The 57010-nt window shown below is 65.2% G+C and carries 52 protein-coding genes (2 of these 52 only partly in view); 17 read left to right on the top strand and 35 right to left on the bottom strand.

What is annotated here, in order from left to right; all coding sequences use genetic code 11:
* The 3 genes from phnA to G3N58_RS03960 all read left to right on the top strand — a co-directional run.
* Nucleotides 1-939 carry the 3' portion of a phosphonoacetate hydrolase gene (gene phnA / locus G3N58_RS03950; protein ID WP_167283309.1) on the top strand. The gene continues 303 nt to the left of window position 1, outside the view, so 939 of the gene's 1242 nt are visible here — the last part of the coding sequence; its start codon lies off the left edge, out of view; it ends in the stop codon at nucleotides 937-939.
* Complete coding sequence (locus tag G3N58_RS03955; protein ID WP_240162750.1) at nucleotides 939-2216, top strand: alkaline phosphatase family protein; 1278 nt, start codon at nucleotides 939-941, stop codon at nucleotides 2214-2216. The genes phnA and G3N58_RS03955 overlap by 1 nt, the downstream gene beginning before the upstream one ends.
* Before the next feature lie 412 nt (nucleotides 2217-2628).
* Nucleotides 2629-3606 carry a hypothetical protein gene (locus G3N58_RS03960; RefSeq protein WP_167283308.1) on the top strand — a complete coding sequence of 326 codons (978 nt, stop codon included), beginning with the start codon at nucleotides 2629-2631 and terminating at the stop codon, nucleotides 3604-3606.
* A gap of 170 nt (nucleotides 3607-3776) precedes the next feature.
* Here G3N58_RS03960 and G3N58_RS03965 read toward each other — a convergent pair whose 3' ends face one another.
* Nucleotides 3777-4586, bottom strand: coding sequence for an IclR family transcriptional regulator (locus G3N58_RS03965; protein ID WP_167283307.1), 810 nt, complete (start codon nucleotides 4584-4586; stop codon nucleotides 3777-3779).
* 249 nt (nucleotides 4587-4835) lie between these two features.
* Between G3N58_RS03965 and G3N58_RS03970 the strand changes: the two genes are divergently transcribed.
* The gene (locus G3N58_RS03970; RefSeq protein ID WP_167283306.1) at nucleotides 4836-5741 is read left to right on the top strand and encodes an NAD(P)-dependent oxidoreductase; all 906 of its coding nucleotides are present in this window, start codon (nucleotides 4836-4838) and stop codon (nucleotides 5739-5741) included.
* 4 nt (nucleotides 5742-5745) lie between these two features.
* Here the strand turns inward: G3N58_RS03970 and G3N58_RS03975 are convergent, their stop codons facing one another.
* Nucleotides 5746-6801, bottom strand: a complete 1056-nt coding sequence (locus G3N58_RS03975) for a Gfo/Idh/MocA family oxidoreductase (RefSeq protein WP_167283305.1) — start codon at nucleotides 6799-6801, stop codon at nucleotides 5746-5748.
* 209 nt (nucleotides 6802-7010) lie between these two features.
* Between G3N58_RS03975 and G3N58_RS03980 the strand changes: the two genes are divergently transcribed.
* The 6 genes from G3N58_RS03980 (at nucleotide 7011) to G3N58_RS04005 (ending at nucleotide 13529) form a co-directional block, all read left to right on the top strand.
* Complete coding sequence (locus G3N58_RS03980) at nucleotides 7011-8318, top strand: ABC transporter substrate-binding protein (RefSeq protein WP_167283304.1); 1308 nt, start codon at nucleotides 7011-7013, stop codon at nucleotides 8316-8318.
* A gap of 157 nt (nucleotides 8319-8475) precedes the next feature.
* Nucleotides 8476-9336 (top strand): ThiF family adenylyltransferase, encoded by an 861-nt coding sequence (locus G3N58_RS03985; protein ID WP_167283303.1) that lies wholly within the window; start codon nucleotides 8476-8478, stop codon nucleotides 9334-9336.
* The gene (locus tag G3N58_RS03990; RefSeq protein WP_167044249.1) at nucleotides 9333-10073 is read left to right on the top strand and encodes an SDR family NAD(P)-dependent oxidoreductase; all 741 of its coding nucleotides are present in this window, start codon (nucleotides 9333-9335) and stop codon (nucleotides 10071-10073) included. The genes G3N58_RS03985 and G3N58_RS03990 overlap by 4 nt, the downstream gene beginning before the upstream one ends.
* Before the next feature lie 148 nt (nucleotides 10074-10221).
* Complete coding sequence (locus G3N58_RS03995) at nucleotides 10222-12018, top strand: FAD-dependent oxidoreductase (protein ID WP_167283302.1); 1797 nt, start codon at nucleotides 10222-10224, stop codon at nucleotides 12016-12018.
* Between the two features lie 16 nt (nucleotides 12019-12034).
* Entirely contained in the window at nucleotides 12035-12862 is an 828-nt protein-coding gene (locus tag G3N58_RS04000) for an aldo/keto reductase (protein ID WP_167044255.1), read from the top strand.
* A gap of 109 nt (nucleotides 12863-12971) precedes the next feature.
* Complete coding sequence (locus G3N58_RS04005; protein ID WP_167044258.1) at nucleotides 12972-13529, top strand: MarR family winged helix-turn-helix transcriptional regulator; 558 nt, start codon at nucleotides 12972-12974, stop codon at nucleotides 13527-13529.
* Nucleotides 13530-13575: 46 nt separating this feature from the next.
* Here G3N58_RS04005 and G3N58_RS04010 read toward each other — a convergent pair whose 3' ends face one another.
* The 9 genes from G3N58_RS04010 to G3N58_RS04050 all read right to left on the bottom strand — a co-directional run bounded on the left by G3N58_RS04010 (nucleotide 13576) and on the right by G3N58_RS04050 (nucleotide 23851).
* On the bottom strand, nucleotides 13576-13863 hold the full coding sequence (locus tag G3N58_RS04010) for a DUF1330 domain-containing protein (protein WP_167044261.1): 288 nt from the start codon (nucleotides 13861-13863) through the stop codon (nucleotides 13576-13578).
* A 164-nt stretch (nucleotides 13864-14027) separates the two neighbouring features.
* Nucleotides 14028-14822 (bottom strand): glucose 1-dehydrogenase, encoded by a 795-nt coding sequence (locus tag G3N58_RS04015; protein WP_240159073.1) that lies wholly within the window; start codon nucleotides 14820-14822, stop codon nucleotides 14028-14030.
* A gap of 178 nt (nucleotides 14823-15000) precedes the next feature.
* Nucleotides 15001-15834, bottom strand: a complete 834-nt coding sequence (locus G3N58_RS04020) for a sugar phosphate isomerase/epimerase (protein WP_167044264.1) — start codon at nucleotides 15832-15834, stop codon at nucleotides 15001-15003.
* Between the two features lie 78 nt (nucleotides 15835-15912).
* Nucleotides 15913-16527, bottom strand: coding sequence for an NIPSNAP family protein (locus tag G3N58_RS04025; RefSeq protein WP_167044268.1), 615 nt, complete (start codon nucleotides 16525-16527; stop codon nucleotides 15913-15915).
* Complete coding sequence (locus tag G3N58_RS04030) at nucleotides 16517-18283, bottom strand: FAD-dependent oxidoreductase (protein WP_167044271.1); 1767 nt, start codon at nucleotides 18281-18283, stop codon at nucleotides 16517-16519. Before G3N58_RS04030 ends, G3N58_RS04025 begins: the two co-directional genes overlap by 11 nt.
* Nucleotides 18284-18285: 2 nt before the next feature.
* Complete coding sequence (locus G3N58_RS04035; RefSeq protein WP_167044274.1) at nucleotides 18286-19086, bottom strand: shikimate dehydrogenase; 801 nt, start codon at nucleotides 19084-19086, stop codon at nucleotides 18286-18288.
* Between the two features lie 53 nt (nucleotides 19087-19139).
* Nucleotides 19140-21680 carry a branched-chain amino acid ABC transporter ATP-binding protein/permease gene (locus G3N58_RS04040; RefSeq protein WP_241016973.1) on the bottom strand — a complete coding sequence of 847 codons (2541 nt, stop codon included), beginning with the start codon at nucleotides 21678-21680 and terminating at the stop codon, nucleotides 19140-19142.
* Complete coding sequence (locus tag G3N58_RS04045; RefSeq protein ID WP_167044277.1) at nucleotides 21677-22546, bottom strand: branched-chain amino acid ABC transporter permease; 870 nt, start codon at nucleotides 22544-22546, stop codon at nucleotides 21677-21679. Before G3N58_RS04045 ends, G3N58_RS04040 begins: the two co-directional genes overlap by 4 nt.
* 45 nt (nucleotides 22547-22591) lie before the next feature.
* Entirely contained in the window at nucleotides 22592-23851 is a 1260-nt protein-coding gene (locus G3N58_RS04050) for an ABC transporter substrate-binding protein (RefSeq protein ID WP_205998510.1), read from the bottom strand.
* Between the two features lie 184 nt (nucleotides 23852-24035).
* Here G3N58_RS04050 and G3N58_RS04055 point away from each other — a divergent pair, with 184 nt between their 5' ends.
* Nucleotides 24036-24854 carry an IclR family transcriptional regulator gene (locus G3N58_RS04055; RefSeq protein WP_167044284.1) on the top strand — a complete coding sequence of 273 codons (819 nt, stop codon included), beginning with the start codon at nucleotides 24036-24038 and terminating at the stop codon, nucleotides 24852-24854.
* Between the two features lie 120 nt (nucleotides 24855-24974).
* On the top strand, nucleotides 24975-26171 hold the full coding sequence (locus G3N58_RS04060; RefSeq protein ID WP_205998511.1) for a sugar transporter: 1197 nt from the start codon (nucleotides 24975-24977) through the stop codon (nucleotides 26169-26171).
* 72 nt (nucleotides 26172-26243) lie between these two features.
* Here the strand turns inward: G3N58_RS04060 and G3N58_RS04065 are convergent, their stop codons facing one another.
* The 8 genes from G3N58_RS04065 to ilvD all read right to left on the bottom strand — a co-directional run bounded on the left by G3N58_RS04065 (nucleotide 26244) and on the right by ilvD (nucleotide 36204).
* Nucleotides 26244-27434, bottom strand: a complete 1191-nt coding sequence (locus G3N58_RS04065; RefSeq protein WP_167044291.1) for a porin — start codon at nucleotides 27432-27434, stop codon at nucleotides 26244-26246.
* Between the two features lie 119 nt (nucleotides 27435-27553).
* The gene (locus G3N58_RS04070; RefSeq protein ID WP_240162748.1) at nucleotides 27554-28951 is read right to left on the bottom strand and encodes an MFS transporter; all 1398 of its coding nucleotides are present in this window, start codon (nucleotides 28949-28951) and stop codon (nucleotides 27554-27556) included.
* A 143-nt stretch (nucleotides 28952-29094) separates the two neighbouring features.
* Nucleotides 29095-30396 carry an FAD-dependent oxidoreductase gene (locus G3N58_RS04075; RefSeq protein WP_167044297.1) on the bottom strand — a complete coding sequence of 434 codons (1302 nt, stop codon included), beginning with the start codon at nucleotides 30394-30396 and terminating at the stop codon, nucleotides 29095-29097.
* Between the two features lie 56 nt (nucleotides 30397-30452).
* Complete coding sequence (locus G3N58_RS04080; protein WP_205998512.1) at nucleotides 30453-30914, bottom strand: DUF126 domain-containing protein; 462 nt, start codon at nucleotides 30912-30914, stop codon at nucleotides 30453-30455.
* A complete protein-coding gene (locus G3N58_RS04085; RefSeq protein ID WP_205998513.1) occupies nucleotides 30911-32197 on the bottom strand; it encodes an aconitase X catalytic domain-containing protein in 1287 nt (428 codons plus the stop codon). The genes G3N58_RS04080 and G3N58_RS04085 overlap by 4 nt, the downstream gene beginning before the upstream one ends.
* Nucleotides 32198-33115 carry a TauD/TfdA family dioxygenase gene (locus G3N58_RS04090; RefSeq protein WP_205998514.1) on the bottom strand — a complete coding sequence of 306 codons (918 nt, stop codon included), beginning with the start codon at nucleotides 33113-33115 and terminating at the stop codon, nucleotides 32198-32200.
* Complete coding sequence (locus G3N58_RS04095; protein ID WP_205987968.1) at nucleotides 33105-34487, bottom strand: MFS transporter; 1383 nt, start codon at nucleotides 34485-34487, stop codon at nucleotides 33105-33107. Before G3N58_RS04095 ends, G3N58_RS04090 begins: the two co-directional genes overlap by 11 nt.
* A gap of 1 nt (nucleotide 34488) precedes the next feature.
* The gene (gene ilvD / locus G3N58_RS04100; protein ID WP_205998515.1) at nucleotides 34489-36204 is read right to left on the bottom strand and encodes a dihydroxy-acid dehydratase; all 1716 of its coding nucleotides are present in this window, start codon (nucleotides 36202-36204) and stop codon (nucleotides 34489-34491) included.
* Nucleotides 36205-36292: 88 nt separating this feature from the next.
* On the opposite strand from ilvD, the gene G3N58_RS04105 reads away from it, so the two are divergent.
* The 4 genes from G3N58_RS04105 (at nucleotide 36293) to G3N58_RS04120 (ending at nucleotide 40407) form a co-directional block, all read left to right on the top strand.
* Nucleotides 36293-37255, top strand: a complete 963-nt coding sequence (locus tag G3N58_RS04105) for a LysR family transcriptional regulator (RefSeq protein ID WP_167044316.1) — start codon at nucleotides 36293-36295, stop codon at nucleotides 37253-37255.
* 253 nt (nucleotides 37256-37508) lie between these two features.
* Complete coding sequence (locus tag G3N58_RS04110) at nucleotides 37509-38279, top strand: GntR family transcriptional regulator (protein WP_167283298.1); 771 nt, start codon at nucleotides 37509-37511, stop codon at nucleotides 38277-38279.
* An 84-nt stretch (nucleotides 38280-38363) separates the two neighbouring features.
* Entirely contained in the window at nucleotides 38364-39389 is a 1026-nt protein-coding gene (locus G3N58_RS04115) for an aromatic ring-hydroxylating dioxygenase subunit alpha (protein WP_205998516.1), read from the top strand.
* A 64-nt stretch (nucleotides 39390-39453) separates the two neighbouring features.
* On the top strand, nucleotides 39454-40407 hold the full coding sequence (locus G3N58_RS04120) for a PDR/VanB family oxidoreductase (protein WP_205998517.1): 954 nt from the start codon (nucleotides 39454-39456) through the stop codon (nucleotides 40405-40407).
* Between the two features lie 135 nt (nucleotides 40408-40542).
* Here the strand turns inward: G3N58_RS04120 and G3N58_RS04125 are convergent, their stop codons facing one another.
* The 8 genes from G3N58_RS04125 to G3N58_RS04160 form a co-directional block, all read right to left on the bottom strand.
* Nucleotides 40543-41769 carry an aspartate aminotransferase family protein gene (locus G3N58_RS04125; protein WP_205998518.1) on the bottom strand — a complete coding sequence of 409 codons (1227 nt, stop codon included), beginning with the start codon at nucleotides 41767-41769 and terminating at the stop codon, nucleotides 40543-40545.
* Between the two features lie 167 nt (nucleotides 41770-41936).
* The gene (locus G3N58_RS04130; protein WP_205987971.1) at nucleotides 41937-43601 is read right to left on the bottom strand and encodes a hydantoinase B/oxoprolinase family protein; all 1665 of its coding nucleotides are present in this window, start codon (nucleotides 43599-43601) and stop codon (nucleotides 41937-41939) included.
* Nucleotides 43602-43612: 11 nt separating this feature from the next.
* Complete coding sequence (locus G3N58_RS04135) at nucleotides 43613-45649, bottom strand: hydantoinase/oxoprolinase family protein (protein ID WP_205998519.1); 2037 nt, start codon at nucleotides 45647-45649, stop codon at nucleotides 43613-43615.
* Nucleotides 45650-45814: 165 nt separating this feature from the next.
* Nucleotides 45815-46522, bottom strand: a complete 708-nt coding sequence (locus G3N58_RS04140) for an ABC transporter ATP-binding protein (RefSeq protein WP_167044337.1) — start codon at nucleotides 46520-46522, stop codon at nucleotides 45815-45817.
* Complete coding sequence (locus G3N58_RS04145; protein ID WP_241016974.1) at nucleotides 46500-47273, bottom strand: ABC transporter ATP-binding protein; 774 nt, start codon at nucleotides 47271-47273, stop codon at nucleotides 46500-46502. The genes G3N58_RS04140 and G3N58_RS04145 overlap by 23 nt, the downstream gene beginning before the upstream one ends.
* Entirely contained in the window at nucleotides 47273-48253 is a 981-nt protein-coding gene (locus G3N58_RS04150; RefSeq protein WP_205987973.1) for a branched-chain amino acid ABC transporter permease, read from the bottom strand. Before G3N58_RS04150 ends, G3N58_RS04145 begins: the two co-directional genes overlap by 1 nt.
* Nucleotides 48250-49125 (bottom strand): branched-chain amino acid ABC transporter permease, encoded by an 876-nt coding sequence (locus tag G3N58_RS04155; RefSeq protein WP_205998520.1) that lies wholly within the window; start codon nucleotides 49123-49125, stop codon nucleotides 48250-48252. The genes G3N58_RS04150 and G3N58_RS04155 overlap by 4 nt, the downstream gene beginning before the upstream one ends.
* Nucleotides 49126-49192: 67 nt before the next feature.
* The gene (locus G3N58_RS04160) at nucleotides 49193-50320 is read right to left on the bottom strand and encodes an ABC transporter substrate-binding protein (protein ID WP_205987975.1); all 1128 of its coding nucleotides are present in this window, start codon (nucleotides 50318-50320) and stop codon (nucleotides 49193-49195) included.
* Nucleotides 50321-50489: 169 nt separating this feature from the next.
* On the opposite strand from G3N58_RS04160, the gene G3N58_RS04165 reads away from it, so the two are divergent.
* Nucleotides 50490-51275: an IclR family transcriptional regulator C-terminal domain-containing protein gene (locus G3N58_RS04165; RefSeq protein ID WP_205998521.1), complete on the top strand. Its 786-nt coding sequence runs from the start codon at nucleotides 50490-50492 to the stop codon at nucleotides 51273-51275.
* Between the two features lie 75 nt (nucleotides 51276-51350).
* On the opposite strand, the gene G3N58_RS04170 is transcribed toward G3N58_RS04165, so the two are convergent.
* From G3N58_RS04170 to G3N58_RS04205, 8 genes are all read right to left on the bottom strand, one after another.
* Entirely contained in the window at nucleotides 51351-52019 is a 669-nt protein-coding gene (locus G3N58_RS04170; RefSeq protein ID WP_167044353.1) for a GntR family transcriptional regulator, read from the bottom strand.
* Nucleotides 52020-52119: 100 nt separating this feature from the next.
* Nucleotides 52120-52842, bottom strand: a complete 723-nt coding sequence (locus G3N58_RS04175) for a 2,3-bisphosphoglycerate-dependent phosphoglycerate mutase (protein WP_167044356.1) — start codon at nucleotides 52840-52842, stop codon at nucleotides 52120-52122.
* Between the two features lie 15 nt (nucleotides 52843-52857).
* Complete coding sequence (locus G3N58_RS04180) at nucleotides 52858-53130, bottom strand: hypothetical protein (RefSeq protein WP_167044359.1); 273 nt, start codon at nucleotides 53128-53130, stop codon at nucleotides 52858-52860.
* Nucleotides 53123-53911 (bottom strand): carboxymuconolactone decarboxylase family protein, encoded by a 789-nt coding sequence (locus G3N58_RS04185; protein WP_167044363.1) that lies wholly within the window; start codon nucleotides 53909-53911, stop codon nucleotides 53123-53125. Before G3N58_RS04185 ends, G3N58_RS04180 begins: the two co-directional genes overlap by 8 nt.
* A 144-nt stretch (nucleotides 53912-54055) precedes the next feature.
* On the bottom strand, nucleotides 54056-54448 hold the full coding sequence (locus G3N58_RS04190) for a cupin domain-containing protein (protein ID WP_167044366.1): 393 nt from the start codon (nucleotides 54446-54448) through the stop codon (nucleotides 54056-54058).
* Nucleotides 54445-55356: an NAD(P)-dependent oxidoreductase gene (locus G3N58_RS04195; RefSeq protein ID WP_167044369.1), complete on the bottom strand. Its 912-nt coding sequence runs from the start codon at nucleotides 55354-55356 to the stop codon at nucleotides 54445-54447. Before G3N58_RS04195 ends, G3N58_RS04190 begins: the two co-directional genes overlap by 4 nt.
* A 24-nt stretch (nucleotides 55357-55380) precedes the next feature.
* Entirely contained in the window at nucleotides 55381-56730 is a 1350-nt protein-coding gene (locus G3N58_RS04200) for an MFS transporter (protein ID WP_205998522.1), read from the bottom strand.
* A gap of 85 nt (nucleotides 56731-56815) precedes the next feature.
* Nucleotides 56816-57010 carry the 3' portion of a carboxymuconolactone decarboxylase family protein gene (locus G3N58_RS04205; RefSeq protein WP_205998523.1) on the bottom strand. Its footprint extends 201 nt past the window's final position, so only the last 195 of its 396 coding nucleotides appear in the window; its start codon lies off the right edge, out of view; its stop codon occupies nucleotides 56816-56818.

Below are 57010 nucleotides of genomic sequence, written 5' to 3' on the forward strand. Positions count from 1 at the left end.
AACGACCCGGCCTTCCTGCGTGCACCGACCATCCTCGCCGAGCTGGCCGGGGCCGGCGCGCGCGTGGCCGTGGTCACCGCGAAGGACAAGCTGCGCCGCATGCTCGGCCATGGTCTTCCCGAGAGCCCGGGCGCGCTGTGCTTTTCGGTCGAAACGGCGGGCCCGGCGGCAGCCGGCTTCCTGCCGTCCCCGCTGCCGCCGATCTACAGCGCCGCTGCCAGCGAGGCGGTTTTCAGCGCCGGCGTGCTCCTGCTCCAGCGGTGGAAGCCCGACTTCCTCTATCTGTCGACCACCGACTATATCCAGCACAAGTACGCGCCCGGCGAAACCGAGGCCAATCAGTTTCTCGCCATGCTCGACCGCCATCTGGCCGCCATGCACGAGCTCGGCGCGCGCCTCGTGCTCACCGCCGACCACGGCATGGGCGCGAAGAGCGACGCGGCGGGACAGCCCAACGTGCTGTTCCTCGCCGACCGGCTCGACGCGGCCCTGCCCACGCTGAAAGCCCGCGTGGTGCTGCCGATTACCGATCCCTACGTGCGCCATCACGGCGCCCTCGGCGGTTTCGCGACGGTCTATCTGCATCATGACGGCGACGGCGCCAATGCCGCCGATATCGCTGCCGCGCGCACGCTGCTCGCCGGCCTGCCCGGCATCGACGCGGTGCTCGACCGCGAGGAAGCAGCGGCCTCGCTGGAACTGCCGGCGGACCGCATCGGCGACCTCGTCGTGCTGGCCGGCCCCGCGCACGTGCTGGGCACGCGCGTCGCGGAACACGATCTGTCCGGTCTCGACCGGCCGCTGCGCTCGCACGGCAGCCTCCATGAGCAGCCGGTACCGCTCATTTCCAGCTTCGAGCCGGCGGACGAATTCACCGGCCGCGCGCTGCGCAACTTCGACGCCTTCGCGGTCGCTCTCGCCGGGGAGCACGGCAACTGATGGCGAATCTGCAACGACGAGTCGTCATGGTCTGCTGCGACGCGCTGGGACGCGACTGGATCAACCCGGACCTCACGCCGGCCCTGCATGCGCTACAGCGGACGGCGCTGCATTGCTCGGCGTACCGGGCAGTCTTTCCCTCCGTCACGCGGGTGTCGGCGGCCTCGATCGCCACGGGCTGCCGGCCGAGCCGGCATGGACTGCACGGCAACCGTATGGGCTTGCTGGAAGCGGGCCGGGTGAGTATCTACGACGTCGGCAAACCCGATTTCCGCGCCCACATGAGGCGCGCCACCGGACAGACCTTGCGCGTGCCCACACTCGCCGAGCGCGTAGCCAAACACGGCGGCTTCGTCGCGTTCTCCAACGTGTCGCCCGGCGCCGCCTATTTTCTGGACCCCGAACATTTCGGCCACGTCTATCATCGAGCCGGCTCGTACGCGCCGGGCGGCCACGCTCTGACCGGCGAAGCGGCATTGCGGATCGAGCAGGATTTCGCCGGCGACTGGAGCATGACGCAACGCTTCTGCTCCGAGGCATTGGCCGGCTCGCGTCCCGCCGTGGCGCTGCTCTGGCTCGCGCATCCCGACGCGACGCTGCACGGCGCGCCGCTCGGCTCGCCGCAGCATCTCGAAGCGCTGCGCCATGCCGACCGTTGCGTGGCCGAAGTGGTGCGCACCGTGCGCGAACTGCGCGCGAGCGGCGACGACATCCTGCTGCTGGCGGGCTCCGATCACGGGCAGGAAAGCATCGGCGGCAGCATCGACATCGAAGCCTGGCTGGCGGCACAGGGGCTCGCGGCGGCGCTCGAAAGCGGCGCCGTCGCGGTGGCGGGTCAAGGCACCGCCGCCGTGCTCTATGCGACTCCGGCGGGACGGCCAGCGCTCGAAGCGGTGCTCGATGCGCTCAGCGAGGAACCGTGGGCCGATTCGGTCGAAACCGGCGACACGCTATGCGCGCGCGGACTCGCGCCGCAAGACGGCATCGTCGCGGCGGTGAACATGGCGTGCCTCGATGCGGCTAATCCATACGGCATGCGCTGGACCGTGGCCGAGCCCGGCAAAACGCGCGTCGACGGACACGGCGAACACGGTGGCTGGGGCGCGGACGAGACACGGCCGTTCCTGATGATCGAGCATGCGCAGCAGACTGCGGGCACCGTGGTCCGCGACACCAGTCTCGTGGACGTCGCGCCGACCATACTGGATTTTCTGGGCCTGCCGGCTGGCGGTATGGATGGCGTGTCGTTGTGGCGTGAGAGTGCGATGGCTGGCTGAGGCTGCTGGCTGGCCGTGTGCGTCGAGTCGGGAGGTGTGGTGAGGTCGGTTAGTCGTCTGATGCAACCCGCAAAAAGGTCGCTCATCTCAAACGTCTATTTCAGCTGCCCAATTTGACAGCAACGCGTTATCGGAACCCCGCAGACGTTCGTGATCTGCGCAAGAGCTTCGCGTCGAGTCATGTCTGGGGTGAAGCGTGCATTAAAGTCAACGTGAAACAATACGATTGCCCCGTGCGCTCGTCTGCGCGTTACTTCTCTCCAACCTTGCCGGAGAATACGTCATGCCAATAATCCGACTGTCGCCATCGGGCGGGCCCATAGGCCACGCTGCCTCTCCGGTCAGGCCTGAAAGTCATCCAAAGTCGGATGTCACTCAACCTACGACTCTAGAGGGGGTATTGTCGGAACTCATGAGCCGGCCGCCCCAGCCGCGCACCTCGCGAAAAATAGCGCTTCCCAAACGCGACCCCAGCAGCAACGGTCCAAGCGCCATCCGGGCCGAGATGGCGGGGTACTTGTTCCTCCGTGCGGCAAAAAGACAACATGTAGAAGGTGCTGACCTTGCCGATCTGGAAAATGGACAGAAAGCACTTGAACTGACCCGCGAAGCGTTAAATCACGGCCGTGGCAATGTCAAAAGCGACTCACCAGCGGCCATCGTCCGCATGGTTGCCGCTCGAACGCTCATGACCAGGAAAATACCCGCAGGACCGGCGTTCGAACAGCTATTCGGAGGCCGGACTGACGCAGTTGCCCAAACCGCAAAGGCAGCGGCAACTGCAATGTTCACGAAAGCGGGAAATTGCGGCGAACATTCCATAGTCGCTGCGGCGATGCTTGGCGCTGTCATGGAACCTGATCAGAGCGCTCAACTGGTGAGTGACCTCCATAAGGATCATGCGTGGACGGAACTCGCCCGTTATCCGGCGTCAGAGCAGCGACATCCTGATAATGTGGTGGTTGATCCGTGGGCGGATGGGCCGGCAATCTTCGCGGAAGACGGTAAGTACTCCAGTGAGTACGACCCTGTCGTGCTTGCGTCTTTTAGTTCACTCGAGGCGAAGGATATCTTGGCCGAGGCCCAAAAAGGCGTTGCGGCCCTGGCTGGGTTCACATCGCCTTCAGAAGCAGTCAATGAAACTTACGCACGGAATCTCAGGCCCAGTGCGCCAGAGTGGACTCCCGAGCCCGTGCTGGACCAATACTCAGCGAGTTACGACCTCTATCACCTGGAGAAGTCCAGAGATAAGGAGACGATCGGACTGCGCAAAGAGATCCTGGCTGCTGGCGTCGCGAGATCTTTGGGGGCGAACGTCGCCAACGCCGCGGCAATCGCGCCTGAGATCATCAAGGAGGCTTATACGCTGAGTGGCAAAAAAATCACCTAAAAAATCAGAGATGGGCCCGGAAACTCGGTCAGATTGGTCTTTACCGCTGGAGCAGTTCAATCACAAGCACACCCTAAAAAATCGTCTAGCTTTTTGGGTGCAGTTCATCGTCAGGTGGCCACGATACTCCCAGGCGCTTCAACGGAACTCAAGGTGAATTGTCTGGCCGCTTACGTTTGATCGGCACTGGCCACGATACTCTGCTTGAAATATCGCGAAGTCAGCGTGGCCGCGCCCATATCCGTTGCCGCTTCCAGCAAATGCGGCGCGAGCTCTTTCAGACGCGACTCCGGCAAGCGAGTACTCGGACCCGCGAGGCTCACGATGCCCACGACCTCATGAGTAACGGGATTGCGCACCGCCGCCGCAATCGACGTCATACCGGCCTCGTAGGTCTCGATAGCGACACCGTAGCCGCGCTGACGCGCGCCGTTCAGGTCCTTCAGGAATTGCTGGATCGTCTTCGGCGCACGCGGCGCGTTCCGCGCTTTCGCACCGAGCCCCCCCTGCCTCGACACCAGTTCGATCGCGCGCTCGTCCGGCAGCGTGGCAAGCCACGCCTGGCCGCTGGCCGTGCAATGCAGCGGCGGGTTGCTGCCCATGTCCGGGTCGTAGCGCAAGCCCGACTTCGCTCCCTGCGCCTTGCCGACGAAGGTAAGGTGATCGCCCTCCACCACGCCAAGCCGCGCCAGTTCGCCCGATGCCTCGGCCAGCCGGTCCAGTACCGGCTGCGAAATGTCGAACACCCCGCTCGTCGAGAGATAGATCAACGCCAGTGAAACGAGCTTCATGGCAAGCAGATACTCGCCATGCTCTTCGTCCTGGCGCACGAAGCCCTCGTCGATCAGCATCGAGAGGAGCCGGTGCGTGCCGCTGCGCGGAATGTTCAGCGTGTCCGCAATCGTGGCCAGCGGCATGCGGCCGCCATTCTTCGCCAACAGTTCGAGCACGGCCAGCGCACGCTCAAGATTCCCTGCCATTTAGCTTTCTCATCGTTATCGTAATAGCCAAATGAGAACACAATTCCACACTGGAATTCAAGCAGATTCGCATGAGCCTGCTTGCCGTCCATGCCCTGGATTCACGGTCGCAAACCACCCCTCGTGACGCGCACGCCCGAACAGCACCGCCGCGCCAATTTGTGGAATTAATTTTCTATATGGAATAGTATTCAACAAATACAGCTCGGCAAAAATTTGCGACTTGATCAACGACATGGAGACAGGACAATGCGGGTACTGATCACGGGCGGCAGCGGTTTTCTGGGGGCGTGGATCATGAAGCGGCTGCTGGCGCGCGGCATGGACTGCGTCGCGTTCGACCTGCGCGCGAACGCGCGGCTCATCGAGACGCTGTCGCCCGAGCGCGCGGCCTCGGTGCAGTGGCGCACCGGCGATATCGCCAGCGCGGACGACACCGCCCGTGCGCTCGAAGGCTGCGACGCGGTCATTCATCTCGCGGGCATCCTCACGCCCGATTGCGCGGTGAATCCCGTGCGCGGCGCACAGATCAACCTGCTCGGCACGCTGAACGTGTTCGATGCCGCACGCGCGGCGGGTATACGCCGCGTGCTCTACGCGAGCAGCGCGGGCGTGTTCGGCCCCGACGACGGCGCGACGCCGCTGCCGCAAACGCACTATGGCGCCTTCAAGCTCGCCTGCGAAGGCTCCGCCCGCGCGTACTGGCACGACCACGGCATCGCGAGCATCGGCTTCCGGCCGCTCGTGGTCTACGGCGCGGGGCGCGAATCGGGCTCGAGCGCGGGACCGAGCCTCGCCTGCCGCGCGGCCGCGCGCGGCGAACGCTATACGATTCCGTTCGGCGGCTCGACGGGCCTCATCTTCGCCGACGATGTCGCCGCGGCCTACGAAACAGCGCTGCTGCACGACTTCGAGGGCGCGCACGCGTTCACGCTGGCGGGCGAGATAACGCCGATCAGCACGCTGATCGACAGGATCACGGCGATCGTTCCGGGTGCGCAAATCGATGCGAGCGGGCCGCCGCTGCCGATCGCCAGTGCGTTTCCCCATGATCCCGCGCTCGCGCGCCTGCTGCCCGGCCTGCCGCAAACCTCGCTCGAAGACGGCCTGCGCGAGACCGTGGCGTTCTATCGCCACGGTCATCAGCCATCCTGAGTATTTATCGCCGCACGGCTTCAGCGAGATCGAGCGCAATGGGCGCGCGTGCCGCAGCCGCCTGGTGCACCGCCAGTGTCGCCGCGAGCGTGCGCGCGCCGTCGTCCACGGCACACACCGGCGCCTCCTCGCCTGCGATCACCGCGGCGAAGTGGCGCAATTGCTCGTGATACGGATCACCCGCATGCGGCGTGCTGCGCTCCACCGTCAACGGCTCGTGCCAGCCCTTGCCGCTGCGGTATTCCCACACGTCGAGCTGCGGCAGCGTGAGCGACGCGTCCGTGCCGATCAGGAAGTGCGTGTTCTCCTGCTGACGCGGGTAATGCGCGGCCTCACCCGCCACGAGGTCCCAGTTCCACGGCGCGGCCGCCGTGTCGGACACGACGAGCGTGCCAAGCGCGCCGCTCGCGAAACGCAGCAGCACGGCAGCCGTATCTTCCACCGCGAAACCGCGCACGCCGCTCGACGTCTGCGCCTGCACCTCGACGATCTCGCCGAACAGAAACCGCATGATGTCGATGTCGTGAATCAGGTTGATGAGCACGGGACCGCCGCCGGTCTCGCGGCGCCACTGCACGCCGAAGTAGCCGTCGGGCTTGTAGAAGGTGGCAAGCGCGTTGGCCGCCACCGGCTTGCCGAGCCGCCCCGACTGCACGATCTCGCGCGCGCGGCGCAGGATCGGATTGTGGCGGCGATGGTGGCCCACCAGCAACGGCACGTTCGCCTCGCGCGCGGCGCGGTCCAGCCGCAGTGCGTCCTCCACGCGATCGGCGACGGGCTTTTCGAGCAACGCCGGCACGCCGCGCGCGACGCACGCGAGACCGACATCCACATGCGTCGCGTTCGGCGTGGCGACGATAGCGCCTTCGGGGCGCACTTCGTCGAGCAGCGCCGCGTAGTCGGCAAACCAGCGCAGCCCTTCGGCACGCGCGAACTGCTCTGCGGCCGGCGATGGGTCCGCGATCGCCACCACTTGCGCATGCGGATGCAGCCGCGCGCGCTCTACATGCATCCGGCCGATCGCACCCGCGCCGATCACCGCCATACGTCTCCTTGCCATTGCGCATCTCTCCTTGCTTCGGTTGAACAGATCGGCACCGGAGCGCCGCTACGGGTGATTACCCCGATACCTTGAAATTCTCTTTAATTGTTGAATGCTATTCCACTTTGAATCAAGATTCACTTTGGCTTTTTTCGGGCACAACCGTTTTGCGCGATGTGCCGACCACAACGAAGCAGGCCCTTCAAACGGGGCAGGAGCGGAGACACATGACGGACAAGCACTCACAGGACACCCACCTTTCGGCCCCCGAAACGTCGACGGCAGAAACGCCGCCCGCCTCGGCGATCTCGCGGCGAGTGTGGCTCGCCACGGCCGGCAAGGCACTCGCGGGCGGTGCCGCGGTGCTCGCGGCGCCCGCCTTCGTGCGCGCGCAGGGCGAGCAGCCGCTCAAGCTCGGCCTGCTGATGGCCAAGCAGGGCGTGTGGACAGAACAGGGCGAAGTGATCGCCAACGGCGTAAAGCTCGCGCTCGACCAGGCCGGCAACCAGGCGCGCGGCCGCCGCGTCGACCTCGTCTGGTACGACGAACCGAATCCGCAGTCGGCGCAGCAGAACATGCAGAAGCTCGTCGAAGAGGACAAGGCGGTCGCCGTGATCGGCGGCACGAACAGCGGCACGTCGCTGGCCATGTCGTCGGTCGCAATGCGCACCAAAACGCCCTATATCGCGCCCAATGCCGCCGCGCGCGAGCTGACCGGCAGCAGTTGCAATCCGTACACCTTCCGCGTGCTGAGTCCGACGCCCGTGACCTGCCGCGCGCTCGCGCCGTCGCTGCTCGCGATCGGCAAGAAATGGCACTTCCTCGTGGCGAACTACGCGTATGGGCAGGACATCCAGCGCTCGATGTCGGACCTGCTCAAGCAGTCGGGCGGCACGATCGTGGGTGCGGACGTCACGCCGCTGAACACCACCGACTTCAGCGCGTTCATCCTCAAGATCCGCCAGTCGAAGCCCGATGTCGTGCTGCTCGGCCTGCCCGGCGGCGACCTCTCCACGTTCCTCAAGCAGTACGCCGAAATGGGCATGAAGAACCAGATTCCGGTGGCCTGTCCGATCATCGGCGACTCGGACCTATGGTCGATCAGCGTCGACGCCGCAACCGGCTACTACGGCAAGCCGTGGCACTTCAGCTCGCCCGACCACTCGCCCGAGGAAATCGCCTTCATCAAGCAGTACACCGCGAAGTACGGCAAGCCGCCCGCCGACAAGGCATGGATCGGCTGGTTCACCATGCGCTCGCTGCTCAAGGCCGTGAACGAGGCGAAGAGCACTTCGGGCCCGGACATCGTGCAGAGCCTCGAAACGGTGCAACTGGGCGACAGCATGGGCCCCGCGTATTTCCGTCCGTGGGATCATCAGCTTCTGCGGCGCTGGACCGTGTTCAAGGTGAAGGACCACATCACCGACAAGTGGGACTGGCTCAACCAGGTCTCGGTGGTGCCGAAGAACCCGGCCGACCTCGACCGGCTCTACGGCACCCGCCAGGAAATCGGCTGCACGATGGCTGCCCGCTGACGCCGCCCGCCAACGCCATTGCGCCGCAACGGCGGCGCTTCGGGGGCACGACCCATGCAAGCCGCGCGAGCGCCCTGAAGCAGCACGCGCTCGCGCACGCAAGACCGCCCGGCATCGTGCACGATGATGCCGGCACAACCCAGGAGATGAAATCAGCATGACTTCCCCCTCTTCCACTCCCGCCGAGGCTGTCGCGGCCACGCCGGTTTCGCTCGACGAAGGCCTGAGCGGCGCCACGCGCGTCTACTACATCGTCGGCGATCCGATCGCGCAGGTGCGTTCGCCCAAAGGCGTGACGGCAGCGATGCGCGAAGCGGGCCGCGACGCGCTCGTGGTGCCCGCGCACGTCGCGCCGGCCGATCTCGCCGCGTTCTTCGCGGGCGTGGCGTGCATGCGCAATGTCGACGGCGTCATCATCACCGTGCCGCACAAGTTCAGCGCGACGGAATTCTGCGCGAGCCTTTCTGAACAGGCGGCGTTCCTCGGCGCGGTGAACACCTTGCGCCGCACGCCCGACGGCGGCTGGCACGGCGACATGTTCGACGGCGCCGGCTTTGTCGCCGCACTCGCCGACGAAGGCTGCGACCTGCGCGGCAAGCACGCGCTGCTCGTGGGCGCGGGCGGCGCCGGCTCGGCCATCGCCCAGGCGCTCGTGAACGCGGGCGTCGGCTCGCTCGACGTGCGGGACAACGACAGCGTGCGCGCCGGCTCGCTCGTCGAGCGCCTCGCCACGCTCGGGCGCGGCGCGGTGCGCGTGGCCGCGAGCGAGGTCGCCGCCGAATCGTTCGACGTGGTCGTGAACGCATCGCCGATGGGCATGCGCCCCGACGACCCGCTGCCCATCGACGTCTCGCGCCTGCCGGCCAGCGCCTTCGTGGGCGACGTCGTCACGAAGCCGCCGCTCACGCCCTTCATCGCCGCGGCACGCGCGCGCGGCTGCAAGACCGTAACGGGCACGCAGATGTTCACGCGCGTGTGCGATCGCATGGTGGAATTTCTTCTGGATTCCCAGGCATGAATACGCACTCGCGAATCGCGGTCGTGACCGGGGGCGCGGGCGGCATCGGCCGGGCCATCGCGGCGCGTCTGCAACACGACGGCCACCGCGTCGCGCTCTGGGATCTCGACGGCGACGCGGCAAACGAGGCCGCCCGCGCGCTGCCGGAAAGCTCGGCGCTCGGCGTGCGCGTGGACGTGACCGACGAAGCATCCGTCGCGGCCGCCATGCATGCAACGCTCGCGCGCTTCGGCACCTTGCACGTGCTCGTGAACAGCGCGGGCGCGACCGGTCCGGTCGCGAACGTAACCGACTGCGACCTCGCGGCCTGGCAACGCTGCATCGACGTGAATCTGCGCAGCGTGTTCCTCTGCTCGCGCGCCGCCGTGCAGCCGATGCGCGAGGCCGGGTTCGGGCGCATCGTGAACCTCGCTTCGATTGCGGGCAAGGAGGGCAATCCACAGATGTCCGCCTACTCTGCCGCGAAAGCGGGCGTGATCGCCTTCACGAAATCGATGGGCAAGGAACTCGCGCTCACGCCTATCCGCGTGAACTGCGTCGCGCCCGCCCTGATCGAGACGCCGCTGCTTGCGCAGCTGACGCCCGAGGCCCTCGGCGCAAGCCTCGCGAAAATCCCCATGCAGCGTGCGGGCACCGCGCAGGAAGCGGCCAACCTCGTGGCCTGGCTCGCTTCCGATCAATGCTCGTTTTCGAGCGGCGCGACCTTCGACCTCTCCGGAGGCCGTGCCACGTACTGATTCGCTGCGCTGTCCTCTGCCGCCGCTTAATTTTGAATCTTGTTCCACTTTTTTATTTATTGGAATATGATTCCAAAATCAAGAACACCGTTTGCCACGCGCATTCAGCCATGCGCGCGCGGCGAACCGGAATGGAGGAGGCACGGAGATGGGTGCGGTCAGGCAACAGGGGCGGCAGGAGTGGCAAGGGTGGGATGAGGAAGTCGATCTGCTGGTATTCGGCGCGGGCGCGGCCGGCATGACGGCCGCGCTCGTGGCCGACCACGAGAAGCTGAAGGTTCTGCTGTGCGAGAAGACCGGCATGGTGGGCGGCATTACGTCCACCTCGGGCGGCACCACGTGGGTGCCCGGCACGAAGCTGAGCGTGGACGCGGGCGTGCCCGATAGTGTCGACGACGCGCGGCGCTTCCTGCAGTCGGTGGTCGGCGAACGCGGTGGCGACGAAGCACGCGAGGCCTTCCTGCAAAGCGGCCCGCAGGCCATCGAGGAGCTGACCCGGATCAGCGAGGTCAGGTTCGTCGCCGCCGCGGCTCACCCCGACTACGTGAACGGACCCGGCGCGGCCTATGGCGGCCGCGCGCTGGCCCCCGTGGCGTTCGACGCGCGCGTGCTCGGCAAAGCCTTCGCGCGCGTGCGGCCGCCGCGCAAGGAGTTCATGGGACTCGGCGGCATGATGGTCGCGCGCAACGATCTGAATGCGCTGCTCGCGCCGTTCGCCACGCTTGCCAACTTCAGGCGCACGCTCGCCGTCGTGGGGCGCTATGCGATGGACCGGCTGCGCTATCCGCGCGGCACGCAACTCGTCATGGGCAATGCGCTGGCCGCACGGCTCTATTACAGCCTGCTCAAGCGCCATGTCGAGGTCCGCTTCGACACGCCGCTCGTCGAACTCGTGCGCGAAGACGGCCGCGTAACCGGCGCAATCGTCGCGACGCCTGGTGGCGGCCGCCGGCGCATCGGCGCGCGCCGCGGCGTCGTGCTCGCAACGGGCGGCATCACGCGCCACCCGACGCTGCGCAATCAGCTTTTTCCGGCCGGCGCGCGCGGCCTTTCGCTGGCACCGCAAACCCATACCGGCGACGGTGTGGACCGCGCCCACCAGGTCGGCGCAAAGGTCGAGAACGGCGGCGACAGCCCCGGCCTCTGGATGCCCTGCTCGATCCAGCGCGCACGCAACGGCAGTGCGGGCGAAGACAGCGTCTGGCCGCATATCATCCTCGATCGCGCGAAGCCCGGACTCATTGCGGTGAATAGCCGGGGCGAGCGCTTCGTCAACGAATCGAACTCGTATCACGACTTCGTGATGGGCATGCTGCGCGACGCTCAAAACAGCAACGGCAACGGCGCGAGCGTGCCCGCGCATCTGATCGTCGATGCGGCATTTCTCCACGAGTATGGCCTCGGCCTGCTGATGCCCGGCCGCGGTGCGGGACGTATCGCCGAATTCGAACGCTCGGGATATCTGGTGAAAGGCAACACGCTCGACGAACTGGCCGCGAAGCTCCAGATCGATGCGGCGGGCCTCGCCTGCACGGTCGAAAGTTATAATCGCGACGCCGCCAATGGCAACGACCCCGCATTCGAGCGAGGCAGCAGTCCGATGAGCCGCTTCAACGGCGACGCACGCCAGCAGCCCAACCCGTGCATCCGGCCGATCGGTGCGGGACCGTATTACGCCGTAACCGTATGGCCCGCCGATCTCGCGTGCAGCGCGGGACTGAGCGGCAACGCGAACGGCGAAGTGATCGACGAGGCAGGCCACGTGATTCCAGGCCTTTTTGCCTGCGGCAACGACCTCTCGTCGATCTTTCGCGGTACGTACCCGGGCCCCGGCACGACGCTCGGCCCGGCCATCGTGTTGGGCTGGCGCATCGCAAAGTTCGTCGCGCACGGCGGTGCGGCGAACGAAACACCCGGCGCGCGCGAGGCTAAAGCGCGCGTCTGACACGGAGAAAACACTCATGCAACGCATCGTCAATCGCCATCAACTGAACATGCCCAAGCTGGGCCTCGGCACATGGCCCATGCTCGGCGACGAATGCACGCGCGCTGTCGTGCAGGCCCTGGAACTCGGCTATCGTCATATCGACACCGCCGCCGCGTACAACAACGAAGCGGCGGTTGGCGACGCCCTCGTGCAATCGACGGTGCCGCGCGAGCAGATTCACGTGACCAGCAAGGTATGGTGGGACCAGTTGAGCCCCGAACGCATGCGGGCCTCGTTCGACAATACGCTGCGCGCGCTGCGTTCCGATTACGTCGACCTGTTCCTGATTCATTGGCCGACGCAGGACTGGGACCTCGCGCGAACCCTCGAAACGCTCGTGTCGTTCAAGGAAGAGGGACGCGCGCGGGCGATCGGGGTGGCGAATTTTCCGCTCGCTCTGGTGCGCGAAGTCGTGGAAGTGATGCAGGTGCCGCTGGCGGCGATGCAGGTCGAGTATCACGTCGCGTTGAGCCAAGCCAAGCTGCTCGACTTTGCCCGCCAGCACGATATGGCGCTGATTGCCTATAGCCCGCTGGCCCGCAACAAGGTCTCCGAGATGCCGGAAATCCAGCAAATCGCCGCCAGGCACGGCGTGCAGCCCACTCAGGTCGCGCTGAAATGGCTCGTCGAGCAGGAGCAGGTCGCCGCCGTGCCGAAGGCGAGCGGCAAAGCTAATCAGCTCGCCAATCTGGCATCGCTCGATGTGCCGCTCGATGACGAAGATCGCGCGCTCATCGCGCAATTGCCGAAGAATATCCGCATTGTCAGCCCGGCCTTCGCGCCGGCTTGGGACGCAGAGTGAGAGCGTAGCGCGGGCACGATAACGGGAGCATGTAGAATCAGGCGCTCACCTCTGCCCCGCTCGTCGTGCGAAACGTGCGAAACCCAATCGGACCTTCATCGTGCCAACCGTGAAAACACAGAAAGCCCAGCAAACTCAGGCAACGCCAAGCGGGCAACGAAGTGTCAACGCGGTCGGATCGACGAGAAGCAAGCTCAGCCGCAAGGATGAGGCCGATGAGATGACTCGCCAGATCGATTTGTCGCGCTGCGTGCCGGCCGTGCTGACTGCCGCAGCCAACCGGGTATCGCACGGCGCATCGACTGCGTACAGAAAGCACGCCGGCATTGGCTTCGTCGACTGGCGGATCGTTTGCTTTCTCGCCGCGGAAGGCTGGTCGAGCGGAGCCGAACTGGCGCAGGGACTCGGCCTCGACAAAGCGGCAATCAGCCGTAGCCTGAGCGCGCTGGTGAAACAGGGGGTCGTCGAAACGCGTGCTTCCTATGGAAGACGTAGTGAATCGAATCTCACGCGCGCGGGCACATCGCTCAGAACCAGGGTACTGCGGCTCGCACTTGACCGGGAAGAAGCCATGCTGCGCGGATTGACCACGGACGATAAAGAAAGATTGATTTCCATGCTCAATCTTATCTCACGCAATCTGATTGAAATCGACGGTTCTCAATAGGATTCGTGGTTCCACCGATACCGGACAACCTGGATTTCACCAGGCCTTAGGCACCCTCGACAGCAATAAAATCGGCGATCGCATAACCTTCACGCAGCGCCCGAGCCTGAGCGTACTCCGCTGATTTGTAATACGCCTTTGCCTGCTCGAACGACTCGAACTCGATCACGACATTGCGCGATCGACCGCTGCCTTCAAGCACCTCGCATGGGCCGCCACGCACCAGCACGCGACCGCCATAGGCTTTGATAACGGGAGTCGCGAACGCGGCATACTTTGCGTATTCCTCTTCGTTCTGAACATCCACTCGCGCAATGATGTAACCCTTCGGCATATGACCTCTGCTCATCCCAATCTCTTCAGGTTCCCGGCACCGCTCTCACCCTCGGCGGCCTTTTCTTCACAGATCAAATAATATTTTCGTCTTTCCATCCAGCAGGCGTGCAAACGCGAGGTTTCTCTTCGCACGTCTCCGCGCCTGCTGCATAACCCAAGCAATCAATCCACCGGACCGCCATGTGCCGCCCAACCGCCGTCCACGCTTAACGTCACGCCCGTAATATAGGTGGCGGACGACGACGCCAGATAGGCGACCGCATCGGCAATCTCGGACGACTCGGCAAATCGTCCCATCGGCGTACGCTTTTCGATTCCTGCCGTATTCAGGCGACCGTCCGCCACCAGGGTACGCACGATCTCGGTCATCACGTAGCCGGGAGCCACGGCATTGACGCGAATGCCGCTGCGCCCCCACTCCACCGCCATCGAGCGCGTCATGGACGAAATCCCCGCCTTCGCCGCACCGTAAGCGTTGCGCCCAGGAATGCCGCCCAACCCGGCAATAGAACTGAGGTTGACGATGGCCCCGCCCCCTGCGCCGAGCATCACCCTGGCCACCTCGCGAGACATCATGAACGTACCGCGAAGGTGAATGGAAAGGACCCGGTCGAATCCGTCGACGGTCTGCTCAACGGTCGAACCGGGCTGCTCTCCGATGCCCGCATTGTTCACGAGCACGTCGATCCGGCCATATTTCCGCGCCACCTCGCGCACCAGGGAAACGACGTCGTCTTCACTCGCCACGTTGACCCTGGCCGCCGTGTGTGAATCTCCGCTTAACTCCCCGATCCGCGCAGCGGCAGCGGCTTCGTCCAGATCCGCGATAACGACGCTATACCCGAGTTGCGCGAACTTCTGGCTGATCCCCCAGCCGATCCCACTTGCGCCACCCGTGACGATCGCCACCATCCTGTTCTCGGGATTCGACAATCCGGTTTCCGTGCTCTGACTCATCACTACCATTTCTCCGCACAAGACTGTCCTTCAAACCACGAGGTCAGTCGATGATCGAAGTGTATTGAGTCTTATGTTGATATATCAACATGACGAAAACCCTGAGGCGATACCAGCCGTGTCCGAGATCACGCGCCGCCATCGCGCGAGACCTCGCACCGCACACCTGAGACGCCAATCAAGCGCGTGCGTCGATCACGCGTCGCGCCGCTTCCAGCGCCTGCGTCGCCCAGCCCAACGGCCCGAGCAGCGGTGCGCGCTGATCGTTCGGAATTTCGATGCTGACAGGCAGATCCCTCGGCAACGCATTCCAGAGCGCCACGAGATCGATGCCGCCTTCGCCGGGCAGCAGGCGTTCGCAACGCGCAGTGTGGATCAGCTCCGCATCCGTGCTCGGCGTCCCTCCCGGCGCGTCGCACATCTGCGCGTAGTGCAGCCATTTGCGCGGCAACGCGCGCACTTCGTCGAGCGTCGAATCGGAACGTGCGAAATGCAGCGCATCGACGAGCACGCCGGCGTTCGACGGCGTCCCCGCCTCCTCGACGAGCGCGACCGCATCACGCAGTCTCTTGACCGCGGTCCACGGCATGAACTCGATGTTGGCCGTCAGACCGAACGGCGCGGAAAGCTCGCACAAGGCGGCAAACGCCTGCGCGCGCCGCACGGGATCGCTGTCGTCGCATCCGACGAGCACAGCGCGCGCGCCGAGCTTTGCGCCGGTTTCGAAGAAGTGAAGATAATCGCGCGCATCGAAGCGCTCGCCGAGGCGGATAATTTCGAGATCGAACACGCGCACGCCGGTATCGGCCATGCGTGCGAGCGTGTCCTTCAGCATGGCCGCATCGGTCATCAACGAGTAGGCGGGCCCGCCGGGCGTGGCAGGCAGCAGGCGAAAGCTCACCTCGTCGTAACCCGCTTGCGCGGCAACCGATACGAGCTCGGGCGGCGTCAGCGACAACGCCGTCAGATGCGCGAGCGAAAACGCCGGCTTTTGAGCAACGGCCTCAGTCATGAACAATCTCCATCCGGTTAGGCGCGTGCGGCGAACTCCGCGCGCACGCGCGTGCATGAGGAATACGCGCTGGCCGCCTTACTTCAGCGGAGACACCGCGGTCGGCACGAACACCTGCGAACGCATCGACGTCGTCAACCAGTCGGGTCCGCCCTTCGGCGGCCAGATGCCCTGGCTGACCGAGTCGGCGCGCGCGGCGGCACGCTCGTCGAGGCTCGCATACGGCCAGATCTGCGTGAAGCGCGGCGTGCCATCGTAGGCAAACATCGCGGCCACGCAGGGCGAAACCTTCTGCCGCGCGGGCAGGTCGCGCTCCCAGGCGCTCAACGTCGGGCCGAGACCGCCCGTTTTGAACTCGTAGGTGCGGATTTCGTAGACCTTGCCGTGCTCGCCGGGCGTCGGCGCGGGCATCCATGCGAAGCCTTCATAGCTATGCATTTCGATCTTGACGAGCCATTCGCCGCAACCGAACGGATCGGCGCTGAGCAGCGTGCGCTTGCGCTCCGCGAGCATCTCCTCGGCCGTCTCGAAGCCGCGCAGCACGGCCATCTGATTGAGATCGCCGATATCCGAAAACCAGATGCCGTACAGCGTGCCGCGCGCCTGCGCATCGCGTGCGTAGGCATCGGCGGCGACGGACGCCTTGGCAACGGTGCCGAAGCGCAGTGTCATCGTGGTGAGTTCATAAAACATCTTTTTCTCCTGTCATTGCAGTACGGTTGGCGGATGCGGCCAGCGTCTTGCCGGCCGCGTCGTGTGCGGCGATATAGCCGAACGTCATCGCGGGACCGAGCGTGATCCCACCGCTCGGGTAACGCCCGCCCATCACGCTCGCCATATCGTTGCCGCACGCATAGAGGCCGCGCACGGGCTCGCCGTGCGCGTCGAGTACGTGCGCGTTCGCGTCCGTGCACAGGCCCGCAAACGTGCCGAGGCTGCCCGGCACGATTTGCACGGCATAGAACGGACCGTTTTCGAGCGGCGCCACGCAGGGATTCGGCGCGTGGTCGACATCGCCCTGCATGAGGTTGTACGGCGTCTCGCCACGCGCGAATTCGGGGTCCTGACCTTCGCGCGCGCTCGCGTTATACGTCGCGACGGTATGGTCGAGCGTCGCGGCATCGATGCCGCACGCTTCGGCGAGCGCCGCGATCGTTCTGCCACGCCGGAGGTATCCCGAACGCAGCCAGCGTCCGAGTGGAAACGGTGCGGGCTTGACGGCACCGAGTCCATACCGGCGGATAAAGCGGTGGTCGCACAACAGCCACGCGAACACGGGCTGCCCGGCAGGCACGGCGTCGAACAGCGCCTGCATGAAGTCGTAGTACGAATCGGCTTCGTCGACGAAACGCCTGCCCGCGCCCGTCACGGCGATCAGCCCGGGCTTGCCGCGCTCGATCAGATGAGGAAACGTGCCCGTGCTGCCGTCGGCGCGCTTGACGAGCGACACCGGCGCCCATGCGCCGGCCTCGGCAAACGAATCGTCGAGCATCCCACCGGCCGCTTCGGCAAGCCGCAGACCGTCGCCGGTATTGCCCGGCGACGCGGCCGACCAGTGCTCGCGCCCCGTCGGCGCATGCGCAAACAGCGCGCGCTTGCGTTGGACATCGTGCGGAAAGCCGCCGCACGCGAGCACGACGCCGCGGCGCGCCGTAATGTCGACTGCGCCTTGCGGCGTGTCGACATGCGCACCGCACACCACCCCATCGCGGACTATCAGGTGTTGGACCGAATGCGAAACATCGATCGATACGTTGTGATCGAAGGCCGATTTCGCGAGCCGCGCGACGAGCGCGTTGCCGTTCACGAGCTGCATGCTGCGCCCATGAAACAGCAGGTCCTTCAGATGAATCGCCACGCGCCGCGCCGCATAACGGAACGACGACCACGAGCGCGTCGCCTTCAGGAAGTGCCGCAGGTCCGCGCCCGCCGAGATGCCCATGCCCCACAACGACACGAGATCGAGCGGCGGCCTCAGGTCGCGAATCCGTGTGCCAAGCTCGCGGCCGTCGAACGGCGCGGCGCACACCGAGCGGCCGCCGGGCAACGCACCCGGCGAGCGGCCATGAAAGTCGGGAATGAGATTGCCGTCGATGAACTGCACGGCCGAATGGGCGCGATAAAACTCGATCATGCGCGGACCGTGTTCGAGGAACGCGTCGATGCGCGACTCGTCGTAGTACTCACCGAGTTCATGACGCAGATACGTGCGCGGCCCTTCTTCGTCTTCGCGAATGCCGGCGGCCAGCGCGAGCGGATTGCGCGGTATCCACATCCAGCCGCCCGACCATGCGGCCGTGCCGCCGAACACCGCTTCCTTTTCGAGCACGATCACGTCGAGCCCGAGAATGGCGGCCGTGACCGCGGCCGACAGCCCTCCGGCGCCGGCGCCGATCACGAGCAAATCACACGATCTCGCGGATTGCACCGGTCCCGCGTGGCCGTCCATGATCAGCCCTCCCCGACGAGAAAGTCGATCATCAGGCTCATCTCCGCGGTGAACATATCGACGCCGACGCTCGTCTTGCACCCGCGCGCGCGGGCCGCTTCGATCCACGGCGACACGAGCGGCGCCGTAATCACGCAGGCGGCAAACGCCTCGGGCGCGAGCTTCTCGACTTCGACGGGAAACGGGTCGCCGGGCCGCATGCCCATCGGCGTTGCGTTGACGACCATCCCGAAGCCCGTGGGGTCGGCGCTGCCAACGCTCACGCGCGCGTCGAAACGCGCCTTGAGCCGCGCGATCAACGTATCGCGGCGCGTCGCATCGGCATCGTGAATCGCGAGATGCGATGCACCGGCTTCGAGCAAGGCCAGCGCGATCGCACTGCCCGCGCCGCCGGCGCCGATCAGCAAGGTACGCTTGCCGTTCGGATCGCCGCCTTGCGACTTGATGCCGCCCAGCATGCCCAGGCCGTCGAGCATTTCGCCATGCCAGCCGCCATCGGCATTGCGGCGCAGAATGCTGACCGAGCCGAGAAAGTCCGCGCGATCGCTGGCCGTCGCGCAATGCGCGTACGTCGCGAACTTGTGCGGAATCGTGACGAGAATGCTGTCGCAGTTCTTCGCGAGCGACAGCCCGCGAATGAAGCCGTCGACATCGCGCGGGGGCACTTCGATCGGGATCACGACCGTGTCGTGCCCGCGTTCGTTGAGCATGCGCGTCACGTTGGCCGGCGATTTGACCTGCGCGATCGGATCGCCAATGATCGCGATCACGCGCGTGGCGCCGCTCAGGGTGGAATAGCTCATAGGGGTCCTAAAATCGGAAAGAATGAAAGTGGCTGCGGGTGCGCCTGCGTGGTTTACCCGACGGCTTCGGGCTCGCCCGTGACGCCGAGCAGACGCGCCTGCAGCGCGGCGTCGTTCGCCAGCGTGTGCGCGGGGCCCGCGAAGGCCATCTGTCCGTTGACCATCACGTACGCGCGATCGGCCATCGGCAGCACGCTCTCCGCGTGGTGCTCGACGATCACGAGGCTCGCGCGGCCGCGCAGCTTGACGACCGCGTCCATGATGTCCTTGACGACGGCCGGTGCGAGGCCTTCGAAGGGTTCGTCGAGCAGAATGATCCGGCTCGGCACCATCAGCGCGCGCGCAATCGCAACCATCTGACGCTCGCCGCCCGACAGCGCCTCGGCTTTCGACTTCTGCAGAACCCGCAGCTTCGGAAACAGTTCGTAGACTTCATCGAGGCTCGCGCCGCCCGCGCGTTGCGCGAGCACGAGGTTTTCGAGCACCGTGAGGTTCGGAAACAGCCGCCGCCCCTCGGGCACCATCGACAAGCCGAGCCGGTTGATTTCGTGCGGTCGCGCATGTGTGATGTCGCGGCCGTCGAACACGACGCGTCCCGCGCCGACCTGCGCGACGCCCATCATCGCGCGCAGCGTGGTGCTCTTGCCGACACCGTTGCGGCCGAGCAGCGCGACAACCTCGCCTTCGCGAATCTCCATGTCGAGGCGATCGAGCACCTGGCTGCCGTCATACCCGGCGCACAGCTTCTCGATCTTCAGGATCACACGGCCGTCGTGCTCGCGCGCCGCGAGCGCGGGAACCCCGGCCGGTGCAAGCGCTTCGGCGGCGTCCTCGTCCTTCGACTTGCCGAGATACGCGCTGATTACGTCGGGATGGCTCGCCACCTCGTGCGGCTTGCCGTCCGCGATCAGGCGCCCCTGGTGCAGCACCGTGAGCCGGTCGGACAACGCGATCACGCGATCGATATCGTGTTCGATCAGCAGGACCGCATGCGTCGACGCCAGACGCCGGATCAGCTTGCCGACGATCTCGCGATCGGCCTCGGCCAGCCCCGCGAGCGGCTCGTCGAGCAACAGCAGCTTGGCGTCGGTCGCCAGCGACACCGCGATTTCGAGCAGACGCTGTTCGCCATGCGAGAGATTCGCGCATTTCTGCTCGGCCCGGTCTTCGAGTCCCACGGCCTGCAACAGTGTCCAGGTCCGCGCGTTGATCGCGTCGATCCGGTATGCGTCGCGCCAGATCGAATGACGCAGCGGACTGCGCGCCTGCACCGCGACGCGCACGTTCTCGAACGCGGTCAGCTCGCGGAACACGCTGAGAATCTGGAACGAACGCGCAAGGCCGAGCCGCACGCGCTCGAACATCGGCAAGCGGCTCACGTCGCGCCCTTCGAACACGATCTCGCCCGTGTCGGGCCGCAACAACCCGCTGAGCATGTTGAAGAACGTCGTCTTGCCCGCCCCGTTCGGCCCGATGAAGCTGTGCAGCTGATACGGCATCACGTCGAGATCGATGCCCTTGGCCGTGACGATCGAGCCGAAGCGCTTGCCGAGGTTGCGCACCGAAAGAATCGGCTGGCCCGGATCGAGTTCGGCCTTCGCGCTCCTGAACGGCTCGATGACCGCGGGCCGCGCCGGGATCTGCGCACGCACGAGCGTCCAGCGCGGACGGCGCAGCAGCCGTTGCGCGATACCCTGGATGCCTTCGGGCGACGCCAGCGCCAGCACCACGATGATCGGCGCGAACAGCAGCCACCAGTTCTCGGTGATCGCACTGAGCTTGTCCTGCAGCAGCACGAAACCGATCGCGCCCCAGAGCGGCCCGAGGAACTGGTGCACGCCGCCGAGCACGACCATCAGCAGCGCATCGCCGGCATGCTGCCAGCTCAGGTTATTCGCATAGACGCCCTGCATCAGCAACGCGAGCAAACCGCCCGCATAGCCGACCACCGCCGCCGACATCGCGAAGGCCGCGAGCTTCACGCGATACGCGTTGTAGCCGAGGCTCGACACGCGCTGCTCGTTTTCGCGCAGCGCCTGCAAGACGCGGCCGAACGGCGAGTGCGCGAGACGCCAGAGAAAGCCCATCGCGAGCACGATCGTGACCACGCTGAACGCATGGAAGGTGGGCATCGAACCGAGCCACGGACGCGCAACGTCCTGAATGCCGTTTTCGCCGCCGGTGAAATCGGTCCATTTGAAGGCGATTTCGTAGGCGATCTGCGAGCACGCGAGCGTGAGCAGCGAGAAGTACAAACCGCGCCGCCGCAGAATCACGAGCCCGACGAGCGAGCCGAGCACGAGCGAAAACACAATCGCAAACGCAAGCGCCTCGATTTCGTTCGAGAACAGGCGGCCCATACCGATACCGACGGCGTAACTCGCGCAGCCGAAAAACACCGAGGCGCCGAACGGCACGAGACCCGTGTAGCCGACCAGCAGGCCGACGCCCGCCGCGTACAAGGTGTAGATCGCGATCTCGGTGATGCGCCCTAGCGGAATGCCGAGGCCGACCGCGCCGAACGACAGGGCCGCGAGCACCAGCGCGAGCCAGAGGATCGGATGGCGAAGCATGGAAGAAGATTGAGACTTCATTCGAAACGCTCCCAACGTTCGCCGAACAGCCCGCGCGGCCGCACCAGCAGGATCAGCGCCATGAGCACGTACATCGCCGCGCCGGAAGCTTCGGGCTTGAACTGCACCGTCAGCGACGTGACGATGCCGACCAGCAGCCCGGCGACGATCGCGCCCGCATACGAACCGAGTCCGCCGATCGTGACGATCACGAACGCGGGCATGATCGCGTCGGAAGCCATCGACGGCGTGACCGTCCAGAGCGGCGCCGCGAGCAGACCGGCGACTCCCGCGATGCAGCAGCCGAGTCCGAACACGCCGGTCAGCACGCGTGGCAGATTGATGCCGAGCATCCCGACCATTTCGGGGTCGCGGCTGCCCGCGCGCAGAATGCGGCCGAACGGTGTATAGACGAGCCCCGCCCACAGCAGCACGAGCAGCACCAGCGTTGCGGCCAGCACCGCGAGCCGATAGGTCGTGAGCAGCACCGGACCGAGCACGACGAAGCCGGACAGCAGCGGCGGTGCGCTGAACGGCTGGCCGCCAGCGCCCCAGAACTGACGGATCACGGCCTCGACGAACAGCGCGAGGCCGAACGTCACGATCAGGCCGATCAGCGGCTCCTTGCCATACAGCCGGCGAATCAGCGTGAACTCGACCACGACGCCGACGAGCCCGGCCAGCAGCGGCGCGAACACGACGGCGGGCCAGCCGAACTGCTGCTGCAACGTCACGGCGAAGTAGGCGCCGAGCGCGAAGAACGCGCCATGCGCGAAGTTCACGATGCCGAGCATGCCGAAGATGACCGACAGGCCGATCGCGATCAGCACGTAGAGGAAGCCGAGCACAAGCCCGTTCGCGACCTGGGACAGCAGGAGTTCAAGCATGCCGTGCTCCTTGAACGTGAATCGTGGCGTGGACCGTGGCGCGCATCAGAGCGCACCCATCTGGCAGCCGACGTCGGCCTTGTCGCCGTACAGCGCGTCGAGGCCCGCCGCGTTGTCGGGCAGCGTCTTGACGACGTCGAGGAAGTCGTAGTTGTCGGGGATCTTCGACTTGACCTTGGCGACGAGGATCGGCACCAGCATCTGGTGATCCCATGCACGGTAATACGCGGGCATCGGACGGTTGGGGTCGCGCCAGGCTTCGAGCGCCTTGACGATCGCGGCCGGCTCGACCGACTTCGCCTGATCGATCGATTGCAGCAGCGAACGCATGACGAACCAGCCGGTCCACGCGCGATCGGGCGCGGGATGCTTGTATTTCTTCTGATACGCGGCCGCGAAGGTCTTGTCTTCGGCGACGTTCGCGGGGTTGTTGAAGTACCAGTCCTTCGAGTAGTAGCCCGCTACCGCATTCGGACCGACGCCCCAGATATCGCTGTCGGCCGAGCCGATCTGCGCGATCGGAATCTGCCCTTTCATGCCCATCTCGTTCCACTGCTTGAGGAACGTCGAGACGTCGCTGCCCGCGAGGCCGCTGACGACGACATCGGGCTTGGCCTGGCGAATCTTCAGGATGTACGAGGTGTAGTCGGGCGTGTTCAGCGGCGCGGCATCGGCGCCGGCCACCGTGCCGCCCGAGGCGAGGAGCTGCTTCTGGAATTGCTCGCTGACGCCCTGGCCGAACGCATACGACGCGGTCAGGAAGTACCAGCGCTTGCCGAGCGTCAGCAGTTGCTGCGACATCGCGCGAACCTGCGGCTTGACCGGCAGATGCGCGCGGAACGTATAGCGGTTGCAGGCCTTGCCCGTGAGTTCGTCGGCCGCCGCGTTCGGCGCGATGAACGGAATCTTCGCGCGATTCGCGAGCGCGCTGAGTGCGAGCGCATTGGCGCTCGTGCCGCCGCCGACGATGGCGACCACCTTGTCTTCGTCGATGAGCTTCTGCATGTTCTGCTGCGCCGCCTGCGGGCTCGGCTCGTCGAGCCAGATCAGCTGCACCGGACGGCCGAGCACCTTGCCGCCGTCTTCCTCGAGCGCCATGTTCGCGCCCTGCATCAGGTACTCCGAGTGGATCGCGACGGCGCCCTGCTTGGCGAGCACCATGCCGATCCTGATCGGCTCGTCGGCCCGCGCCGGCGCGGGCACGGCCGCGCCCGCGAGCAGGCACGCGAGCGCCGCGAGGGAGGTCGTTTTTTCAGTCCAGCGCAAAACCGCTGCCGACGCGGCCGGGCTCTTCGAATGACGCATGCGTTATCTCCATGATTTGATTTGTATTGGGGCGGCATGAGGGCAAGGGTCTCGCCGCTTTTTTGAACTATATTCCATATTTACGAATTTTGGAAATTATTTCCAATAGACGACACTGGACGCGCCAGGTACCATCCAGGCTGGCAACCAGGTTGCAATGACTGACAGGAAGAGTGAGCTACTGATGGCTGGACCGACTACCCGAACCCTGAGCGTGCTCGAACATCTCGCGCATCATTTCGAAGGACTGCCGCTCGTGGCGATCGCCGACGATCTCGGGATGCCGCGCAGCGCCGCGCATCGGCTGCTGACCGAACTCTGCGACGCGGGTTATGTGCGCCAGGTGCGCAACCACGGCGACTACGTGCTGACGACGAAGCTCGCCTCGCTCGGCCTCAGCTATCTGTCGAATACGGGCGTGCAGGACATCGCCCAGCCGATCCTCGACCGGCTCGCGCAGGATTCGGGCGAATTCGTGCGCCTCGGCGTGATCGACGTCGATCACATCGCGTGGCTGGCGCGCTCGCAAGGCGCGCGCTCGGGCCTGCGCTACGACCCGGAAATGGGGATGGTCGCGCAGCTGTCGTGCACCTCGGCCGGCCTTGCATGGATGCTGACGCTCGCCGACGAAAAGGCGATCGAGCTCGTGTCGAAACAGGGTTTCGGCTCGCGCGACGAGTTCGGACCGAACGCGCCGCAAACCGTGCGCGAGCTGCTCGCGCATATCGAGGCGTCGCGCAAGCGCGGCTACAGCATGACCGTCGACATGTTCATGCCCGGCATGGCCGCGATGGCGGCGCCGATTCGCCGCCGGGGGCAGGAAGCGGTCGGCACGGTGAGCATCGCGGGACCTTCGTCGCGGCTGACGGAACAGCGCATGATCGAGCTGGCGCCGCGGCTGCTCGACGCCGCCAACGAACTCGCGGCGTCAGGCGGCGGCACGTTGTTGCTGAGGGGCTCGTCGCTCGCGGGCGGACATCCGGTGCTGTCGTCGGGGGATTGAAGCGATTGCAGCGCGGCATGGCGCATGCGGCTCCTCATGTGGCTCATAAGGCGCATGCGCCGGCTGACCCGAGGCGCAGGTGCACAGACCGGACACGACTCCTCTTTCCCACATCCAGGCATGTCGACAAACGCATCTGCTCATCCGGAACACTCGTGGTCAGGCGTGCTCGCGCTGACGCTGACCGCGTTCATCTTCAACACCACGGAATTCGTTCCCGTCGCGCTGCTGAGCGCCATCGGCGAGAGCCTGCACATGCGGCCGACCGAAGTCGGGCTGATGATGACGATCTATGCGTGGACGGTCGCAGCGGTGTCGCTGCCGTTGACCGCGCTCACCCGCCACGTCGAACGCCGCAAGCTGTTGAGCGGAGTACTCGTTCTGTTTGTCGTCAGCCATCTCGTGACGAGCGTGGCGTGGAACTTCCCGGTGCTCGTCATCGGGCGCATCGGCATCGCCTGTGCACACGCGACCTTCTGGTCGATCTCCGTTGCGCTGGTCGTGCGGCTCGCGCCGCCGGAGCGGAAAAGCCGCGCCCTCAGCCTGCTGGCGATGGGCACGTCGATCGCGATGGTGGCCGGCATTCCGATCGGGCGCGTGATCGGCCAGGCGCTGGGCTGGCGGATCACCTTCCTGACACTCGCGTGCGCGTCGGCCATTACGCTGCCGATATTGCGCGCCACACTGCCCGAGTTGCCCAGCCATCAAACGGGCTCGCTCGCGCACCTGCCCGCGCTGCTGCGCAAGCCGATGCTGGTGGCGCTCTACGCGATTACGGTTCTCGTCGTGTCCGCGCACTTCACGTCGTATACCTACATCGAGCCGTTCGTGCGCAGCGTCAGCCATGCGAGCGAAGGCCAGATCACCTACCTGCTGATCCTGTTCGGCAGCGCCGGCATTCCGGCGGCCCTCTGCTTCAACCACCTCTACCCTCGACGGCCGGCGCAATTCCTGCTGACATCGATTGTCGCGCTGTCCGTGTGCCTGCTGATCCTGTTCCCGTGCTCGCTCGATATCGTCACGCTCTCCGTACATATCGTGGTCTGGGGCGGCGCGATCGTCTGCTTCGGGCTCGCGATGCAGGCATGGATGCTCAAGCTGGCGCCGGAAGCGACGGACCTTGCCGTATCGATCTATTCCGGTCTGTACAACGTCGGGATCGGCGCCGGCGCGCTGTTCGGCAATCACATCGCAGACCGCTTCGGCATGCCGTGGATCGGCACGTTTGGCGGCCTTGCGGGCGGACTCGGCGCCGGCATGGCATGGCTGGCATCGCGCGCGCATGACAAGAACACGGCGGCGCCACCGGCCGTCTAGCGTGCGATGAGATGCCGCCTGGGGTGACGCCTGAATGGCCGCTACAACGCGTAGCGGCCCTCGCGCGGTTCATCAGAACCGGTGCCGCAATCCCGCCAGCACGGCGATCTGACTGGTGCGTCCCGCCCCCGCGGGCCCGAAGAAGTTGATCGCGACCGTGCTCGCATCGCCGGCGAGGTGCTGATAAACCAGCGACATATGCACGTCCGTGCGCTTGGACAGCAGATAGCTGATGCCCGCGTTGACCTGGTGCCACTTCGGCCGGTCGCCGGTCGCGAAGGACGTTGCGCCGGTGCCGGTATAGCCGTGGCCGTCGGTGAAGATATAGCCGATGCCGGCCATCAGCGCCGGCGTGAACTGGTAGCGTCCGTTGATTTCGTAGTTGTCCACCCGCATGGTCTGACCGCCTCGATAGTCGAGCCGCGTATCGGTCACCACGGCGTTGACCGTCGCGGCACCGAACGTGTAGCCGGCCCCGAGCGCCGAAATCCGCTGCCGTTCGACAAAGCCCGCGTTGTAGAAGATGCTGGTCGAGCCGCTATATTCATCGCCGACCGCCCCGTTCGGATTGCTGCCCGAGGCGAGCCCCGCCGACGGATTGTTCAGTTGCAGATAGCTCGCGACCGCATGCAGCGCGCCGCGCTGGTAGTCGAGGCCGAACCCGTAGGCGCGATTGTTGGCGAAGCCCTGGCCATCCGCGCCGGCTGCCTGGTTGCTGAACGCATAGATCGCGCCCATCTTCAGGCCCGTGAGCGGGCTGACTTCGTACTTGACAGTGTTGTCGAGCCGGAACGTCTGGAACGTATCGTCGACGTCGCCGATATGGGCGCCGTAGATGCTGCCGAACTGTAGCCACGACAGCAGCGGCGCGACGTAGTCGAACGTATAGTCATACTGACGGCCGAAAGTGAGCTGGCCGTAGCGCTCGCTGGCGAGCCCCACATAGGCCTGCCGGCCGAACAGCCGGCCACCCTGCGACGACGTGCCGTTCAGTCCGCTGAACCCCGCTTCGAGCCGGAATATGGCGGCGAGGCCACCGCCGAGGTCCTCTCGCCCGACGAAGCCGAAGCGGTCGCCGCTGCCCCACCCTGTCGCCATCGACCAGCGCGAAGCGCCCTGCGTCGTGATCGACGACGCGACCGAATTCGTCCACGCGATGCCCGTATCGATGATGCCGTACAGCGTGACCGAGCTCTGCGCGTGAGCCGCCAGCGGCGCTGCGCAGGCGCAAACGACCGCAGCAGTGCAAACTGCTGTTTTCATTGTCTCTCTCCAGTTTGAATGTGATGTGGACTGCAAATGAAAGCCGATGAGCAGGAGCCTTGCGCGCTAAAGTGCCGGCTCCCGCCACGATGCGCGGCCGCGCATCCCGCCTGTCTGTCCTACCGTTTCGCCGCGGCGCCGGCAGCCGGCAACGGTGCATCGGTGGACATGACGTCTTCCTCGATACCGCCGGGCCGGTACATGCGGCCGAGCACGAACATCAGCACCGCGACACTTACGACCGGCAGCGCTGCGACATGAAACAGATCGCGCACCGGCAGATGTCCGGCCAGCAGCATGCCGCCGATCATCGGACCGGAGATCGAGCCGATCTTCGCCACGCCGATCGCGGTGCCGGTGCCTTTCGAGCGGAAGCTGGTCGGGTAGACGATCGACGCGACCGCGTTGAGCCCGGCCTGGGTTCCAGCCACGCAGAAGCCCACGCCGAACACGGCGGCGGTCAGCAAGCCCATCTTCAGATCCATGCCGAGCGCCGCGACGAGCGGAAAGCCGATCAACGGCAGGCAGGTGACGAGCCGCACGCCATGCCGGTCGATGAAGCGCATCAGCACGAGACCGCCGAGTGTGCCGCCGACCGAGAACAATGTCGTCATCAGCGCGGCGCGATGCGCATCGACGCCGGTCGCCTCGATCAGCACCGGCAACCAGTTTTGCAGGAAGAACAGCGCCATCGAGTTGGCGATGTACGCGAGCCACAGTGCCGTCGTCACGTAGCGCAAGCGGCCCGCGAACAGCATGCGCGGCGAGAATTTCTCGACGCGGCGCTCGTCGGTCACGACGAAATGCGCGTCGGACGGCAGTGCGAGTTCCGGCCTGAGGCGCGCGGCGGTCGCCGCGATGCCGTCGCGAGACCAGCCCTTCAGCACCTGGTAGCGCAGCGACTCGGGCATCACGAACCACAGCAGGGCCGCGACGACGAGCGGCGCGACGCCACCGACCACGAATACCGCCGGCCAGCCGTAATGCGGCACGAGCCACACCGCGACGCCACCGCCGAAGCCCGCGCCGAGCGTGTAGCCGGTGAACATCAGCGTGACCCAGGTTGCGCGCAGCCGCTTCGGTGCGAACTCCGAGACGAGCACGAACGCGTTCGGCACCGCGCCGCCGATGCCGATGCCCGCCACGAAGCGCAGCCACAGCAACGGGTCGACGCTGGACGCCCACACGGTCGCGAGCGTGGCGACGCCGTACCAGCATGCGCCGAACAGGATCGCGCGCTTGCGGCCGATGCGATCCCCGACGTAGCCGAACACGATCGAGCCGATCATGATGCCGAAAATATTCGCGCCAAACACCGGCCCGAGCACGCTGCGCTCGATGTGCCATGCGCGGATCAGCGATGGCGCGGCGAACGCCAGCGCGCTCAGTTCGTAGCCGTCGGTCAGCATCACGAGCCATGTCGATGCAATTAGCAGGACTGCGAACCAGCCGACCTTCTGTTCGTCGATCAGACGCGACACGTCAAGTGTGCGCGCCTCGGGCAAGGTTTGAATCATTGTCTCCTCCAGGAAGTTCCGCATTGACCGCCGGGCAGTGCCCGACGCGTCATGGGGTTCCGGTCATGCAGTGAGTGGACTCGCGGGAACGGGTGCTTGTCGCGCACCTCTGTCGGATTCCCGCGATACGGGCAAGCCGTGCGTCAGTCCTTCAGATGCGGCGGATCGATACGGTCGACGTTGTCGGAGAGCCGCTCGCGCAGCGCGCCGCGATCGATCTGCTGAACGCTGCCGCCGTCCGCGAGATCGAACGCATGCGCGGCCGCCGCGCCCATCGCGATGCACGGCCCCATCACGCGCACGCTCGACAGCGCGCTCGCGTCGGCGTCGATACAGCGGCCGACCGCGATCAGATTGTCCGCGCCCTTCACGACGAGACTGCCGAACGGTACGGTATGCAGATGGTCGTCGCCGAACGGTTTCCATTCGTAGCCTTCCGCGCGATCGTGCAGCTCGATCGGCCATGACGTGCGCGCGACGGCGTCGGGAAACTGCTTCGCGGTAATCACGTCTTCCGAGGTCAACTGCTGCTCGCCGACGATCCAGCGCGTCTGCCGGATACCCGGCAAACCGTAGCTGCGGATGTGCGCATTGCGATAGATGTGCGGATACTCGCTGCGCAGGAACTCGAACGCGCGGTCCGCCTGGTCGCGCCCGACGAGCGCGGTGTGCGACGCCGCCATCGGTTCGAGCGGCGTCTCGATGTGCGTCATGTTGGCAATGCCGATGTTGCGGCCGCGGAAATAGAACACGAGACCGTCCTTGCGCTCCAGCCCGTACTCGTTCGCCTTCGCCTCGACGCGTTCGCGGAAAGCGGTCGGGGTCGGCAGATCGGTTTCGTCGAGGTTTTCCAGCACGATCATCTGCGTGCCGCGAATCGGCGTGTCCGGCTCCTGGCAGTCGAAGCCGGCGAGCCACGTGAGCGCCGCGTCGCCGCTCGCGTCAACGAAGCCTTTCGCCGCGATGCGCACGTCGCCGTAGCGCGTCGCCACATCGAGCTCGCTCACCCGCCGGCCGTCGCGCGTCACGTCGCGCAGTACCGCGCCGAGCACGACGGTGATGCCGGCGTCGAGTATCTTCTGTTCGATCCAGCGCGCGAGCGCGACTTCGTCGTACAGCACGACGGTCGTCAGAGGTCCTTCCTTATAGTGCAGCGCGCCCTTCTCGCCGAGATCGCGCAGGATGCCGTCCGCGATGCCGTGCGTGACCTGAAAGCGCTTCGGTCCGTTCGAGAACAGTCCGCAGAACGTGCCGATGATCGAGTTGACCGCCTGGCCGCCGAGCGCGGGCAGGCTGTCCACCAGCACGACCTTGCGGCCGAGTGCCGCCGCTTCGAGTGCGGCCGAGGTGCCGGCAATACCCGCGCCGACGATGCACACGTCCGCGTCGAGTTTCCAGCTCGTCGATTGCCCGCTGCGGCGGACGATACGAGTACCAGTCTTCACAACATTTTCTCCATTAAAACAATGTCAGGTGCGCGCGGATGTCCCGCGCGACAAGCTCAGGCGCGACCGCGCTTCAGCACTTCGACGACACCGCGGTCGGCATCGACGCGGACCCAGTCGCCCGTTTCGATCACGTCGAGCGGATCGATGTCGAAATCGGTCAGCGAGGGCGCATGGCTGACCACCGCGCCGAGCGCGATCTTCGTGGTCATTTCGTTGAACAGCATCGCCGCCGGTGCGGTGCCGGCGATCCGTGCGATATGGAACTGGCTCGACCAGCCCGACGAACCCTTCGCGCCCGGAAACACGAGCACCTTGTTCGCGAAGCTCTGTCCGCGCAGTTCGTGGCGCGTCTCGATGATCGTGCCGGTGCGCGGGTCGATGCCGCCCCAGCCGGAGATGCGGTCGCGCGTCACCAGCGCCTCGCCTTCGATACAGCCGCCGACCACCTTGCGGCCATGCAGCACGATGGCCGCGTCCGCTGCGCCCGTCGTCGTGTCGTCGTTCTTCGCGTTCATGCGGTAAGCCCTCCTTGCCAGCGGCCCGTCACTGCGGCCTCGATGCAGTCGGCCGTGGTGCCGAACCATGCCTGTACGCCCATGATCGCGGGCAGATAATGCGCCTGCTTCGCCGAGTCGAGCGCGACGACGCGCGTGCCCTTGGGCATCACGCGGCCGATCGCCGAACACGTATCGGTCATCAGCACGCCGCCCGCGTTCTCGATCAGCTTCGTGTAGCCGGCCTGGTCGGCGAGTTGCCGTGTCGCGCGCGCGGTGAAGATCCATAGCTCGGTGTTCGCGCCGATGCGCCGGCCTTCCAGCAGTTGGCACACTTCCCAGATCTGCTCGATCGAATAGTGCGGACAGCCAAGCATCACGAAATCGACCTGCGCATCCTTCGCGGTGGTGTTCACGCGTTCGTATGCGAGGCGCCGCTCGGCCGCGCCATAGCGGATCGTCTCGACCGGCCGGCGGCCGCGGAACGCTTCGTCGCGCGTGCGCGCCTCCGGCGTCTGGCCGACGATGTGATACATCTCGACACCGCCGGACGATGCCGCCGCCGCGCCGAAGTGCTTGAGCTTCGGCAGGTTCGGCACGTCGCGCAGCCCGTCGATCACCGGAATGCGGTCCTGCACGACTTCGCCGACGTAGTAGCCGAGCAGCCCCCAGTCCTGCACCGTCTTCACCTCGATATCGAGCTCGATCAGATGCGTGCCGCCGCGGTTCTCGTCGAGATGCAGACCCCAGTAAGGAATCTTGCCGGTCAGCATCGCGGCGCCCGTGCTCTCGCGTCCTTCCGCGTTCGTGCGCGCGCCGAGCACCGCGTTGATGTAGATCACCGCCGACGACTCCATCCACGCGCAATGCTCGCCGCGCACCGGCACGTTGCCGGCCAGATACGGCGCGCAGGTATTGAGCGGCTGGATGCCGAGGCGCCCCGTGTAGGCTTCGCCCTGGCGATAGAGCTTGACAATCTGGCTGTCGATCCCCTGGCGCTGCGCATGCTCCGGGTCGAGCCCCTGCTGCAAATGGCTGCTGAACACCTTCGCCTTCGGCACCTCGACGACATCCGGGCTGTCGAGATTGAATTCGGAAAACACCGCGTCGAGGCCGCCGTGCTGCGCCGCGTAATCGCGCAGGAACGGCATCGTCGCGCCGACCGTGCCGCATACGTTGTTGGTGTCCACCAGCCGTGGCGCACCGAGCGCTTCGCCATAGCGCACGAGCAGATCCATCGCGCGCTGCACGGCAGGGCCGTCGCGGCCATCGAGCATCGCCTGTTCGTCGTCGTTCAGCTTCATTTACCGCGCTCCGTGTGCAGGTTCGGGTTGAGCCGTGTTCGGCCCGGCGTGGCGATCCACGTCGATCGTCGTCGCGCGCCGCAGTTCGCGGCGCACCGACAGGTCGTAGCGGCGGCCTCGATGCAGCGTGCAGCGGTTGTCCCAGATCACGAGGTCGCCGGGCTGCCACTGATGCGCGTACACGAAGCGGCGCGCGGTCGCATGTTCGAGCAGGTCCGCCAGCAACATGCGTCCTTCGGCGATCGTGCGATCGACGATATGCGTCGTATGCGCGCCGATAAACAGATGCCGGCGGCCCGACCCCGCGTGCTCGCGAACGATCGGCCAGCGCACCGGCGGCAGCGCGTTGCGCTGTTCTTCGGTGTACTCGGTATCGCCGAGCAGGAAGCGCGAATACAGCGCGTAGTGCTCCGCTTCGAGCCCATCGAGGTCCCGCTGGTCGCGCGGATCGAGCGCATCCCACGCGGCACGCATGTCCGCGTATTCGGTCTCGCCGCCCCACTCGGGCACCACGACCGCATGCAGCATCGAATAGCGCGCGGCCGGCTGCTGGAACGAACTGTCGCTATGCCACAGCTGGTTCGCGAGATTGCCGACGATGCGCCGATGCGCGCGGTCCGCAACCTGTCCGGACTCGTCGATGTTCGAGATGTCGGCCAGTTCCTGGTAGGCGAGCCGCGCATGCGGACGGGCCACGCGCTTGAAGCCGAGATCGAGCGGCCCGAGCGCGCCCGCGAACGCCAGCTGCTGTTCCTGCGTGAGCGGCTGCCCGCGGAACACGAGCACCGCGTAGTGGTTCATGGCCGCGTCGATCGCGCAGGCGACGTCTTCGGCGATCGGCCCGGCGAGATCGACGCCTCGCGCGAGACCGGCGAAATCCGGACGCGCGGCGTCGATGGGAACGACTTCAAGCGACATGGGCTGCTCCTGATTGAGTGTTGTCCGACGCGGCGTCGTCGCGACGACGATGCAGGCGGCCGAGGACGAAGGCGAGTACCGCGACGAGCGCGACCGGCGCCGCGCCGAAGAAGAACAGTTGCTCGACGGGCAGATGCGCGGCCATCAACATGCCGCCGATCACTGGCCCCGCGATGGCGCCGATCTTCTGGATGCCGACCGCCGAGCCGGTGCCTTTCGCGCGCAGCGCGGTCGGATAGACGAGCGCGGCAACGGCGTTCAGGCCGAACTGCGTGCCGACCACCGTGAAGCCCGTGAGAAACACGGCCGCGACGAGCATCGGCCCCGGCAAGCCGGTGCCGAGCAGCGCGACGAGCGGCGTACCGACCAGAGGCAGCACGGTGATGATGATCGCGCCGCGCGTGTCGACGAAGCGCATCAGCGCGAGACCGCCCAGCGTGCCGCCGAGCTGGAACATCGCCGACACGAGAGCCGCCTGTTGCGGCGCCAGGCCGACGCTTTCGATCAGCACCGGCAGCCAGCTGCTAAGGAAAAACAGCGCCATCGAGTTGGCGATGTACACGGCCCACAGCACCGGCGTCAGCGCACGCAACCGGCCCGCGAACAGGAGTCGCAGCGAGCCGTCGCGGGCATCGCCATGCGCGTCACCCTGCGAACCGCTGCCGGTCGCGAAGCGCGCTTGCGGCTCGACGACGAAACCCGGCGCGATCCGCGCAACGATTCGCGCGACTTCGGCATGCCGGCCCTTCAGCGTCAGGAAGCGGATCGACTCCGGCACCGCAAACCACAGCATCGCGCTCGTCACGAGCGGCGCGATGCCGCCGATCACGAACACCACCTGCCAGCCGAACTTCGGCACGAGCCACGCGGATACGAGACCACCGACGCTGCTGCCGATCGTGTAGCCGGTGTACATCAGCGTGACCCACGTCGCGCGCCAGCGCTTCGGCGCGAACTCGGTGGTGTACGCGATCGCGTTCGGCACGACGCCGCCGATGCCGATGCCTGCGAGAAAGCGCAGCACGAGCAACTGTTCGAGCCCCGTCGCGTGCGACGCCGCAAGCGTGAACACCGCGAGCACGACGCTGCCGATGATGATCGTGCGCTTGCGGCCGATCACGTCGCCGAGATAGCCGAGTGCGAACGCGCCGATCATCGTGCCGAACACGAACGCGCCGAACACCGGGCCGAGCACGCCGTGCCCGAGATGCCACGCGCGGCTGAGCGCCGGCGCCGCGAACGCCATCGCGGCGAGGTCGTAGCCCTCGGTCATCATCATCACGCCCATCGCGACGATCAGCAGTACCCCGAAGCGATGGGTCTGCTGCCGCTCGATGACCGTGCCGATGTCGATTACGGTTTCGGCGCCCATCTCAACGCTCCCGCGCCGGCCGGTCCGCGCCGAGCACCGCGCCTTGCGGCATCGTTCCGACCGTCGCGCGATAGATCTTCAGCCAGCCGGTGTCGTTGACGGGCGCGGGGCGCTGCCACGCGGCGCGGCGGCGCGCCACTTCGGCTTCGTCCACCTGCAGATTGCAAACGCGCCGCTCGAGGTCGATCTCGACCGTGTCGCCGTCCTCCACGAGCGCGAGCGGCCCGCCGGTCGCCGCTTCCGGCGAGACCTCGGCCACCACCAGCCCCTTGCAGACGAGACCGGACAGGTGTCCGTCGGTCAGCATGGCGACCTGCTCGGACAAACCCGCGCCATCGATCGCGAAGACGACGCGCGAAGCGCCGCCGCCCATCGCCGGGCCGCCGCACACGCCCGCGCCGCGCATCACGACGACGTTGCCCGGCTGGATGCGGCCGTCCTTGATCGCCGCAATCGCGTCGTCGGAAGTCGAGTAGCACAGTGCCTTGCCTGTGAACGTACGCTGCTTGTCCGGCGAAATGCCGAATTTGACGATGCCGGCCTGCGGCGCGAGATTGCCGCGCACGAGCACGATGGCCGGATGATTGGCGAACGCGCGCTCAGGCGTGCGAATCACTTCGTCGTCGGCAATCCAGACATCCTGCAGGTTGTCCTTGACCGTGCGCCCCGTCACGGTCAAGGCTCCGGTGTCGAGCCATGCTTCGAGCCGCTTCATCACGCCGCGACCGCCGCCGGCCGCTTCCAGTTGCTCGATCGTGTGCGAGCCGACCGGACGCACGCCGGTCAGCACCGGAATCTGGGCGGCAAATTCCTCGAACAGCGCATACACGTCGACGTCGATCCCGCCTTCGGCCGCGACCGCCTGCATATGTTTCACCGTGTTGATCGAACCGCCGACGGCCAACACCGTCTTCACCGCGTTCGCGAACGCGCCGCGCGTGAGGATATCGCGCGGCTTCAGGTCGTCGCGCACCATCTCGACGATGCGCGCGCCGGCTTCGCGCACGAAGGCGAACATCTTTTCGCTGTTGGCGGCCACCGGCGTGCTGCCCGGCAGCGACATACCGAGCGCCTCGCTCACCATATGCATCGAATTCGCGGTGCCGAGTCCCGAGCACACGCCGGGGCCGCGAATCGCGTTCTGGCTCATGCCGATGAGGTCCTCGACCGGAAGCTTGCCGGTCAGCGTGTGCATCGCGCCGACGAACACGTCTTCGATATCGACGTGCTCGCCCCGATATTCGCCGCTCGGCTGATAGCCGCACGCAACGACGATGGTCGGTATGCTCAGCCGCGCGGCGGCCATCAACTGACCCGGCACTGTTTTGTCGCACGAGGCGAGGCACACCATGCCGTCGAGTTGCGCGCCTTCTACGGCCACTTCGATGTCGTTCGTGACGAGGTCGCGGGCAGCCAGCATGTATGCGCCGCGCGCGCCGGCACCGGTAATGAAGTCGCTCGGCGCGGCCGTGCGGATTTCGAACGGCAAGGCCCCCGCCGCGCGAATCGCCTCTTTCAGCTGCGCGGCAATGCCGTCGAGGTGGCTGAAGCACGTCGCGAGTTCCGACGACGAATTGACGATGGCGATCTTCGGCTTGTCGAGGTCCTCTTCGCTGATGCCGAGATTGCGCCACTGGGCGGCGCGTACCGCGCCGAGATAGGAACCACGGGGGAAATTGCTGCGCAACGGGCGTTGCGGCTTCTGTTCTTCAGACATGGTGTCTCACTCCTTTAGTTTGGAAACGATGTTAAAAACGGCGATAAAATCCGTCAATTATGTAACGTCGATAGGGATCATCCAAACTATGGATATTCGTCAGGTCGATCTGAATCTGCTGAAGGTGTTCGATGCGCTGCTGAAGAAGCGCCATGTGACGCAGGCCGGTGTGAGCATCGGCTTGAGCCAGCCGGCAATGAGCTATGCGTTGTCGAAACTGCGCGAACTGTTCGGGGACCCGCTCTTCGTGCGTACCGGGCGCGGCATGGAACCCACGCCCCGCGCGCAGGCGCTCGGCGATCCGGTGGCGCGGCTGCTCGATCTCGTGCAGACCGAGATTCTTCCGGCCCCTGAATTCCGGCCCGCGGAGTCGTCGCGCAATTTCGTGCTGTGCATGTCCGATATCGGCGAGATGGTGTTTCTGCCGCGTCTGCAAAGCTTTCTCGCCAGAACCGCGCCGCACGTGAGCATCAAGACCGTCGCGCTCAGCATGCCGGAGCTCGAGGAAGGCCTCGCGAGCGGCGAAGTCGATCTCGCGATCGGCTACTTCCCGGGGCTCAAGAGCGAGGCGCTCAAGCGCAAGGCGCTGTACCGGCACTCCTACGTGTGCATCGCCCGCGACGATCACCCCGAGATTGGCGACACGCTATCGCTCGATCAATACCGCAACGCCGCGCACGTGATCGTCCATCCCGAGGGCCGCGAGCAGGACGTGCTCGAACGCGCTCACGAACGCCTCGGCATTCGCATCAACGTGCGCTTCAGCGTGCCGCGCTTCATCGGCGTGCCGTTCATCGTGGCCGGGTCGGACATGATCGCGGCCGTCCCTCAGGCGGTCGGTCGGCGTTTCGCGGAGTTCGTGAACGTCAAGCTGTTGCCGCTGCCGTTCCCCGCGCCCAAGTACGACCTCTATCTGTACTGGCATCCGCGCTTTCATCACGAGCCGGCCAACCGCTGGGCCCGCAACGCGATGAGCGAACTCATCAAGGGACCGATGCAGCACGAACCGCTGCCGAATACGAAACGGATGCACCTGAGCGCGGGGCTATAGCGCGCGCCGGCTGGCGCAGCGCGGCTCGCGCGATCGTCTTTCGAGCCGCGTGGAAATACGATGCGCGATCTTTAATAGTCTTATGTTGTACACAATTTATGTTTTGTCGCTCACAAAATCTCGTGGTTTACCCGTAATTCCTCCTGCTATGTCTTGAAAATAGCGCCTCGATGTATACACTCTGTATCCATCGAGCGAGGCAGCCGAGCCATTTCCTGAATCGGCCCGCCCGCGCAACCCTTCCGGACATGCCATGCCCGACATCGAAAATTCCACCGTCGACAGCAAATCCGCCGCCTCGGCATCGCAAACCGTGCGCGCCCTTCTCGGCTTGAGAGAACTGATTCTCGGCGGCGACCTGAGCCCGGGAGAACGCATCTCCGAACTCTGGGTCGTCGAGCGCCTCGGCGTGTCGCGCACGCCCGTGCGGGCCGGGCTGATCCGGTTGCAGGAAGAAGGTCTGGTCGAGCCGATCCCGTCCGGCGGCTTTGCGGTACGCTCGTTCAGCGAATACGAAATCCGCGATTCGATCGAACTGCGCGGCACGCTCGAAGGACTCGCGGCCAGGCTCGCGGCCGAGCGCGGCATCTCGCATACGATGTTTCGCGACCTCAACGATTGCGTCGACGAAATCGACGCCTTGCTGGTCGGCGAACTTTCCGAAGAAACCTTTTCGCGCTACGTGGAAGCGAACGCGAACTTCCATCGGCTCCTCGCCAGCGCGTCGGGCAGTCAGGTCGTGCAGCGCCAGATCGAAAAAGCGTCGACCTTGCCGTTCGCATCGGCGAGCGCTTTCGTCGTCGTGCAGTCGCTGGACCCGCGCGCGCGCGAAACGCTGGTCGTCGCCCAGGCCCAGCATCGCGCCGTGCTCTCGGCAATCGAGAATCGCGAAGGCGCGCGCGCCGAAGCGTTGATGCGCGAGCACGCGCGAATCGCGCACCAGAACCTGAACCGCGTGCTCGAAAACCAGCGCGCGTTATCGCGCCTGATCGGCGGGAATCTGATCCGCCGCGGCACACGCTAGATCCCGGACCGCGCACGCGGTCACCCCACCGCCTGACCTATCCCATAGACACAGGGCGCCGCGATGCGCCATGGAGGAGAGAACATGTTTCCCAAAAACGCGTGGTACGTTGCCTGCACGCCCGATGAAATCGACGGCAAGCCGCTCGGCCGGCAGATTTGCGGCGAGCGCATGGTGTTCTATCGCACGGCGGACGGCTCCGTGGCCGCGCTCGAAGATTTCTGCCCGCACCGCGGCGCGCCGCTGTCGCTCGGCAGCGTGCGCGACGGCCTGCTCGTGTGCGGCTACCACGGTCTCACCATGGGCGCGAACGGCAAGTGCGTGAGCATGCCGTGTCAGCGTGTCGGCGGCATTCCGTCGGTGCGCGTGTTCCCGACCGTCGAACGATACGGCTTTATCTGGGTCTGGCCCGGCGACGCCGGCAAGGCGGACCCCGCGACGATCCATCATCTCGACTGGGCGGAGAATCCCGCGTGGGCTTATGGCGGCGGGCTCTATCACATCGACTGCGATTACCGCCTGATGATCGACAACCTGATGGACCTGACGCACGAAACCTACGTGCACGCGACGAGCATCGGCCAGCCTGAGATCGAGGAAGCCCCGCCCGCCACGAAGGTCGACGGCGACACCGTCACGACAAGCCGCTTCATGGAGAACATCGCGCCGCCGCCGTTCTGGGCCGCCGCGCTGCGCGGCAACGGCCTCGCCGACGACGTGCCGTGCGATCGCTGGCAGATCTGCCACTTCACGCCGCCGAGCCACGTGATGATCGAAGTCGGCGTCGCGCATGCCGGCCACGGCGGTTATGACGCGAACTCCGAGCACAAGGTGTCGAGCATCGTGGTCGACTTCATCACGCCGGAAACCGAAACGTCGATCTGGTATTTCTGGGGCATGGCGCGCAATTTCGCCGTCAACGACACGGCACTGACCGAGACGATCCGCACGGGCCAGGGCCGCATCTTCTCGGAAGACCTCGAAATTCTCGAGGCGCAGCAGCGCAACCTGTCGCGCTGGCCGGAGCGGCCGATCATGAAGCTCAACATCGATGCAGGCGGCGTGCAGTCGCGCCGTGTGCTGGATCGAATCCTGCAGCAGGAATGCTAACTCGAGGTTGCGAGCGAGGCGGCCGCACGGCCGCCGTGAACGCCTCACCGTTATTCGAAGCGCCATGAAAGCCATCATTACACGCAAGCTGCCCCTCGCCACCGACATCTGCCTGTTCGAACTGTCGTCCGCCGATAGCGAGCCGCTGCCGCCGTTCTCGGCCGGCGCGCATATCGACGTGCACGTCGACGGTTTCACGCGCCAGTATTCGCTGTGCAACAGCCCCGCCGAACGCGGGGTGTATCAGATCGGCGTGCTGCGCGATCCCGCCTCGCGCGGCGGGTCCATCGCGATGCATGCCTACGCCGCCGGCGCCACGCTCGAGATCAGCGAGCCGCGCAATCACTTTCCGCTCGACGCGCATGCAAAGCACACCATTCTGCTGGCCGGCGGCATCGGCATCACGCCGATTCTCTGCATGGCGATGGAGCTTCTCGACACCGGCCGCTCGTTCGAACTGCACTACTGCACACGCGAGCCCGCGCGCGCGGCATTCCTCGATCGCCTCGCGCAAGCCGGACTGAAAGAGTATTCGCACCTGTACTTCGATAGCGACGCGGCCGAGCAACGGATCGACCTTCAAGCCATGCTTGCCCAGCCGGACCAGGACACGCATGTGTACGTATGCGGCCCGGCCGGATTCATCGACGCAGTGCTCGGCGCGGCGACGAACGCAGGCTGGCCCGCCGCGAACCTGCATCGCGAATACTTCGGCGCGAGGCAGGAGGTCGAGGGTAGCAGCGACGGCGACACCGCGTTCCAGGTGTCGCTCGCGAGTTCCGGCAAGCAGGTGGATGTTCCCGCGGGCACGACCGTCGTCGAGGCTTTGCGCACGTGCGGCATCGAGGTGCCCGTATCGTGCGAGCAAGGTGTGTGCGGGACGTGTCTGACTCGCGTGCTGGCCGGAGAGCCGGATCATCGCGATGTCTATCTGACCGATGAGGAGCGCGCGGCAAACGACCAGTTTTTGCCGTGTTGTTCGCGCTCGAAAACGCCGGTGCTGGTTATCGATCTCTGAGTTCGGTGCGGCAGAGGAAATTTCTGCCGTTAGTGTTATTAAGGAGTTCGTTGCGATCTTACGTGTTAGCACCGACGCTTCGGGCGAATCCTGCCGATCCGCCCGCCACCGTCTTCGCCCTACGTGGAACCGTGCTTACATCAGGCTTGCCACATCCTGAACCGCACCGTCCATGGCCGCGACGATTTCGGCAACGTCACTGTCCGTCATCGGTGTGGACAGCGCCATCAGGCCATAACTCGCGGCCATGACGCCACGGTTCAACAGCGAGAGATTGAAAGCATTCAACCGCTGAGCCTCGGTCGTGTCGGGAAGCGCGCTGCGATAGTCGGAGACTTCCCGTTCGGTCAAATGCACCTTCAGCAGCGAACCGCACCCGACAACACTCCCCGGTACGCCATGCCGGCGCAACGAAGCCCGCATCCCATCCCGCACCGCATCGCCGATCGCGTCGAGACGGGCGAACGCTTCCCGATCGAGCAGCTTCATCGCCGCAAGGCCCGCGCGCATCGTCATCGGATTCGCCGAGAACGTGCCCCCGTGCGGCAACGCCGGCTTGCCGCGCAGCGGGCTGAACACGTCCATGACGTCGCGCCTTCCGCCCACCGCGCCGACCGGAAACCCGCCGCCGATGACCTTGCCCATCGCCGTCAGATCCGCCTCGACGTTCCAGAACGGTTGCGCGCCGTGATAGCCGATGCGCAACGTAATCACTTCGTCGAAAACCAGCAGTGCGCCGACCTTGGTGCTCGCCTCGCGCAGCGCGCGAATATAGTCGCTCGTTGCGGGAACGAGACCCGCGCGATTAGGCATCGGGTCGACCAGCACGCACGCGAGTTCGTCGCCATGCTGTTCGATCAGACGTCGCGCCCCTTCGGGATCGTTGAACGGCAGGACGATCACGTCATTGGTCACACCGCGCGGCGTTCCCGCGGCGTACGCGACCGAAGCGGGCTGCACGCCGCCCCAGTTTTCCGGCGTCGGATCGAGGCTGACTTCCGAGTAATCGTAAGAGCCATGGTAAGCACCTTCCACCTTGGCGATCTTTGCGCGGCCCGTGTAGGCGCGCGCCGCCTTGAGCGCATTCATCACCGCTTCCGTGCCCGAATTCATGAACCGCACGGTTTCGACTGATGCAATGCGCTCGCAGAGCAACTCGGCCAGTTCGATCTCCGATTCGGTCGGCATGCCGAATGCAGTGCCGAGTTCGAGCTGCTCCTGTATCGCCGCCTTGATCGCGGGATGTCCATAGCCGTGAATCTGCGACGTGAAATTGTTGATGCAGTCGATGCGGACAACACCGTCTGCATCCCACACGCGACACCCCTCGCCGCGCACGGCATACACGGGATGCGGCTTCATGAAAACCGTCGTGCGGGTATTGCCGCCCGGCAGAGAACGTTGTGCCCGTTCGAACAGGGCGCGTGATGCGGACGAATCGGCTGGATATGTCATGATTTGATGGATCTGATTGCGTGACGTAAGAAGAAAATGCGACGCGCGCGACCTGCTGTGCGCCGCGCTCCGGGTTACGAAAACAGCGCTTCGGCCAGTTCGCGCGTGTAATAGCCGAGTTCGATATCGGCCTCGAGCGCATCGCGCGCGCGCTCGCCGGGATTGCCGAAGCCGCCGCCGCCCGGCGTGAACACCTCGACGATATCGCCCGCCTTCAGCACGATGCCCTGATCCTTGCTGACGTGAGGCGGCTCATACGGCTCGCCGTCGCGATAGATGACGATGCGCGTCTTGCCGCCGTCCTTGCCGCCGCGCGCGCCCGGCGGCCCGAACCGGCCGTGGTCCATCACCATCGACGCCTTCGCCGTGCCGCGCAGCAGACGCAGGCGGAAATGAATCCCCATGCCGCCGCGATACGTGCCCGCGCCGCCCGATCCTTCATGAATCGCATATTGCTCGAACAGTATCGGATAATTCTGCTCCAGAATTTCCACGGGCTGCGACTTCGAAATGCCGATGGTCGAGCAGCCGTTCGTCAATCCGTCGCCGCCTGAATAGCCGCCATAGCCGCCGCCCGAAATCGCATACATCACGTACGAGCGGTTGCGTTCGGGATCGTGGCCGCCAATCGCGAGATTCGCCGTCGTGCCGGCCGGCGCCGCGAACAGCAGATCGGGCAGCGCATCGACCAGCGCATGAAACACGGCCTCGGCGATGCGCTGGCTCACTTCGGCCGCGCAGCCGGATACCGGGCGTGGATATTGCGCGTCGAGAAACGTGCCGACCGGATCGAGCACCTCGATCGGCGCGAACGTTCCCGCGTTGATCGGCACGTCCGGAAAGATGTGCTTCATCGCGAGGTACACCGATGCCTTGGTGGTCGCCAGCACGCTGTTCATCGGCCCCTGGCACGGCGGACTCGATTGCGACAGATCGAACGTCAGCGAGTCGCCCCGTTTGGTGACCGTGAGATCGATGACGAGCGGCTCGTCGACCACGCCGTCCGAATCGAGATACGAGCGGCCGCGATATTCGCCGTCCGGAATCTGCCGGATGCAATCGCGCATCTGTGCCTCGGAGCGATCGTTGAGCGCCGCGATCGCCGCTTCTATCGTGTCCTTGCCGTAACGATCGAGCATTTGCGTCAGACGTTCCGCGCCGATCGTCAGCGCCGCGGCCTGGGCCTTGATGTCGCCGATCCGCTGCTCGGCAATGCGGATGTTCGACATGATGATCGACAGCAGCTCCTCATCGAGCTGACCTTCCTTGAAGAGTTTGACGGGCGGCAAGCGCAGGCCTTCCTGCTCGATCTCCGTCGCGTGCGCGGAAAAGCCTCCCGGCACCATGCCGCCGATGTCGGGCCAGTGGCCGGTATTCGCGAGCCACGCAAACAGTTCGCCACGATAGAAGAACGGCATTGTGAAACGCACGTCCATCAGGTGCGTGCCGCCCATATACGGATCGTTGATGACGAAGATGTCGCCTTCGCGAATCTCCTTCGCACGCCGGATCACTTCCTGCGTCGAGAACTGCATCGTGCCGACGAAAATCGGCAGGCCGTAATCGCCTTGTGCAATCAGGCGCCCCGTCTCGCGATCGTAAATGCCGTTCGAACGGTCCTGCGACTCCGAAATCACCGGCGAAAACGCGGCGCGGCAGAACGCCAGATCCATTTCGTTGCAGACCTGCTGCAACCCGCTTTGAATAACGCTGAGGGTGACCGAATCGATGGTCTTCATAAGAGCCTCTTTTATCCAGCAACTTTCACGATGAGATTGCCCGCGCTATCGAGTTTCGCGGTATTGCCCGGTTCGAGCACGGTGGTCGAATCGAGCTGCTCGACGATTGCGGGGCCCGCGAATTCGCATTCGGGCAGGCGTTCGCGGCGAAAGACCGGTGTGTCGTGCCAGCCGCCCTGCTCGAACCACACCGGCCGGATGCCGACTCGCGCATCGGCAAGCGACGCTACGGGCTCGGCTTTCGCGAGCGTGCCGAGGTCCGGCACGTAGCGCTTCGCGACGATGCTGGTGTTTAGCGATACCAGTACCGGCCGCAGTTCGGACAGCTTGACCTTGAAGCGCTGCCAGTACGCTTTCTCGAACGCTTCGGCCAGCGCGGCGCGCGTCGCCTGCTCGCGGAGAATGTCGACGACCAGCAGATGGCTTTGCCCCTGGAACTGCATTTCCGCCGTGTAGCGCAACTCGATGTCGAACACGGCGATGCCGCTTTTCTCGATGCGCTGGCGCCCTTCCGCGGTCTGGTGCGCGAGGCTGGCTTCGAGGTCGGCGTCGTCGATGAGACCCAGCGGCTTGTTGAACGACTGCACCAGATCGTGACGCACATCGGCGACGAGGCAGCCGAGCGCATTGGTCAAACCCGGTCGCACGGGAATCAGCACGGTCGGGATGCCGAGCTCGCGCGCAAGCGCCGTCGAATGCAGCGGCCCCGCGCCGCCGAAACCGAACAGCGCGAAATCGCGCGGATCGTAACCGCGCGCGAGACTGACGAGCCGGATCGCATTCGCCATATTCTGATTGCCGACGCGCAGGATCGCCGCCGCCGCGTCATGCACGCTCAGACCGAGCGGCTCCGCGACTTCCTTGCGAATACAGTCGGCGACGAAATCCATCGACACCTTGTTGTCGACGCTCAGCAGCTTGTCGGGATTCAGACGGCCGAGAACGAGATTGGCGTCGGTGATGGTCGGCAACGTGCCGCCCCGTCCATAGCAGATCGGGCCCGGCATCGAGCCCGCGCTTTCCGGCCCGACCTTGAGGATGCCGCCCGCGTTCACGCGCGCAATCGAGCCGCCGCCCGCGCCGACCGTATGCACGTCGACCATCGGCACATGGATCGGCATCGCATATTCGAGTTCGAGTTCGCTCGAGACTTTCGGCACGCCCCCTTCGATCAACGCCACGTCGGACGAAGTGCCGCCCATGTCGTAAGTAATCAGGTTCGGAAAGCCGCACACGCGCGACACGTGCGCGGCGGCCATCACGCCGGATGCGGGGCCGGACATCACCGTGTTGACGGCCGTGCGGCTTACCGCGCGGGCCGGCACCGTGCCGCCGTTGCCTTGCATCACGAGCAGATCGGTGCCGAAGCCCGCGTTCTGCAATTCGTCCTGAAGCCGCCGCACATAGTGGTCGAGAATCGGCTGAACCGAGGCGTTGACCGCGCCCGCCGTACCTCGCTCGTACTCGCGAAACTCCGCCGTGATCTGATGGGCCGCCGTTACATATTCGTTGGGCCAATGCTCGGCGGCCAGTTCGAGCGCGCGCTGTTCATGCCCGGGATTCGAATAGGCATGCAGAAAGTGGATCAGCAGCGACTCGGCGCCCTGCTCGACGAGTCGATTCATGGCCTCGATAAACTGCCGCTCGTCGAGCGGCGTCACCACGTTGCCCGATGCATCGCAGCGTTCGTCGACTTCGACACGCAGGTTACGCGCGACGAGCGGCACGAAGTTGCCGCGCAGACCGTATGCGGTCGGGCGCGTGCGGCGCCCGAGTTCGAGCACGTCGCGAAAGCCGCGCGTCGTAATCAGGCCGACTTTCGCCAGCTTGCGCTCCAGTACCGCATTGGTCGTCGTGGTCGTGCCGTGCACGATGCTGCTGATGGTGTCGAGCGCGACACCGGTCTGTTCGAGCGCCTGCAATACGCCACGCGCCTGATTGTCCAGCGTGCTCGGCACCTTGGCGAGCCGCACGTCGCCCGTGCTGTCGTCGATGAGCACGAGATCGGTGAACGTACCCCCCACATCGATTCCGACCGTAGTCGTCATTACGTTTACTCCAGGATGAATGACTTGATGAATGTCCGTTACGGCATGCCCGATCTCGCGGACCCCGCTTCGCCGATATTTATTAGCCATCCGTAATATTTACCGGATGGTTCGCCCTTTTCTCATCGGGCGAACCGGCGCTATCGCCGGTTCGCCGCGCCGTTGCTATTTGCCGAGGTAGGCCTCGCGAATGCGCGGATTGTTCGCCAGCTCCTTCGACGAACCGGCAATCGCAATGCTGCCGTTCTCCAGCGCATAGGCGCGCGCCGCCACCTTGAGCGCGAGCACCGTGTTCTGTTCGACGATCACCATGCTCAGGCCTTTGCGGTTGATCGCGCCGATCCGCGCGTAGACGTCTTCCGCGAGACGCGGGGCGAGGCCGAGCGACGGCTCGTCGAGCATCAGCAGACGCGGGCGCGACATCAGTGCCCGGCCGATCGCGAGCATCTGCTGCTCGCCGCCCGACAGCGACCAGCCGAGTTGCGTGCGCCGTTCGGCAAGGCGCGGGAACAGGTCATGGACCCATTCGAGATCCTCGGCAATTTCCGCCTTCGTCGAGCGATGCGCGGTCGCGCCGACCAGCAGGTTCTCGATCACCGTGAGACCGGGGAAAATACGGCGCCCTTCAGGCACATGCGCGATGCCGAGCCGCACGCGCGCTTCCGGCGTGCGTGCGCCGAGTTCGCCGCCCTGATACTGGACGCTGCCCGATTTCAGCGGCACCAGCCCGGAGATCGCGCGCAGCAGCGTCGTTTTGCCCGCGCCGTTCGCACCGATCAGCGCAATCGCCTCGCCTTCGCGCACTTCGATATCCACGCCGCGCAGCGCGCTGATGTCGCCGTACGCGACCTTAATCTGGTTGCACTTCAACATGTTCGTAACCGGTTCCCAAGTACGCTTCGAGCACGCGAGGATCGCGCTGGATTTCGGCGGGCGTGCCCTCGGCGAGTTTTTGCCCGAAATTCAGCACGACGATCCGCTCGGCCAGGCGCATGACCATGCTCATGTTGTGCTCGATCAGCAGGATCGTCAGGTCGTGATCGGCTCGCAATTGCCTGAGCCGCGTCATCAGCGCCTCGACCTCGCCGAGATTGAGACCTGCGGCGGGCTCGTCGAGCAGCAGCAAACGCGGACGGCCCGCCAGCACCTTGGCCATTTCGACGAGACGGCGATTGCCGTAGGACAGCGAATCGATGCTGCGCGTGGCGAGCGACGCGAGTCCGAAGCGTTCGAGCATCTGCAGCGCGGCGTCGCGCCACGCCGCTTCCGCGTGACGGCGCGACGCGAACGAACCGGCCGGCGCCGGCGCGATAGCCGCGCCGAGCATCACGTTCTCGACCACGCTCAGGCGCCGGAACAGCTTGCCGTTCTGGAAGATGCGTCCCACCCCGCCACGCACGATGATGTCGGGCCGCATCCCCGTGATGTCCTTGCCGTCGAACGCGACGCGTCCCGCACTCGGCTTGTAGAGACCGGTGAGCGCGTTGAGCAGCGTGCTCTTGCCCGCGCCGTTCGGCCCGATCAACGCGAGCAGTTCCCCCGTGTCGATCCGCAGATCGACGTCGGCAAGCGCCTTCAGGCCGCCGAACGTCACGCTCAAACCATTGGCTTCGAGTAGCGGCATTATTTTTCCTCCGCGATCGGATCGAGCCGTGGCGAGCGCTGACGGCGCCGGAACACGGGCAGCCGCGCGAGACTGACGAGGCCGTCGGGCAAAACGATCAGGACGACCAGCACCAGTACACCGAAGATCAGCAGATACGCGTTACCGGCGCCGCGCAGCAACTCGGGCAGCAGCGTGACGCCCACCGCGCCGATCACCGCGCCGACGATCGAGCCCGCGCCGCCGACCACCAGCATCGACAGATAGAGAATCGATTGCACGTACGAGAAATCGTCCGGCGAAACGAAGCGGTTGTGGACCGCGAAGAGGCATCCGGATACGCCGGCAAATGCGCCGCCTATCGCAAACGCCGCGGCCTTCGCGCGCGTGACGGCGATGCCGCTCATGCCGGCCGCCATCTCGTCGTCGTTCACAGCGATCATGCTGCGGCCCAGGTGACTCGTGCGGACGGCTTGCGTCAGCGCACACAGCGCAACCAGCACGACGGTGGCAAACAGGTACAGTCTCGCGTCGGTGTCGAGCGCGAACGATCCGAGCGTCAGCGAGGGAATGCTGGCGATGCCGTCCGTGCCGCCCGTCAGGCTGGTCCAGTTCGACACGACGATGCCGAAGCTGACGTTCAGCCCCAGCGTCGCGAGCGCGAGATAGTGACCTTTCAGACGCAGCAGTACGATGCCCACGACATAGGCGAACGCGCCGCACAGCGCCACACCGGCCATGCTCGCGAGCCATGGACTCCAGCCCGCCTGGGTGGTCAGCACAGCCACCGTGTACGCGCCAATGCCGATGAACGCCGCCTGCCCGAGCGAAATCAGACCTGCATAACCGAACACCAGATTCAGGCCGAGCACGGCGATCGATGCGATGGCGGCCGTGGACAACAGCCGCACCATATAGTCGGAACAGAACGCCGGCAGCGCGAGCGCCACGGCCAGCGCGACGCCAACCGGTACAGCCGACAGAAAGCGTGAGCGGTTCATCCGCGATCTCCAATTCTTTCGCCGAAGATGCCCTGAGGACGCACCAGCAGGAAGGCGATCATCACGCCGAAGGCCAACAGGTCCTTGTAGGTCGACGTGAGATACGAGGCGCCGAGAATCTCCACGAGACCGACGAAGAGTCCGCCGAGAATCGCGCCCTGCACGCTGCCGAAGCCGCCGATCACCGTCGCCGCGAACGCTTTGAGCGCCACCGGTTCTCCCATGTTGACGTCGGCAAACCACATGGGACCGACCAGCAGGCCCGCAAACGCCGAACACGCAGCCGCTAGCACCCAGGTGACGATCAGCGTCAGCGTGACCGGCAAGCCGATCAGACGCGCCGCTTCGCTATCCTGAGCGATTGCGCGCATCGAGCGACCGATACCGGTGCGATACAGCAGCGCGTACAGCGCCGCGATCAGGAGCGCGGTGATCACGATGGTGGCGAGCGCATGCATGCTGATCGCCGCGCCCGCAATCGATATCGCGGTGTCGCCGAACGGGGACGGCAGGCGCGCGGGCCACGGTCCCCAGATCAGCAGCGCCGCGTTCTGCATGACGATGCCGATTGCCACCGTGCCGATGATGACCGAGACGACGGGCCTCTTGCGCAACGGCAGATGCACGCCGAGAAAGAACAGCACGCCGAACAGCGCCATGCCGATCACCGCGGCGAGATAGCCGAGCGCGATCGGAAAATGCGCCTGCACGATGGCCGCGACGCCGAAGAACGTGCCGAGCATGACGAACTGGCCCGCGGCGAAATTCACGACGCCCGTCGCCGAATAGACGATGACGAAGCCGAGCGCGGCGAGCGCATAGACGCTGCCGAGCGCGACGCCGTTCACCAGGAGTTGAAGAAGCTGTTGCATGATCCGGGTCCGCGGGACAGGGAAACGCGCGTGAACGCGGCGAATGGAAATGGCGTCTCGCTCGGCATCACTTGCTCGTGATCTGCTGGATCAGTTGCATGTCCTTGGTGCCGGGTGCGAACTTCACGATCGACACGTCATGCACGCCGTTGCCCGCGGCATCGAACGTATAGATGTGCGCCACGCCCTTGAAGTCCTTCAACGTGCGCAGATAGTCGCGCACCTTGACCGGATCGGTGCCGACTGTGCGCATCGCCTGCGCCATCATCATCGCGCCGTCGTAATAGGCGGCGGCATACGGATCGGCGTCCACGCCGTAGGCGGCCTTGAACCGCTTGAGGAACGATTGCGCCGCGGGCTGCGAGGTCAGCATCGCATCGACGACGCCGTAGACGCCTTGCAGATCGTCAGGCGAAATCAGTTGCATCGCGGCCGGCACGAACGCGGCCGACGACGAAACGACCGGCGTCTTGAGGCCGAGCAGGTTGATCTGATGCAGCAGCAACGCGCCGTCCTGCGGATAGACGAACAGGAGGATCGAATCGGCGCCCTTGTTCTTCAGGGACAGGATCTGCGCGGACATGTCCTTGTCGTTCTGGCCATAGGCTTCGGCGCCCACCACCGTAATCCCCGCTGCCGCAAATGCCTTCTGCGCGGCCTTCGCGCCGCCCTGGCCGAAGTCGTTCTGGATGTAGAGGATGCCGGGTTTCGTCGAGTGCAACTGTTCGTGCGCGTAACGCGCCATCGCCTCGGCCGTCAGGCCGTCGCTCGGACGGATGCGGAACATCCACGGGTTCTTCTGCTCCGCGACGATGTCGGCACCGCCCGCGTACATGGCCGGACGCTGCGCCTTCAGCACTTCCGGGCCGACCGCGACGTTCTGCGTGCTGTAACTCGTCAGGAATACGAAATCGGGCTTCTGCTCCTGCACGACCTTGATGAACGCGTTGATCGCAGTGCCGTTCGACGCCTGCGCATCCTGGAACGACAGGCCGACCTTGCGACCATTGATACCGCCGCCCGCGTTGATGTCCTGCTCCGCCAGCTTGAGCGCATCGACATAGCCCTTGCCCGTCAGGGACAATGCTCCCGTCATCGGCGCTGTCACGCCGACGGGTATCTGCTGGGCCCATGCCGCGCAAGGTGAAACGGCTGCGCCAGCGGTGAGCCATGCACAGGCGATACGAAGTGACATTGCGCGCTTCAGGTACGTGATCATCGTTGGATCTCCAAGGGCTAGCGATTTATTGCGGTGTCTCGATTTTCGAAATATAGTTTCGATTTACGATTCATGGTGCGTGGCCAAATAAGCGTTGTCAAGCCAGGCAACGCCCTTTAATCCATCAAAAATCAGGAAGAACGACATGCCGGGTCTGGACGACGCCCCCCCGCTCGAGCGCTACATGCGCATCCTTGAATTGCTGGCCGGCTTTCCGGACGGTCTATCGCTGTCGGAAATCACGGCCATGCTGGGCTTGCCGAAACCGAGCGGTCACCGGCTGCTCAAGTCGATGCTGGAATGCCGGCTGGTGGAGACGAGAAAAGGGGGGGCGACGAGCTATCTGGTCGGCGCGCGGATGCGCCGCCTCATCTACGCCACGACGAAGAATGCGTGGCTGGACTCCGTGGTGCGAGGCTATCTGCGCGAACTCGTGCAGGAGACGGGCGAAACGGCCTACATCACGAAACTGGAGCACGGTGTGGTCCGCTCCATCCTCACGGAAGCACCGGACACGCCATGGCGCGGTTATGTGCTGCCCGGCAGCGAGATGCACGTCTTCAATGCCGCGACGGCTAAAGCCATCGCTGCCTATCAGGATGCCGAAACGGTTGAGCACCTTCTCGCCCAGCCGCTCACGCAAAGGACGAGCAAGACCAAGAGCGAAAAATCGGAAGTGATGGCGGATCTGGAGAGCGTGCGTGCACGGGGATACGCAACGTGCCTGGGCGAGGTCGACGAGGGACTGGCGGCCATCGGCGTCCCCCTGATGCTCGGACGCGGCGAGGTCATTTTCAGCCTCGGCATTACGGGGCCCTATCGCCGGGTGGTGGACCAGGGAATCGAAAAGCTGGCTGAAACAATGAAGCGATACGCGGCGGAAATGTCGGCGGCGATTACCGTGGGGTTTGAAAAGCAGCGGGAGAGTTGAGGCAGGGCCCGGAGAACGACTCTCATCGCTTCGGATCATGGCGCACAACAGCTGCACCACGCGGATGCGCAGACGCTACTCGGTGTCTTCCAGCATCCGCTGCGCTGCCTTCTCGGCATTCGCTACGTGCAGCCGCGCAAGCTCCTGGGCCGCATCGGCGTCGCGTGCCTTCAGCGCCTTATAAAGCTTGTCGATTTCGCGCAGACTATTGGGCAGCCGGTCCGGATTCATCAACGACGTCGTACGCAGCAGATTGATGCGCGAATAAAGACTGTTAAGGACTTCCCTGACGAGCGTGTTGCCGCAGTTATCGAGCAGCACGCCATAGAGTGCCGTCTTCGCGCGCAGCACGCCGTCCTGGTTCTGCGCGACAGCTTCCGCGCGCAGCTCCTTCGCGACCTCGCCAAAGCGCGCGATTGCATCGTCGCTGGCAAGGCGGGCGAACTCATGCGCGGCGAAACCTTCGAGCAGACCACGCAGCGCGTACAGCTCGCTGGCTTCGTGTTTCGACATGACGGCGACGATCGGCCCCTTGTGCGGCACGTTGCGCACGAGCTTTTCGGCTTCGAGCCTGCGCAGCGCCTCACGCACCGACGTACGGCTCACGCCGAGCGTCTCGCACAATTCCCGTTCGATAAGGCGCGCACCAGGTGCGAAACGCCCGCTTACAATCGCTTGCCGAAGCACATTTTCCACCTGATGACGCAGCGTCTCAGGCCTCACCAGGTCCATGTCTGTTAGCATTATTGTATTCCCGTCCGACAAAATTCAGCCTCCATGATACTTCACCGGTATCGTGACGGACAGCATCCATAGCCCATCACGGCGAGAAACGGCATGCCTTTCAGCGGGTCGGGAGCAGCGCGCCGAGCGGCATGCGCGAACAGATCTCAAGCGCGGCGTCGAACCTCATCACGAGCGGTTCGGCATGCGCGACCTCGACCTGCGCGATCGCGTCATCGCCAATCTGGTCGAGCTGCTTGAACAGCGCGCGCAACGAGTTGCCGTGACCGACCATCAGCACCGACTGCCCACGCACGAGTGCCGGCGCGACGCAGTCGTCCCACAGCGGCAGCACGCGATGCAGCGTATCGCGCAGGCTCTCGGTGCGCGGCAGCGCAGCGGGCGCGGGCATCGCGTCATCGCACAGCGCGCCCACCAGCTTCGCATGCGCGACGGCATCGAGCGGCGGCGGCGCAAGGTCGAAACCGCGCCGCCATTGCCGCACGCATTGCGCGCCATACGCGAGCGCTGCCTCATCTTTTTCCATGCCGGTCAGCGCTCCGTAGTGCCGATCGTTCAGCCGCCACGAGCGAATCGTTTTCGACACCGGCCGGTCGAACGTGTGCAACGCGTGCGTGAGCGTATCGGTGGCTCGTGATAATGCCGACGTAACCGCAAGGTCGAAGTGCAGACCCGCAGCGCGCAACTGCTCACCGACGCGCTGGGCATCCGTCACGCCCTGCGCGGAGAGTCCGACGTCACTCCAGCCGGTGAAGCGGTTCGCGCGATTCCATACCGATTGGCCGTGTCGCAATACGACAAGCGTGGCGGATTGACTGCTCATGGGGAGCATCGCACGTCAGTTGTAGCCGAGAATCGCGACGGCCCGCACACTCGTGTGCTCGTTGCCGTTCGACGCAAGTGCCGACAGGGGCGGCGATTGCATTGCGCGCCACGCGGAATGGCACGGCCCAGCTGTCTTGCCGGCTACCGATGAAAATGCGGACGAAAACGCGGACGCAATCGCAGAGGTGAATATCGTGCGCGGCGCATCGACATTGTGCGAGTCGGACAGGTCGCCCGGCGCGGCACGCAACGAAAACATCGGCTCGGGTTTTGTGGCATCACGCATGCGGTTTCTCCGGCGCGCCAGCGGCATTCGCCAGCGCGGCTTCGAGCAGCGGCGCGCCCAGTTCCGCGCCGTGGATGCCCGTCACGCTGACGATCTCCAGCAATTCCATCAGTTCTTCAGCCGTCGCTCCATAATGCAGTGCATTGCGCATGTGCAGCTTGAGGCCGGGTACGTACAGATGCGTGGCCGACGCATCGAACGCACAATACATGAATTCCTTGAGCTTCGGGCTCAGCACACCGCTACGCCACGGCACCGAAGAGAATTCGACGTATGCGTCGAACAGGTCCGGATCGAGTTCGAGCAGCCCTTCCCAGCTCGGATGCCAGTAGCCGCGGTTCTTCTCGAACGCGGCTTTCAGCGCCTGCCGCCGCTCGTCGAGTGGGGCCGGGCCGTCGCGCAAGCCCTCTTCTTCCAGAACTTCCAGCAGCACCGGCACGCCGACGTTGCTGGTATGAATACCGATCGTGCTGATCAATTCGAGTACTTCGACCAGTTCATCGCGCGTCGCGCCGAACGATAGTGCCCGCTCGATGTGACGCGCCACACCGGGCGCATAGAGCTGCGTCGCGCAGGCGTCGGCAGCCAGCGCGATGAACGCGCGGGTCTTGTCGTCGAGATGGTTGCGCCGCCGCGGTACGCCGGCGAACTTCAGATACGCGGCGACGAAAACCGGGGCGAGCCTCATGAGGCTGTCCCACTCGGGACTCGCCTGACCGTGCAGGCTCGCGAGTTCGTCGCGCAGACGTGACAGATCGGGTTGCGGCGGAGTCTGGGTCATGATGTCAATTCCATCGAAGGCTTAACAATATCGGCAACCTCACATCGGTGGCGCGCGCCGGACAGCTTCAGCTTCGCGGCGAACCGGACGCGAAAGTCGGCCCGAACGCAGGCTGGAACATCGACGCGCGCGACGGCACGAACCTCAGCCCCCCACACCCTTCGGATAATCGGCTTGCGCGACCTCTTCCTGCCACGTCCCCTTGCCGATCGACGTCGCGATATGAACCATGTAGCTGCCTTCGCTCGCGCCGTGCCAGTGACGCTCGTTCGGGCCGATGAACACGATGTCGCCCTGGCGGATCGGCCGCGGCTCCTCGCCGTCGAGGCAAATCCAGCCCTGGCCGGCCGTCACCTGCAGCACCTGGCCGTACTCGTGCGTGTGCCAGTAGGTACGTCCGCCCGGTTCGAAACACACCGTGTTGATCGTCACGCCGTTGGTCGCGGGCATCACCGGATCGGCCCAGACCGTCCCCGTGAACGTATCGCCGCGACGCTCGGACATTGCGCCTGCCGCTCTGCCGTGAAAGACTTTCATGCTTTTTTCTCCTTTGCTCCGTCGAACAGCCGGACGCCGCCCGACACGTCGCCGATCGCATCGACGACCCGATTGCTGATCACATCTCCATAGCCGAGCGCGGTGCCGAGCCCGAAGCTCGCGAGCGGCCCCGCCGCGTTCAGCGACATCACACCGAGTTCGCGCACGCGATCGACGTACAGCACGACGTCCTTCGTCATGAGCTTGCCGGTCAGGCCGCCTTCGAGATAATCGCCGTCGACGATTTTCGGAAAACGGTTGAGCGTCGCGAAGTTGACACCACTGCTACTGTTCAGCACATCGAGCAGCAGGTGCAGGTCGAGCCCGGCCTTCTTGCCCGCCACCATCACCTCGGCACTCGCAGCCAGGCTCACTGCGTTCAGGAAGTTGTTGAGCAGCTTGGTCGTGTGACCGGCGCCGCTCCCGCCCATGTATGCGACCTTCGAGCTGATCGGCCCGAACGCCCATTGCAGTTCGGCAACCGCTTCGGCCTCGCCGCCCACCATCAGCGTCAGCGTGCCCTTCTCGGCTGCGGCCGCGCCACCCGAAATACCCGCGTCGACGTAACGCACGCCGCGCTCGGCGAAGCGCTTCGCGAGGCGGATCGTCGAACTCGCGGCGGCCGTGCTCAGATCGACGACGATCTGTCCGGCGCGGCAATGCGCGAGCACACCGTCCTCGCCTTCGACGACCGCTTCGACCACCTTGCTGTCAGGCAGCGACAGCATCACGACGTCCGCGTAGCCGACCACTTCGCGCAGCGTGCCGGCAGCCTGCGCGCCGGCTGCTTCGACGCGCTCCCGCGCCGTGTCGTAACCGAGCACCGCGATGCCCGCGCCAACGAGGCGCTGCGCCATGCGTCCGCCCATGTTGCCGAGGCCGATAAAACCCACCCTTTCCTTGTTCATGACTTCCGTTCCTCTGCTTCGCAATTAGAAATCGACATCTTTCGTTTCCGGACCCATCATCGCGCCGATCATGCCGAGCAGCCCGCCCACGCACAGCAGCACGACCGACGTGAGCCGCAGCGGCATGAACACGCCGAGCCAGTTCATATAGAACGCGTAGAACGACGGGATGATGACCGAGAGGCTGAAGCCGACGCCGAAGCCGGTCGCGCGCACGTCCGTCACGAACCGCTCGTTGATGTACGTGACGATCACGCCCCACGGCGACGTGACGAGCACCGCGAGTACGCAGGTCAGCAGCATGATGGCCGGCAACGACAGTCCGTCCACGTTCGCGAGCACGTACAGCAGCACGGCGCCGAGCGTGGCGATCAGCGGACCGACGATCACGAAGAAGCGACGTCGTCCGATACGCTGCGCGACCAGACCCGAGGCGATGTAGCTGAAAAACAGCACGAAGTACGTGAGCATCAGCGTGGCGGTCATCTGGAAGCCGGTCAGGTGCAGCGTCTTCACGAGCAGCCCCGTGGGCAGGAAGATCGTAATGATGTTCTGCGTGAGCCAGAAGCCCGTCATCATCACCAGCACCTGCAGCAGGTTGCGCCCGCTCTTGCCGCGCAGCAGATCGGAAAGCGGCAGTTTTTCGGTGACCGTCGGCTTGTCGGCGGCCTCGCTCTTCCAGACTTCCGATTCGGCGACCTTGCGCACGTAGTACATCGCGAGCAGGCCCGCGAGCGCCGCACCGAGCACAAACGGAATGCGCCAGCCCCATTGCGCGTACGGCGAATTCATGCCGCTCAGCGGAAAGAGCACGAACATCAGCATCGCAACGAGGTTGATCGTCACGTACGCGGCCGGAAATCCGGCAATGATGAAGCCGCCGACGAAACCACGCTGCTCCTTCTTCGCATACTCGATCGCGAGCGGCATCGCACCGGTGTAGCCGCCGCCGAGAAAGATCCCGTCGACGAACCGCAGCAGCACCAGCAGCCAGTACGACGCGATGCCGATGTGCTGATAGCCGGGCAGAAGCGCGATCAGCAACGTCACCACGCCAAAGCCCGACACCGACCAGATCGAGGCCTTGCGACGCCCGATGCGGTCCGCGATCATGCCGAACAGCAGCGAGCCGACCGGCCGTCCGAGCAGCGTCGTGATGAACACCAGCGATGCGAGAATCGCCTCCATGCCCGCCGACAGATGCGGCGGCTGAAAATAGCCGAGTACGGGCGAAAGCACCACCACCGGCAAATAGATATCGAACATGTCGATGAATTCGGAAAAGAACGCGCCCTTGATCGCGTTGCGTCTCTTCGTTTCGATCGACTGTTCGCCCTCCGACTCTACGACGTCATGCGCAGTCAGCGCTTTCATGGCTGCCTCCATTCGTTATGCGCACCGCGCGCGGTGCGGGTTCTCCCTGCGTTACCCCGTGGCTTTCGTGTGCTTTTTTGCCGGATCAGGAAGCCACCGCTTCGGCTTCGTATGCCTTGATCGCCTCGCTCGCGACGCGAAACGCCGCCAGCGCGAGCGGCGCGCCGCAATACGCAGCCGCCTGCATCAGCACCGCGCGGATCTCTTCCTTCGTCACGCCATTGCGCAGCGCGCCCTTTACATGCACCGCCAGCTCGTGGTGCTGGCTCATCGCGGTGAG

It is taken from the genome of Paraburkholderia sp. Ac-20342 (assembly GCF_017104985.1).
In the GTDB taxonomy this organism is placed as follows: Bacteria; Pseudomonadota; Gammaproteobacteria; order Burkholderiales; family Burkholderiaceae; genus Paraburkholderia.

What these genes read in the sequence shown, in the direction of transcription:
- G3N58_RS04140 (WP_167044337.1), bottom strand. Translation starts at nt 46,522, where the DNA reads ATGTTGAAGTGCAACCAGATTAAGGTCGCGTACGGCGACATCAGCGCG.
- G3N58_RS04035 (WP_167044274.1), bottom strand. Translation starts at nt 19,086, where the DNA reads ATGAGCTATTCCACCCTGAGCGGCGCCACGCGCGTGATCGCGATCATT.
- G3N58_RS04050 (WP_205998510.1), bottom strand. Translation starts at nt 23,851, where the DNA reads ATGCGTCATTCGAAGAGCCCGGCCGCGTCGGCAGCGGTTTTGCGCTGG.
- G3N58_RS04085 (WP_205998513.1), bottom strand. Translation starts at nt 32,197, where the DNA reads ATGAAGCTGAACGACGACGAACAGGCGATGCTCGATGGCCGCGACGGC.
- G3N58_RS04185 (WP_167044363.1), bottom strand. Translation starts at nt 53,911, where the DNA reads ATGACCCAGACTCCGCCGCAACCCGATCTGTCACGTCTGCGCGACGAA.
- G3N58_RS04090 (WP_205998514.1), bottom strand. Translation starts at nt 33,115, where the DNA reads ATGTCGCTTGAAGTCGTTCCCATCGACGCCGCGCGTCCGGATTTCGCC.
- G3N58_RS03985 (WP_167283303.1), top strand. Translation starts at nt 8,476, where the DNA reads ATGACTTCCCCCTCTTCCACTCCCGCCGAGGCTGTCGCGGCCACGCCG.
- G3N58_RS04020 (WP_167044264.1), bottom strand. Translation starts at nt 15,834, where the DNA reads ATGACTGAGGCCGTTGCTCAAAAGCCGGCGTTTTCGCTCGCGCATCTG.
- G3N58_RS04170 (WP_167044353.1), bottom strand. Translation starts at nt 52,019, where the DNA reads ATGCTAACAGACATGGACCTGGTGAGGCCTGAGACGCTGCGTCATCAG.
- G3N58_RS04190 (WP_167044366.1), bottom strand. Translation starts at nt 54,448, where the DNA reads ATGAAAGTCTTTCACGGCAGAGCGGCAGGCGCAATGTCCGAGCGTCGC.
- G3N58_RS04150 (WP_205987973.1), bottom strand. Translation starts at nt 48,253, where the DNA reads ATGAACCGCTCACGCTTTCTGTCGGCTGTACCGGTTGGCGTCGCGCTG.
- G3N58_RS04070 (WP_240162748.1), bottom strand. Translation starts at nt 28,951, where the DNA reads ATGATTCAAACCTTGCCCGAGGCGCGCACACTTGACGTGTCGCGTCTG.
- G3N58_RS03995 (WP_167283302.1), top strand. Translation starts at nt 10,222, where the DNA reads ATGGGTGCGGTCAGGCAACAGGGGCGGCAGGAGTGGCAAGGGTGGGAT.
- G3N58_RS04135 (WP_205998519.1), bottom strand. Translation starts at nt 45,649, where the DNA reads ATGACGACTACGGTCGGAATCGATGTGGGGGGTACGTTCACCGATCTC.
- G3N58_RS04180 (WP_167044359.1), bottom strand. Translation starts at nt 53,130, where the DNA reads ATGCGTGATGCCACAAAACCCGAGCCGATGTTTTCGTTGCGTGCCGCG.
- G3N58_RS04060 (WP_205998511.1), top strand. Translation starts at nt 24,975, where the DNA reads ATGTCGACAAACGCATCTGCTCATCCGGAACACTCGTGGTCAGGCGTG.
- G3N58_RS03965 (WP_167283307.1), bottom strand. Translation starts at nt 4,586, where the DNA reads ATGGCAGGGAATCTTGAGCGTGCGCTGGCCGTGCTCGAACTGTTGGCG.
- G3N58_RS04105 (WP_167044316.1), top strand. Translation starts at nt 36,293, where the DNA reads ATGGATATTCGTCAGGTCGATCTGAATCTGCTGAAGGTGTTCGATGCG.
- G3N58_RS04030 (WP_167044271.1), bottom strand. Translation starts at nt 18,283, where the DNA reads ATGGACGGCCACGCGGGACCGGTGCAATCCGCGAGATCGTGTGATTTG.
- G3N58_RS04000 (WP_167044255.1), top strand. Translation starts at nt 12,035, where the DNA reads ATGCAACGCATCGTCAATCGCCATCAACTGAACATGCCCAAGCTGGGC.
- G3N58_RS04045 (WP_167044277.1), bottom strand. Translation starts at nt 22,546, where the DNA reads ATGCTTGAACTCCTGCTGTCCCAGGTCGCGAACGGGCTTGTGCTCGGC.
- G3N58_RS03960 (WP_167283308.1), top strand. Translation starts at nt 2,629, where the DNA reads ATGAGCCGGCCGCCCCAGCCGCGCACCTCGCGAAAAATAGCGCTTCCC.
- G3N58_RS03955 (WP_240162750.1), top strand. Translation starts at nt 939, where the DNA reads ATGGCGAATCTGCAACGACGAGTCGTCATGGTCTGCTGCGACGCGCTG.
- G3N58_RS04110 (WP_167283298.1), top strand. Translation starts at nt 37,509, where the DNA reads ATGCCCGACATCGAAAATTCCACCGTCGACAGCAAATCCGCCGCCTCG.
- G3N58_RS04080 (WP_205998512.1), bottom strand. Translation starts at nt 30,914, where the DNA reads ATGAACGCGAAGAACGACGACACGACGACGGGCGCAGCGGACGCGGCC.
- G3N58_RS04125 (WP_205998518.1), bottom strand. Translation starts at nt 41,769, where the DNA reads ATGAAGCCGCATCCCGTGTATGCCGTGCGCGGCGAGGGGTGTCGCGTG.
- G3N58_RS04040 (WP_241016973.1), bottom strand. Translation starts at nt 21,680, where the DNA reads ATGAAGTCTCAATCTTCTTCCATGCTTCGCCATCCGATCCTCTGGCTC.
- G3N58_RS04120 (WP_205998517.1), top strand. Translation starts at nt 39,454, where the DNA reads ATGAAAGCCATCATTACACGCAAGCTGCCCCTCGCCACCGACATCTGC.
- G3N58_RS04160 (WP_205987975.1), bottom strand. Translation starts at nt 50,320, where the DNA reads ATGTCACTTCGTATCGCCTGTGCATGGCTCACCGCTGGCGCAGCCGTT.
- G3N58_RS04200 (WP_205998522.1), bottom strand. Translation starts at nt 56,730, where the DNA reads ATGAAAGCGCTGACTGCGCATGACGTCGTAGAGTCGGAGGGCGAACAG.
- G3N58_RS03990 (WP_167044249.1), top strand. Translation starts at nt 9,333, where the DNA reads ATGAATACGCACTCGCGAATCGCGGTCGTGACCGGGGGCGCGGGCGGC.
- G3N58_RS04055 (WP_167044284.1), top strand. Translation starts at nt 24,036, where the DNA reads ATGGCTGGACCGACTACCCGAACCCTGAGCGTGCTCGAACATCTCGCG.
- G3N58_RS04145 (WP_241016974.1), bottom strand. Translation starts at nt 47,273, where the DNA reads ATGCCGCTACTCGAAGCCAATGGTTTGAGCGTGACGTTCGGCGGCCTG.
- G3N58_RS04175 (WP_167044356.1), bottom strand. Translation starts at nt 52,842, where the DNA reads ATGAGCAGTCAATCCGCCACGCTTGTCGTATTGCGACACGGCCAATCG.
- G3N58_RS04130 (WP_205987971.1), bottom strand. Translation starts at nt 43,601, where the DNA reads ATGAAGACCATCGATTCGGTCACCCTCAGCGTTATTCAAAGCGGGTTG.
- G3N58_RS04155 (WP_205998520.1), bottom strand. Translation starts at nt 49,125, where the DNA reads ATGCAACAGCTTCTTCAACTCCTGGTGAACGGCGTCGCGCTCGGCAGC.
- G3N58_RS04015 (WP_240159073.1), bottom strand. Translation starts at nt 14,822, where the DNA reads ATGAGTCAGAGCACGGAAACCGGATTGTCGAATCCCGAGAACAGGATG.
- G3N58_RS04065 (WP_167044291.1), bottom strand. Translation starts at nt 27,434, where the DNA reads ATGAAAACAGCAGTTTGCACTGCTGCGGTCGTTTGCGCCTGCGCAGCG.
- G3N58_RS03980 (WP_167283304.1), top strand. Translation starts at nt 7,011, where the DNA reads ATGACGGACAAGCACTCACAGGACACCCACCTTTCGGCCCCCGAAACG.
- G3N58_RS04195 (WP_167044369.1), bottom strand. Translation starts at nt 55,356, where the DNA reads ATGAACAAGGAAAGGGTGGGTTTTATCGGCCTCGGCAACATGGGCGGA.
- G3N58_RS04095 (WP_205987968.1), bottom strand. Translation starts at nt 34,487, where the DNA reads ATGGGCGCCGAAACCGTAATCGACATCGGCACGGTCATCGAGCGGCAG.
- G3N58_RS03975 (WP_167283305.1), bottom strand. Translation starts at nt 6,801, where the DNA reads ATGGCAAGGAGACGTATGGCGGTGATCGGCGCGGGTGCGATCGGCCGG.
- ilvD (WP_205998515.1), bottom strand. Translation starts at nt 36,204, where the DNA reads ATGTCTGAAGAACAGAAGCCGCAACGCCCGTTGCGCAGCAATTTCCCC.
- G3N58_RS04010 (WP_167044261.1), bottom strand. Translation starts at nt 13,863, where the DNA reads ATGCCGAAGGGTTACATCATTGCGCGAGTGGATGTTCAGAACGAAGAG.
- G3N58_RS04165 (WP_205998521.1), top strand. Translation starts at nt 50,490, where the DNA reads ATGCCGGGTCTGGACGACGCCCCCCCGCTCGAGCGCTACATGCGCATC.
- G3N58_RS03970 (WP_167283306.1), top strand. Translation starts at nt 4,836, where the DNA reads ATGCGGGTACTGATCACGGGCGGCAGCGGTTTTCTGGGGGCGTGGATC.
- G3N58_RS04115 (WP_205998516.1), top strand. Translation starts at nt 38,364, where the DNA reads ATGTTTCCCAAAAACGCGTGGTACGTTGCCTGCACGCCCGATGAAATC.
- G3N58_RS04025 (WP_167044268.1), bottom strand. Translation starts at nt 16,527, where the DNA reads ATGTTTTATGAACTCACCACGATGACACTGCGCTTCGGCACCGTTGCC.